The sequence below is a fragment of the Paeniglutamicibacter sp. MACA_103 genome (assembly GCF_045798555.1).
Classification (GTDB): Bacteria; Actinomycetota; Actinomycetes; order Actinomycetales; family Micrococcaceae; genus Paeniglutamicibacter.
Window position 1 is genome coordinate 56,921 of the sequence record NZ_JBIXLN010000002.1, and the last position, 54,732, is coordinate 111,652.

The 54,732-nt window shown below is 68.0% G+C and carries 56 protein-coding genes, 6 tRNA genes and 1 riboswitch (1 of these 63 running past the window's edge); of the genes, 29 read left to right on the forward strand and 33 right to left on the reverse strand.

The genetic code is table 11. The features are described from left to right. Window positions 1–219: 219 nt before the first annotated feature. The 8 genes from lgt to hisI all read right to left on the reverse strand — a co-directional run bounded on the left by lgt (window position 220) and on the right by hisI (window position 7,165). Window positions 220–1,227: a prolipoprotein diacylglyceryl transferase gene (lgt, locus tag ACIPVK_RS01165; protein ID WP_407610152.1), complete on the reverse strand. Its 1,008-nt coding sequence runs from the start codon at window positions 1,225–1,227 to the stop codon at window positions 220–222. Continuing rightward, window positions 1,224–2,018 (reverse strand): tryptophan synthase subunit alpha, encoded by a 795-nt coding sequence (trpA, locus tag ACIPVK_RS01170; protein ID WP_407610153.1) that lies wholly within the window; start codon window positions 2,016–2,018, stop codon window positions 1,224–1,226. The genes lgt and trpA overlap by 4 nt, the downstream gene beginning before the upstream one ends. Next, a complete protein-coding gene (gene trpB, locus ACIPVK_RS01175; protein ID WP_407610280.1) occupies window positions 2,015–3,298 on the reverse strand; it encodes a tryptophan synthase subunit beta in 1,284 nt (427 codons plus the stop codon). The genes trpA and trpB overlap by 4 nt, the downstream gene beginning before the upstream one ends. A gap of 59 nt (window positions 3,299–3,357) precedes the next feature. Then, entirely contained in the window at window positions 3,358–4,188 is an 831-nt protein-coding gene (gene trpC / locus ACIPVK_RS01180; protein WP_407610154.1) for an indole-3-glycerol phosphate synthase TrpC, read from the reverse strand. Window positions 4,189–4,190: 2 nt separating this feature from the next. Continuing rightward, window positions 4,191–4,442, reverse strand: coding sequence for an HGxxPAAW family protein (locus ACIPVK_RS01185; protein WP_407610155.1), 252 nt, complete (start codon window positions 4,440–4,442; stop codon window positions 4,191–4,193). A gap of 113 nt (window positions 4,443–4,555) precedes the next feature. After that, a complete protein-coding gene (locus ACIPVK_RS01190; RefSeq protein ID WP_407610156.1) occupies window positions 4,556–5,161 on the reverse strand; it encodes a Trp biosynthesis-associated membrane protein in 606 nt (201 codons plus the stop codon). Continuing rightward, window positions 5,158–6,717, reverse strand: coding sequence for an anthranilate synthase component I (locus ACIPVK_RS01195; protein WP_407610157.1), 1,560 nt, complete (start codon window positions 6,715–6,717; stop codon window positions 5,158–5,160). The genes ACIPVK_RS01190 and ACIPVK_RS01195 overlap by 4 nt, the downstream gene beginning before the upstream one ends. A gap of 46 nt (window positions 6,718–6,763) precedes the next feature. Continuing rightward, window positions 6,764–7,165, reverse strand: coding sequence for a phosphoribosyl-AMP cyclohydrolase (hisI, locus tag ACIPVK_RS01200; RefSeq protein ID WP_407610158.1), 402 nt, complete (start codon window positions 7,163–7,165; stop codon window positions 6,764–6,766). A gap of 369 nt (window positions 7,166–7,534) precedes the next feature. Between hisI and ACIPVK_RS01205 the strand changes: the two genes are divergently transcribed. Beyond that, on the forward strand, window positions 7,535–8,167 hold the full coding sequence (locus ACIPVK_RS01205) for a TIGR03085 family metal-binding protein (protein ID WP_407610159.1): 633 nt from the start codon (window positions 7,535–7,537) through the stop codon (window positions 8,165–8,167). 92 nt (window positions 8,168–8,259) lie between these two features. On the opposite strand, the gene ACIPVK_RS01210 is transcribed toward ACIPVK_RS01205, so the two are convergent. Continuing rightward, complete coding sequence (locus tag ACIPVK_RS01210; RefSeq protein ID WP_407610160.1) at window positions 8,260–8,667, reverse strand: winged helix-turn-helix transcriptional regulator; 408 nt, start codon at window positions 8,665–8,667, stop codon at window positions 8,260–8,262. Window positions 8,668–9,086: 419 nt separating this feature from the next. Between ACIPVK_RS01210 and ACIPVK_RS01215 the strand changes: the two genes are divergently transcribed. Then, window positions 9,087–9,770: an FMN-dependent NADH-azoreductase gene (locus ACIPVK_RS01215; RefSeq protein WP_407610161.1), complete on the forward strand. Its 684-nt coding sequence runs from the start codon at window positions 9,087–9,089 to the stop codon at window positions 9,768–9,770. 78 nt (window positions 9,771–9,848) lie between these two features. On the opposite strand, the gene ACIPVK_RS01220 is transcribed toward ACIPVK_RS01215, so the two are convergent. Continuing rightward, entirely contained in the window at window positions 9,849–11,852 is a 2,004-nt protein-coding gene (locus ACIPVK_RS01220; RefSeq protein WP_407610162.1) for an amidase, read from the reverse strand. Window positions 11,853–11,969: 117 nt separating this feature from the next. Between ACIPVK_RS01220 and ACIPVK_RS01225 the strand changes: the two genes are divergently transcribed. Then, window positions 11,970–12,539, forward strand: coding sequence for a TetR/AcrR family transcriptional regulator (locus tag ACIPVK_RS01225; protein WP_407610163.1), 570 nt, complete (start codon window positions 11,970–11,972; stop codon window positions 12,537–12,539). Here ACIPVK_RS01225 and ACIPVK_RS01230 read toward each other — a convergent pair. The 4 genes from ACIPVK_RS01230 to ACIPVK_RS01245 form a co-directional block, all read right to left on the reverse strand. Further along, complete coding sequence (locus tag ACIPVK_RS01230) at window positions 12,536–13,303, reverse strand: GNAT family N-acetyltransferase (RefSeq protein WP_407610164.1); 768 nt, start codon at window positions 13,301–13,303, stop codon at window positions 12,536–12,538. The genes ACIPVK_RS01225 and ACIPVK_RS01230 overlap by 4 nt on opposite strands. Beyond that, entirely contained in the window at window positions 13,278–14,048 is a 771-nt protein-coding gene (gene hisF / locus ACIPVK_RS01235) for an imidazole glycerol phosphate synthase subunit HisF (protein WP_407610165.1), read from the reverse strand. Before hisF ends, ACIPVK_RS01230 begins: the two co-directional genes overlap by 26 nt. A gap of 62 nt (window positions 14,049–14,110) precedes the next feature. Then, window positions 14,111–14,959, reverse strand: coding sequence for an ATP phosphoribosyltransferase (gene hisG / locus ACIPVK_RS01240; RefSeq protein WP_407610166.1), 849 nt, complete (start codon window positions 14,957–14,959; stop codon window positions 14,111–14,113). Between the two features lie 106 nt (window positions 14,960–15,065). Further along, complete coding sequence (locus ACIPVK_RS01245) at window positions 15,066–15,329, reverse strand: phosphoribosyl-ATP diphosphatase (protein WP_407610167.1); 264 nt, start codon at window positions 15,327–15,329, stop codon at window positions 15,066–15,068. Window positions 15,330–16,318: 989 nt separating this feature from the next. Between ACIPVK_RS01245 and ACIPVK_RS01250 the strand changes: the two genes are divergently transcribed. Further along, on the forward strand, window positions 16,319–16,819 hold the full coding sequence (locus tag ACIPVK_RS01250; protein ID WP_407610168.1) for a DUF6463 family protein: 501 nt from the start codon (window positions 16,319–16,321) through the stop codon (window positions 16,817–16,819). Window positions 16,820–17,063: 244 nt separating this feature from the next. On the opposite strand, the gene ribH is transcribed toward ACIPVK_RS01250, so the two are convergent. The 10 genes from ribH to ACIPVK_RS01300 form a co-directional block, all read right to left on the reverse strand. Next, window positions 17,064–17,546, reverse strand: coding sequence for a 6,7-dimethyl-8-ribityllumazine synthase (gene ribH / locus ACIPVK_RS01255; RefSeq protein ID WP_407610169.1), 483 nt, complete (start codon window positions 17,544–17,546; stop codon window positions 17,064–17,066). Next, window positions 17,543–18,826 (reverse strand): 3,4-dihydroxy-2-butanone-4-phosphate synthase, encoded by a 1,284-nt coding sequence (gene ribB / locus ACIPVK_RS01260; RefSeq protein ID WP_407610170.1) that lies wholly within the window; start codon window positions 18,824–18,826, stop codon window positions 17,543–17,545. Before ribB ends, ribH begins: the two co-directional genes overlap by 4 nt. After that, complete coding sequence (locus tag ACIPVK_RS01265) at window positions 18,823–19,455, reverse strand: riboflavin synthase (RefSeq protein WP_407610171.1); 633 nt, start codon at window positions 19,453–19,455, stop codon at window positions 18,823–18,825. The genes ribB and ACIPVK_RS01265 overlap by 4 nt, the downstream gene beginning before the upstream one ends. An 11-nt stretch (window positions 19,456–19,466) precedes the next feature. Beyond that, the gene (ribD, locus tag ACIPVK_RS01270) at window positions 19,467–20,519 is read right to left on the reverse strand and encodes a bifunctional diaminohydroxyphosphoribosylaminopyrimidine deaminase/5-amino-6-(5-phosphoribosylamino)uracil reductase RibD (RefSeq protein ID WP_407610172.1); all 1,053 of its coding nucleotides are present in this window, start codon (window positions 20,517–20,519) and stop codon (window positions 19,467–19,469) included. Next, window positions 20,519–21,220, reverse strand: coding sequence for a nicotinamide riboside transporter PnuC (gene pnuC, locus ACIPVK_RS01275; protein WP_407610173.1), 702 nt, complete (start codon window positions 21,218–21,220; stop codon window positions 20,519–20,521). Before pnuC ends, ribD begins: the two co-directional genes overlap by 1 nt. 153 nt (window positions 21,221–21,373) lie before the next feature. Then, window positions 21,374–21,520, reverse strand: a riboswitch (FMN riboswitch). A 20-nt stretch (window positions 21,521–21,540) separates the two neighbouring features. Further along, the gene (rpe, locus tag ACIPVK_RS01280) at window positions 21,541–22,212 is read right to left on the reverse strand and encodes a ribulose-phosphate 3-epimerase (RefSeq protein ID WP_407610174.1); all 672 of its coding nucleotides are present in this window, start codon (window positions 22,210–22,212) and stop codon (window positions 21,541–21,543) included. A gap of 41 nt (window positions 22,213–22,253) precedes the next feature. Then, window positions 22,254–23,807, reverse strand: a complete 1,554-nt coding sequence (locus ACIPVK_RS01285; RefSeq protein ID WP_407610175.1) for an RsmB/NOP family class I SAM-dependent RNA methyltransferase — start codon at window positions 23,805–23,807, stop codon at window positions 22,254–22,256. Beyond that, window positions 23,804–24,742 (reverse strand): methionyl-tRNA formyltransferase, encoded by a 939-nt coding sequence (gene fmt / locus ACIPVK_RS01290; RefSeq protein ID WP_407610176.1) that lies wholly within the window; start codon window positions 24,740–24,742, stop codon window positions 23,804–23,806. Before fmt ends, ACIPVK_RS01285 begins: the two co-directional genes overlap by 4 nt. Beyond that, complete coding sequence (gene def, locus ACIPVK_RS01295; RefSeq protein WP_407610177.1) at window positions 24,739–25,314, reverse strand: peptide deformylase; 576 nt, start codon at window positions 25,312–25,314, stop codon at window positions 24,739–24,741. Before def ends, fmt begins: the two co-directional genes overlap by 4 nt. A gap of 118 nt (window positions 25,315–25,432) precedes the next feature. Further along, window positions 25,433–26,284 carry a cytochrome gene (locus ACIPVK_RS01300; RefSeq protein WP_407610178.1) on the reverse strand — a complete coding sequence of 284 codons (852 nt, stop codon included), beginning with the start codon at window positions 26,282–26,284 and terminating at the stop codon, window positions 25,433–25,435. A gap of 209 nt (window positions 26,285–26,493) precedes the next feature. Between ACIPVK_RS01300 and ACIPVK_RS01305 the strand changes: the two genes are divergently transcribed. The 8 genes from ACIPVK_RS01305 (at window position 26,494) to ACIPVK_RS01340 (ending at window position 29,141) form a co-directional block, all read left to right on the forward strand. Beyond that, window positions 26,494–26,566 (forward strand) — tRNA-Gly (locus ACIPVK_RS01305). Between the two features lie 62 nt (window positions 26,567–26,628). Then, window positions 26,629–26,699: transfer RNA gene (locus ACIPVK_RS01310), tRNA-Cys, on the forward strand. Window positions 26,700–26,722: 23 nt separating this feature from the next. Further along, window positions 26,723–26,794 (forward strand) — tRNA-Val (locus ACIPVK_RS01315). A 34-nt stretch (window positions 26,795–26,828) separates the two neighbouring features. Continuing rightward, a tRNA-Gly gene (locus ACIPVK_RS01320) sits at window positions 26,829–26,901 on the forward strand. A gap of 149 nt (window positions 26,902–27,050) precedes the next feature. Beyond that, window positions 27,051–27,122 (forward strand) — tRNA-Val (locus tag ACIPVK_RS01325). A gap of 34 nt (window positions 27,123–27,156) precedes the next feature. Next, window positions 27,157–27,232 (forward strand) — tRNA-Gly (locus ACIPVK_RS01330). Window positions 27,233–27,614: 382 nt separating this feature from the next. Beyond that, complete coding sequence (locus tag ACIPVK_RS01335; RefSeq protein WP_407610179.1) at window positions 27,615–27,842, forward strand: antitoxin; 228 nt, start codon at window positions 27,615–27,617, stop codon at window positions 27,840–27,842. Between the two features lie 162 nt (window positions 27,843–28,004). Next, entirely contained in the window at window positions 28,005–29,141 is a 1,137-nt protein-coding gene (locus ACIPVK_RS01340; RefSeq protein WP_407610180.1) for a benzoate/H(+) symporter BenE family transporter, read from the forward strand. Between the two features lie 135 nt (window positions 29,142–29,276). Here the strand turns inward: ACIPVK_RS01340 and zapE are convergent, their stop codons facing one another. Continuing rightward, window positions 29,277–30,314 (reverse strand): cell division protein ZapE, encoded by a 1,038-nt coding sequence (gene zapE / locus ACIPVK_RS01345; RefSeq protein ID WP_407610181.1) that lies wholly within the window; start codon window positions 30,312–30,314, stop codon window positions 29,277–29,279. 270 nt (window positions 30,315–30,584) lie between these two features. Here zapE and ACIPVK_RS01350 point away from each other — a divergent pair, with 270 nt between their 5' ends. The 3 genes from ACIPVK_RS01350 (at window position 30,585) to ybaK (ending at window position 32,530) form a co-directional block, all read left to right on the forward strand. Further along, window positions 30,585–31,493, forward strand: a complete 909-nt coding sequence (locus ACIPVK_RS01350) for a sulfurtransferase (RefSeq protein WP_407610182.1) — start codon at window positions 30,585–30,587, stop codon at window positions 31,491–31,493. A 13-nt stretch (window positions 31,494–31,506) separates the two neighbouring features. Next, window positions 31,507–31,947: a SufE family protein gene (locus ACIPVK_RS01355; protein ID WP_407610281.1), complete on the forward strand. Its 441-nt coding sequence runs from the start codon at window positions 31,507–31,509 to the stop codon at window positions 31,945–31,947. Between the two features lie 76 nt (window positions 31,948–32,023). Next, window positions 32,024–32,530: a Cys-tRNA(Pro) deacylase gene (gene ybaK / locus ACIPVK_RS01360; protein ID WP_407610183.1), complete on the forward strand. Its 507-nt coding sequence runs from the start codon at window positions 32,024–32,026 to the stop codon at window positions 32,528–32,530. Here ybaK and ACIPVK_RS01365 read toward each other — a convergent pair. Next, window positions 32,527–33,780, reverse strand: a complete 1,254-nt coding sequence (locus tag ACIPVK_RS01365; RefSeq protein ID WP_407610184.1) for an alpha/beta fold hydrolase — start codon at window positions 33,778–33,780, stop codon at window positions 32,527–32,529. The genes ybaK and ACIPVK_RS01365 overlap by 4 nt on opposite strands. A gap of 96 nt (window positions 33,781–33,876) precedes the next feature. Here ACIPVK_RS01365 and msrB point away from each other — a divergent pair, with 96 nt between their 5' ends. The 10 genes from msrB (at window position 33,877) to ACIPVK_RS01415 (ending at window position 44,517) form a co-directional block, all read left to right on the forward strand. After that, window positions 33,877–34,308, forward strand: a complete 432-nt coding sequence (gene msrB, locus ACIPVK_RS01370) for a peptide-methionine (R)-S-oxide reductase MsrB (protein ID WP_407610282.1) — start codon at window positions 33,877–33,879, stop codon at window positions 34,306–34,308. Window positions 34,309–34,512: 204 nt separating this feature from the next. After that, window positions 34,513–35,886, forward strand: coding sequence for a DUF6421 family protein (locus ACIPVK_RS01375; protein ID WP_407610185.1), 1,374 nt, complete (start codon window positions 34,513–34,515; stop codon window positions 35,884–35,886). Window positions 35,887–35,927: 41 nt separating this feature from the next. Continuing rightward, window positions 35,928–36,656: an SDR family NAD(P)-dependent oxidoreductase gene (locus ACIPVK_RS01380; RefSeq protein WP_407610186.1), complete on the forward strand. Its 729-nt coding sequence runs from the start codon at window positions 35,928–35,930 to the stop codon at window positions 36,654–36,656. A 40-nt stretch (window positions 36,657–36,696) separates the two neighbouring features. After that, entirely contained in the window at window positions 36,697–37,752 is a 1,056-nt protein-coding gene (locus tag ACIPVK_RS01385) for a threonine aldolase family protein (protein ID WP_407610187.1), read from the forward strand. 95 nt (window positions 37,753–37,847) lie between these two features. Further along, window positions 37,848–38,483, forward strand: a complete 636-nt coding sequence (locus tag ACIPVK_RS01390; protein ID WP_407610188.1) for a DUF3000 domain-containing protein — start codon at window positions 37,848–37,850, stop codon at window positions 38,481–38,483. Between the two features lie 64 nt (window positions 38,484–38,547). Continuing rightward, window positions 38,548–39,864, forward strand: a complete 1,317-nt coding sequence (locus tag ACIPVK_RS01395) for an HRDC domain-containing protein (RefSeq protein WP_407610189.1) — start codon at window positions 38,548–38,550, stop codon at window positions 39,862–39,864. Window positions 39,865–40,009: 145 nt separating this feature from the next. Beyond that, window positions 40,010–41,248, forward strand: a complete 1,239-nt coding sequence (locus tag ACIPVK_RS01400) for a thiolase family protein (protein ID WP_407610190.1) — start codon at window positions 40,010–40,012, stop codon at window positions 41,246–41,248. A 4-nt stretch (window positions 41,249–41,252) separates the two neighbouring features. Further along, window positions 41,253–43,382 (forward strand): 3-hydroxyacyl-CoA dehydrogenase NAD-binding domain-containing protein, encoded by a 2,130-nt coding sequence (locus ACIPVK_RS01405; protein WP_407610191.1) that lies wholly within the window; start codon window positions 41,253–41,255, stop codon window positions 43,380–43,382. Between the two features lie 142 nt (window positions 43,383–43,524). After that, entirely contained in the window at window positions 43,525–43,956 is a 432-nt protein-coding gene (locus ACIPVK_RS01410) for a ubiquinol-cytochrome c reductase iron-sulfur subunit (RefSeq protein ID WP_407610192.1), read from the forward strand. Window positions 43,957–44,037: 81 nt separating this feature from the next. Next, entirely contained in the window at window positions 44,038–44,517 is a 480-nt protein-coding gene (locus tag ACIPVK_RS01415) for a Rieske (2Fe-2S) protein (protein WP_407610193.1), read from the forward strand. A 36-nt stretch (window positions 44,518–44,553) separates the two neighbouring features. Here ACIPVK_RS01415 and ACIPVK_RS01420 read toward each other — a convergent pair whose 3' ends face one another. Beyond that, on the reverse strand, window positions 44,554–45,216 hold the full coding sequence (locus tag ACIPVK_RS01420; RefSeq protein WP_407610194.1) for a hypothetical protein: 663 nt from the start codon (window positions 45,214–45,216) through the stop codon (window positions 44,554–44,556). Window positions 45,217–45,504: 288 nt separating this feature from the next. On the opposite strand from ACIPVK_RS01420, the gene ACIPVK_RS01425 reads away from it, so the two are divergent. Then, complete coding sequence (locus ACIPVK_RS01425; RefSeq protein ID WP_407610195.1) at window positions 45,505–46,263, forward strand: DNA methyltransferase; 759 nt, start codon at window positions 45,505–45,507, stop codon at window positions 46,261–46,263. A 94-nt stretch (window positions 46,264–46,357) separates the two neighbouring features. On the opposite strand, the gene ACIPVK_RS01430 is transcribed toward ACIPVK_RS01425, so the two are convergent. Next, window positions 46,358–46,792 carry an anthrone oxygenase family protein gene (locus ACIPVK_RS01430; protein ID WP_407610196.1) on the reverse strand — a complete coding sequence of 145 codons (435 nt, stop codon included), beginning with the start codon at window positions 46,790–46,792 and terminating at the stop codon, window positions 46,358–46,360. 324 nt (window positions 46,793–47,116) lie between these two features. Here ACIPVK_RS01430 and ACIPVK_RS01435 point away from each other — a divergent pair, with 324 nt between their 5' ends. After that, entirely contained in the window at window positions 47,117–47,836 is a 720-nt protein-coding gene (locus ACIPVK_RS01435) for a GNAT family N-acetyltransferase (protein WP_407610197.1), read from the forward strand. A 162-nt stretch (window positions 47,837–47,998) separates the two neighbouring features. Continuing rightward, entirely contained in the window at window positions 47,999–48,517 is a 519-nt protein-coding gene (locus ACIPVK_RS01440) for an SRPBCC family protein (protein ID WP_407610198.1), read from the forward strand. Between the two features lie 70 nt (window positions 48,518–48,587). On the opposite strand, the gene ACIPVK_RS01445 is transcribed toward ACIPVK_RS01440, so the two are convergent. From ACIPVK_RS01445 to ACIPVK_RS01465, 5 genes are all read right to left on the reverse strand, one after another. Further along, a complete protein-coding gene (locus tag ACIPVK_RS01445) occupies window positions 48,588–49,991 on the reverse strand; it encodes an ABC transporter ATP-binding protein (RefSeq protein WP_407610199.1) in 1,404 nt (467 codons plus the stop codon). After that, a complete protein-coding gene (locus ACIPVK_RS01450; RefSeq protein ID WP_407610200.1) occupies window positions 49,988–50,746 on the reverse strand; it encodes an energy-coupling factor transporter transmembrane component T family protein in 759 nt (252 codons plus the stop codon). Before ACIPVK_RS01450 ends, ACIPVK_RS01445 begins: the two co-directional genes overlap by 4 nt. A gap of 9 nt (window positions 50,747–50,755) precedes the next feature. Next, window positions 50,756–51,562 carry an ECF transporter S component gene (locus tag ACIPVK_RS01455; RefSeq protein ID WP_407610201.1) on the reverse strand — a complete coding sequence of 269 codons (807 nt, stop codon included), beginning with the start codon at window positions 51,560–51,562 and terminating at the stop codon, window positions 50,756–50,758. A 129-nt stretch (window positions 51,563–51,691) separates the two neighbouring features. Next, window positions 51,692–52,762: a nucleoside hydrolase gene (locus ACIPVK_RS01460; RefSeq protein ID WP_407610202.1), complete on the reverse strand. Its 1,071-nt coding sequence runs from the start codon at window positions 52,760–52,762 to the stop codon at window positions 51,692–51,694. 2 nt (window positions 52,763–52,764) lie between these two features. Further along, the gene (locus tag ACIPVK_RS01465; RefSeq protein WP_407610283.1) at window positions 52,765–53,739 is read right to left on the reverse strand and encodes an aldo/keto reductase; all 975 of its coding nucleotides are present in this window, start codon (window positions 53,737–53,739) and stop codon (window positions 52,765–52,767) included. 191 nt (window positions 53,740–53,930) lie between these two features. Here ACIPVK_RS01465 and argG point away from each other — a divergent pair, with 191 nt between their 5' ends. Continuing rightward, on the forward strand, window positions 53,931–54,732 hold the 5' portion of the coding sequence (argG, locus tag ACIPVK_RS01470; RefSeq protein WP_407610203.1) for an argininosuccinate synthase. The gene runs 626 nt beyond the window's last position; only the first 802 of its 1,428 coding nucleotides appear in the window; the start codon lies at window positions 53,931–53,933; the stop codon falls past the right edge of the window.

Genomic DNA, 54,732 nt, shown 5'->3' on the forward strand with positions numbered 1-54,732 from the left:
CTTGGGTCTATTAAGTTTCCGCAAAGTTTCGTCGCAATGCGCAGTGAGCCCCTTCATTTTCCACCGCCATGGGGCAATGGGCAAGACGTGGGCGCTCCGCGCGGCCGGCGCATCCCGGAAGGGAACCGGACGACGAAGGCCGGTCTTTCCACCTCCGAGGGGAGGGGAAAGACCGGCCTTGGCCAGGCATCGTGGATCGGGATCCGCGGTGCCGCCGTGTTACTCGTTCTTGGTGTCGGGCCCGGTGTCGCCGGCCGTGTCGGTGCCTTCGGAGGTCGGCCCCTTCTCGGGATTGGCGGGCTTGGCCGCGTCGGATGCCTCCACGAGGGGCTCGCGGCCGGCCAGGTACACACCGGGATCCGGCTGCGGGCGCAGCTTGCGGAGCACGAAGAGCAGCCCGACCGTGCCAAGGATGACCATGGCGATGGCCAGCCACATGTGAACGCGCAGCCCGATGCCGAGGATCACGATGGTGTCCGCGGCATCGATGCGCATGGTCTCCATGATGATCCGGCCGATGCCGTACCAGATGAGATAGGACCAGAACATGGCGCCGCGGCGCAGCTTGAACCTGCGGTCCAGGGCGATGAGCAGCAGCACCCCTGCAACGTTCCACAGCGATTCGTAGAGGAACGTGGGGTGGAACAGGGTTCCGGCCGGCAGCCCCGGGGGGAAGTTGTAGCTGTCCGGATCGATTTCAAGGCCCCACGGCAGGGTGGTGGGAGCGCCGAAGAGTTCCTGGTTGAACCAGTTGCCCCAGCGCCCGAAGGCCTGGGCCAGCAGCACCCCGGGGGCCGCGGCGTCCAGGAACGCCGACAGGCGCACCCCGGCGCGGCGGCAGGCGATCAGTGCGCCCACGGAGCCGAGGCTGATGGCACCCATGATGCCCAGGCCGCCGGCCCAGATCTGCGGGATCTCTGCCCAGTGGGCCATCTGCCCGTTGAGGCCGAAGTAGTAGTCCGGATCCGTGACGAGCACGTGGTAGAGGCGTCCGCCGACGATCCCGAAGGGGATCGCCCAGATGCAGATGTCCCAGACCGCGTCCTCCGGTCCGCCCTTGGCGCGCCAGCGCCGCGCGGTGATCCACATGGCCGCCACGATGCCGAGCATGATGCAGATCGCGTAGGCGTGGATGGTCAGCGGGCCGAGGGAGAACTTCGAGAATTCCGGCGGCGGGCTCGGTATCGAGGCGAGCACGTTGGTTCCCGCCACGGCCAGCTGCATCATGCCTTCACTGTCCGCCCGCTGAGTTCGGCGGTGAGCTTGGCAACCGCTTCCACTCCCCCGTCACGCAGGGCCGCCACCAGTGCGGTGCCCACGATGACGCCGTCGGAGTAGGCACCGATTTCTTCCACGTGCTTGCGCTGCGAGACACCCAGGCCCACGCAGGCGTTTTCGGCGCCGGCGGCGTGGGCCGCGGTGACCACGGCGGCGGCGGCGTCGGAGACCTCGGCGCGGGCGCCGGTGACGCCCATGACCGAGACGCAGTAGACGAAGCCGCGGCTGGCCTCAACGGTGGCCTTCATGCGGGCCTCGGTGGAGGACGGGGCGACCAGGAAGACGCGGTCAAGGTCGTACTTGTCGGAGGCCACGAACCATTCGGCGGCCTCGTCGGGGACCAGGTCCGGGGTGATCAGCCCGGCGCCGCCGGCCTCGGCCAGGCGGCGGGAGAACTCGTCCACGCCCATGCGCAGCACCGGGTTCCAGTAGGTCATGATCATGACCGTCGCGGAACAACGCTCGGTGATGCCCTTGACGATGTCGAAGACCTGGGCGACCTTGAAGCCCTGGGCCAGCGATTGGACCGTGGCCGCCTGGATGACCGATCCGTCCATCACGGGGTCGGAGTACGGAATGCCGACCTCGATGATGTCGGCGCCGTTCTCGGCCATGGCCACCGCGGCGTCAATGGTGCCCTGGACGTCGGGGAATCCGGCGGGCAGGTAGCAAATCAGTGCCGGGCGGCCTTCGGCGCGGGCGGCGGCGATCGCCGCGGCACTCTTGGATACGGGGCTCACTTGGCGTCCTTCACTTCGGTCTCGATGAGGTTGAACCATTCGGCCGCGGTTCCCACGTCCTTGTCGCCGCGACCCGAAAGGTTGGCGATGATGATGGTTTCCTCCGGCACCGCGCCGGCGGCGATCTTGCGTTCGGCGATCTTCAGCGCACCCGCCAGGGCGTGCGCGGACTCGATGGCCGGGATGATGCCCTCGGTGCGGCACAGCAGCGAGAAGGCGTCCATGGCCTCGACGTCGGTGATCGGCTCGTAGCGCACCCGGCCGATGTCTGCGAGGTAGGCATGTTCCGGACCGACGCTCGGGTAGTCGAGACCCGCGGAGATCGAGTGGGAGTCGATGGTCTGCCCGTCGTCGTCCTGCATCAGGTAGCTCTTGGCACCGTGCAGCACGCCCGGGCGGCCCAGGGTGATGGCAGCTGCGTGGCGCGGGGTGTCGATGCCGTCTCCCCCGGCCTCGAAACCGTAAAGCTCGACCGAGGGGTCGTCCAGGAAACCGTGGAAGAGTCCGATGGCGTTCGAGCCGCCGCCGATGCAGGCGGCCACGGCGTCCGGCAGGCGCCCGGCCTGGGCCAGGATCTGCTCGCGGGCCTCCTCGCCGATGACCTCGTGGAAGTAGCGCACCATGGCGGGGAACGGGTGCCCGCCGGCGACGGTACCCAGCAGGTAGTGGGTGTTGTGCACGTTGGCAACCCAGTCGCGCAGCGCCTCGTTGATGGCGTCCTTGAGCGTCTGGGATCCCGCGGTCACCGGGATGACGGTGGCACCGAGCAACTGCATGCGCGCCACGTTGAGCGCCTGCCGGCGGGTGTCCTCCGCGCCCATGTAGACGACGCATTCAAGGCCCATCAGGGCGGCGGCGGTGGCCGAGGCGACACCGTGCTGCCCGGCGCCGGTCTCCGCGATGATGCGGGTCTTGCCCATGCGCTTGGCCAGCAGCGCCTGGCCAAGGACGTTGTTGATCTTGTGGCTTCCGGTGTGGTTCAGGTCCTCGCGCTTGAGGAAGACGCGGACCCCGCCGGCTGCCTCGGAGAAGCGCTTGGCCTCGGTGAGCATCGAGGGACGGCCCGTGTAGTTCTTGTTCAGTTCCTTGACCTGCGCCACGAATTCCGGGTCGGCCTTGGCCGCCTCGAAGGTTTCGTTCAGCTCGTCCATGGCGGCGATCAGCGACTCGGGCATCCAGCGCCCGCCGTAGGCGCCGAAGTACGGGCCCGCGGCGTGGCGCAGCGAGTGGGAGGGGGCGGAATCGGACGGGTTTTCGCCCATGTCCGGGTCACCTGTCATCGGGTTCATCTGGCGTATCCTTCTCTGGCTAAGGAATTCTTCGAGGGGTTTGGGGGTGCTCAGCTGGCGCGGGCCGGCTTGGCGGCGGTCCCGGCGGCGATGAAGCGCTCGATCGCGGCGCGCGGGTCGTTGTCCTTGACCAGGGCCTCGCCGACCAGGATCGCGTCGGCGCCGTGGCCGGCATATTGCTCGACGTCGGCAACGTCGCGCACGCCGGATTCGGCCACGATCACGACGCCGGAGGGGATGAGCTCGGCAAGCCGGGCGAAGTTGCCGCGGTCGACCTCAAGGGTCTTGAGGTTGCGCACGTTCACGCCGATGATCCGCGAACCGAGCGCCACCGCGCGGGCGATTTCCTCCTCGGTGTGCGTCTCGACCAGGGCGTTCATGCCCAGGGCGTGGGTCAGGTCCAGGAACTCGCGCAGCTGCGCGTCGTCCAGGGCCGCAACGATCAGCAGCACCAGGTCCGCACCGTGGGCGCGGGCCTCGTGGATCTGGTAGGGATCGACCGTGAAGTCCTTGCGCAGCAGCGGGATCTTCACCGCGGCGCGCACGGCGTCGAAGTCGGCCAGCGAGCCGCCGAAGCGGCGTTCCTCGGTCAGCACCGAGATCACCGAGGCACCGCCGGCCTCGTAGGCGGCGGCCAGCTCGGCGGGTTCGCCGATGTCCGCCAGGGCGCCCTTGGAGGGCGACTTGCGCTTGACCTCGGAGATCACGTGCATGGTGTTGTCGCGCTGCCCGGCATCCGGGTGGCCGCCCAGGGCCGCGTAGGCGTCGAGGGCTGGGGCCGCGGCGGCGGCCGCAGCCTCGATCTGGGCCTGGTCGATGATGGACCGACGGGCGTCCAGATCGATCTGGACGCCCGCGATGATATCGGTAAGTACACTCACGGCTAGTGCGAGTCGCCAGACCTGGAACCGTTGACGCCGAAGCCGGCCTTCTTCATGATCCAGCCGACGATCAGGCCGAGGACCACGATGGCGCAACCCACGTAGACGACGGTGGGGTTGTGCCCGGCGAAGGCGATGCAGCCGACAACGAAGCCGACCATCATGATGCCGACCATGGCCCATGCGGCCTTGGAGTTGCCGTGTCCGATTTCCTCGGAATGCATTGGATCGAGCTGGGTGTTGGCGTTAGCCATGGTGGGATACTCCTTCTCACCTCGTGCGAATCGGGGTTATTCCCGATAAATATCTTGGTTTCCATTCTGCCATTCTTTGCGGCGATGGCATGCCATGTTGCGCCGTGTGCGCGCTACCCGGTCGGGTCGTCCCCGCGGGAGAGCGAGTCCCAGCCGGAAATCTCATCGATTTGGCCGTCCTGCGCCGCGGCCGCGGGCCCCGCGGAGGTTGCCGCGGCGTCGCGGGCGTACTTGCGGGACCCCGCCCAGTGGCGCCCGGCGACGGCCAGCAGCACCGCGTTGGCCGCCAGCAAAGCCCCGGCAAGTGCCGCGGCCCAGGGCCAGAACGTCACCTCGTAGGCGCCGCCGGAGGTGTTCAGTCCGGTAGCCTCCCCGACCTTGGTCGCGGCGGCCAGCACGGGGTCGGCCAGCACCGCCACGGCCGAGGCGACGATGCCGCCGCCGACCAGCAGCAGGATCGCGGCGATGATCCAGCGGGCCGCCTTCCCGGCGATCATGGCCGCCAGCGAGCCCGCCAGCGCCACCACTGCCAGGGCGGCCACGGCGGTGGCGGCATCGGAGCCAGCCACCTCGATGAGCGGGATCTTCACGGAGCCGACCTCCGGCTGGACGTTGATCCAGGTCCGGGTGCTGGTGGCCAGGGCCAGGACCGCGCCCGCCAGCCCCAGGAGCATGACGTTGCGCTTGGATCCGAGGCGCGCCTTGGCTGGTGCGCTCATGCCTGGGTCCCGTCCACGTGTGCCGGTGCCATGGTCCCGGCGGCCCAGACGGCCCGCAGCGGCGCGGCCGACTTGTTGATGGTTTCGAGGGCCTCGGCGTCCAGGTCGGAGTCGGCGACGATGCCGCCGCCGGCCTGCACGTAGGCCCGGTTGCCCTTGATCAGCGCGGAGCGGATGGCGATGGCCATGTCCATGTCCCCGGTGAAGTCCAGGTAGCCGACCACGCCGCCGTAGATGCCGCGGCGGTAGGGCTCGAGTTCGTCCAGCAGCGACAGGGCGCGCGGCTTCGGCGCCCCGGAGAGCGTGCCGGCGGGGAAGGTAGCGGCGAGCACGTCGTAGCCGTCGGTGCCCGGTTTGAGCTTGCCGACCACGTTGGAGACCAGGTGCATGATGTGGCTGAAGCGCTCGACCTCCATGAACTGGGTGACCTCGACCGAGCCGGGCATGCAGACCTTGGAGAGGTCGTTGCGCGAGAGGTCGACGAGCATCAGGTGCTCGGCGCGTTCCTTCTCGTCGTCCAGCAGGTTCTTCTCGTGCAGCTGGTCGTCCTCGTAGTTGGCGCCGCGCGGGCGCGAGCCGGCGATCGGGTGGGTGACCACGTGGTCGTCGTTCACGGTGACCAGGGCCTCGGGCGAGGAGCCGACGATGGAGTACGCCTTGCCGTGCGCGTCCTGCAGCGTGAACAGGTACATGTACGGGCTGGGGTTGGTGCCGCGCAGGATCCGGTAGACATCCAGCGGGTCGGCGTGGGTCTCCAGCTCGAAGCGGCGCGACACCACGACCTGGAACACCTCGCCGTCGACGATGGCCTCCTTGCCGCGCAGCACGGCCCGGCGGTAGGAGTCCTCGTCCCAGGAGTGGGTGACCGCATTCATCAGTTCGTCGGCCGGCACGTCCGTGCCGGAGAGAACGGAGACGGGGTTTTCCGCGGCCTCGCCGAGCGCGTCTAGCATGCCGGACAGGCGGGAGACCGCGTGGTCGTAGGCGCCGTCGACGCCCTCGGTGGTGCCGTTGAAGTTGATGGCGTTGGCGATGAGCGTCAGCGTGCCGTCGGTGTTGTCGTGCACCGCCATGTCCCCGACCAGGTTCATGGCGAGCTCCGGCAGGTGCAGGTCGTCGGCCGGCGGGTTGGGCAGCTTCTCCCAGTGCCGCACGGCCTCCCAGCCGATGAAGCCGACCATGCCGCTGGTCAGCGGCGGCAGGCCGTCGAGCGGTTCGGTGCGTAGCGCGCGGACGGTGTCGCGCAGGACTTCCACGGGGTTGCCCTCGGTCGGCATGCCCGCCGGGGGCGTGCCCTGCCAGTGCGCCTTGCCGTCCAGCGTGGTCAGGGTCGCCGGCGAGTTCACGCCGATGAAGGAGTAGCGGGACCACACTCCCCCGGCCGCGGCCGATTCCATCAGGAAGGTGCCGGGGCGCCCGCCGGCCAGCCGGCGGTAGACGGAGATGGGGGTCAGCGCGTCGGCCAGCACCCTCATGCTTACGGGAATGACGCGGCGATCCGCGGCGAGGGCGCGGAACTGCTCGCGGGTGGGGGTCAGGGCGCCGAGAGCTTGCATGAGCGAAGAATGGTCCTTGCGTGTACGAAAATCGAGCGGGGGAAGGTCAGGAAACGCGGCGGCCCACGACGGCGGGCAGTTCACGCCCGTCGAAGCAGGTGCGCGTCCCGGTGTGGCACGCGGCGCCGATCTGGTCGACGATGACCAGCAGGGCGTCGCCGTCGCAGTCGAGGGCCACGGAGCGGACCAGCTGGGAGTGGCCGGAGGTGTCGCCCTTGCGCCAGTATTCGTTGCGCGAGCGCGACCAGAAGGTCACCCGGCCGGTGGTCAGGGTTCGGCGCAGCGCCTCCTCGTCCATCCACCCGAGCATCAGCACCTCACCGCTGCCGTGCTGCTGGATGATGGCGGCGACCAGTCCGGCGTCGTCCTTCTTCAGGGCGGCGGAAATCTGGGGCGAGAGTTTCCCGTCAACGGAGACGGGGGCGGCGAAGGCAGGGTTCTGTGACATCCCTACCAGTCTAGTGCCCCGGGCGGAAAAACCGGTCCCGAAACACGATTGCGCCGTTCCCGGGGCCGGACCGCGCCGTTGGCCGCGACATCATTTCCGCGGTTGGCGCCGGGCAAGACCTCGGGAGGCCGGGCCCGGGGCGGGCGCACCGCGCCTGCGCAGGTGGCAGGCCAGGGTGGCGGCGCCCAGGGCCGCGCCCCAGAGCGGCAATGCGGAGGGCCGCGAGACGGCCCTTGGCGGTGGCCGGAAGGAAGCATTTGGCGCCGCTGCCGAGCCCCACGGTCGATTTAGGTCGCCGGGTTCCGACGCAGCTTGGGCGCTGAGCGAAATAGCCGCTCCAAGCGCCCCGAACGTGTTAGTTTCAAGGTGATGCATTTCGTACCAGCCTCGCGTGAAGTATTGGCCGAAGTCCTGCTGGCGGCAGGGCCGACGGCCCCCACCTTGTGTGCCGGATGGCAGACCCGCCACCTGGCCGCGCACCTGGTCCTGCGGGAGCAGTCCCTGCTGGCCGCCGGACTGGTCCTCAAACCGCTAACGCACCGCATGGAGACCGAGCTGGACCGGCGCGCGGAGGCGGCCAAGGACCGCAACGCCTATGCGGCACTCGTCAATGAATTCCTGAAGGGCGCGCCCAAGATCTCGCCGCTGGCCAACCCGCGCGTCGACCATTCGGCGAACCTGTCCGAGTTCTTCATCCACACCGAGGACGTGCGCCGCGCGTCCGACCGCTGGGTCCCGCGTGCGCTCGACGACAGGTACGAGGATCTGCTGTGGGACGACCTGGTGCGACGCGCCGCACACTACTACCGTGGTGCGGATGTCGGCATCATTCTCGTCCGCCCCGACGGGCGGCGCCACGTGGCCCGCAAGTCCAGTTCCTCGGTGGCCATCACCGGGCGCCCGGGCGAGCTCTTGCTGCACGCTTCCGGACGCCGCGAGGAGGCCCTGGTGACGTTCGAGGGCGCCGAAGAGGCCATCGCCCTGCTCTCGGTCTCGCTTTAGCCGCGATTTCGGGCGGCCGTCCCGAGAACGCGCTGGGCCGGCGCCTGCGCGGACCCGTTGGATGACCGCAGCGTCGGCAGCCGGCCCGGGCATCAGTTGACGGCGAGCTTGTCCAGGTCATGTTCCATGCGGGAGCTGGCCACGGCATCCATGTTTTCCTCGGCCCATTCCTTCAATTGAAATACGATACGGAGAAGCGAGCGGCCGCGCGGCGTGAGCCCGTAATCCGTCCGCACTGGAACTTGCGCCGTGACGTGCCGGGAAACCAGGCCGTCGCGTTCCAGCGAGCGCAGCGTCGAGGTGAGCATCTTCTGGCTGGCTCCCGGAATCTGCCTGCGGAGATCGCTGTGGCGCAGCTGCCCGCCTTCCAAGGCAAGCATGATGAGCGATACCCATTTGCTGCTGATGGTCTCAAGCAATTGGCGTGCCGGGCATTCGCCCAAGGAAGCGTTGTAGTGCTTCTGCGCCGTCTGACGCTTCTGCTCGGCCGTGAGAGTCATTTGCCCAACATCCTTCCTGTCCGTTGAACTCGTCGAACCCCACATGAATGGGGGGCTCCAGAAGAAAATATGCCATATTTCGCGACACCATGCGTGGTATGCGCGCGTGGCGGTCGCCGGCGGCCACGCTCGCCGTCGGCTCCACTCCTTGGCGTTGCCCGCCAAGCTTCCGCTGTTTCCCCTTGTGCCGGCCGTTTTGGCACCGGGCAGTGTAGTTGTTGCGGGCCGCCCGAGCCGACGCATCTGGTTCTCCCCCGGACGAAAACACGAGTGCACCACGGAGTCGAAGGCCTTGCCGGGAGGGCACCCCTACGTGCCCTAGGCACAAAAATGTGCCGCCTTACGCGGCGCGTGGCTCTCCGCCAGGATGATTCAGGAGGCACACATTGCCTCCCGACCCACGCCTTGAAAGGAAGCCAATGCCTACCATCCTCCACATCAACGCCTCACCCCGCTATGCCAATAGCGAGTCACTGAGGCTGGCCTGGCATTTCATCGATGCCGTCCAGGTTGCCGGTCCCGAGAACATTGAGCTAAGGACCCTGGACCTGTTCGACGACGGCGCACTGCCCGATTTCGGTCGCACGGCGGCGGCTGCCAAGATGGCCGTATTTTCCGGCGGGGAACAGACACCCGAGCAGATCACCGCGTGGGAATCGGCCCGGGACGTTTTCGACCAGTTCGCCGCCGCCGATGCCTACGTCTTCAATATCCCCATGTGGAATGCCGGTGTTCCCTACGTCCTGAAACAATGGATCGATATCGTCACACAGCCCGGCTGGAGCTTCGGTTTCGATCCGGAAAAGGGTTACCGCGGCCTGATGGAGGGCAAGCAAGCACTCGCCATCCACACCAGCGGCGTTTACGCCCCCGGCGTTCCGGCCGCCTTCGGTTCTGATTTCAGCAGCACTTTTTTCGCTGACTGGCTGAACTTCGTAGGCATTGAGGACGCCACCCATGTCCGGTTCGCCCCCACGGTCTTGAACGGCGACGTGGACGGCACGCGCAAGGTCGTCGAGGCCGGGCTCTCCGAATCGGCCATCGGGTTCGCCGGAAAGCTCTCTGCCCTTGGAACCCTCCAGCTCGTCAACGACCGAGCCTGATGCCCGCCGGGCCAGCCCCTTGGTCTCCAATGACTGCCCGCATGTCCTGGCCGTGTTCGCCGATGGGCTCGGATTCCGCTAGATATCCGTAAAGGCGCCCGCTGCAGTCCCGCCCGGAGCCACAACATGGATGACTGCCAAGACGGCGCCGGTCGGGTTTGGGCCTGCGGCCGCCGGGTCCACGGCCGCAGGCAGTGTGGCGGAGGCACTCCACGAGGTTCCCGCGCGCTGCACCGTTCTCGGTTCGCCGTTGACGGTCAGCCGGATTGCGGCGCCCTCGGCCGCCCGGATTTCCCCCTCAAACAACAGCCTGCGGGCTCCCTCGCTGTGGCCTTCCGGATCGAGTCGTCCCTCAATGGTGATTTCGGGCGCTTGCGCCCCGGCACTGCCGTGGATGCCTGACCACTCGCTGTCGCCGGGCAGCTCGGGGGCAAGGTCCGGGGCGGGGCGCATTGTGCCGGCGTCCTCGAAGGCCCACGCCCAGCCCAGGAGCGCATTGTCCGCATAGGCGGGCCCGGCAAAGGTCAGTCCCACCGGCATGCCGATGTCTTCCATCAAACCCATCGCCACGGTGACGGACGGGATGCCGAGGTGGCGCATCGCGTAGTTGCCGTTGGAGAAGAAAATCCCGTTCTCCCAGGCCTTGTCGGCGGATTCCGGGTCGGTGTCCGCATCGGCGGCCCCGACATCGGCGTTGGCCGGGAAGATCACCCCGTCCAGGTTGTGCCGGGCGAGCCAATCTTCGAAGAGTTCCCGGCGCAGCGTTTCCAGGGCCTTGAGCCCGGCTGCGAACCCGGGCAGCGTGGCCGGGTCCGGCAGCCCGTCGGCCGCCATCTTCACCACGTCGCGGTAGCGGTTCTCATAGTCCTCGACCTCGTCGTAGCGGTCCGGCAGCGATCCGGGCGGCGCCGGGAAGATCTGCAGATGCTCGACATCGGCCAGCCTGTTCAGCGCGGGGTCGTTGTTTTCACGCAGGAACGTGTCCCACCCGTGGGCGAGGAGCTCGTTGAATTCCAACTCCATCCACCCGTCGGGCAGGATCCCGAGCGCACCGAGCTGTTCGCCGCCGGGGATGTCGCCCTCATACTTTTCGATTAGCGGGAAGTCGACCTCGACAACGGTGGCCCCGCGGTCCTCGAGCCGATTGCGGGCAGCCTCCCAGAGCCTAAGCACGCTGGGACGCACCTGGATCGGGAATTTTGGGTCCTGGCCCAGGTACATCCGCGGCACGCCGAAGCGCTTGCCTTTCAGGGCTTCAGCATCTGCCAGCGTTGTGTAGCTCCCGGGCCGGACGGCCGAGGCCGCGGGCAACGGCACGGCCTGCTGGTGGCGCCAGAAGTCGCCGGTGGTTTCCGGGTCGTCGGCGACGAGCACGTCAAGCAGCCGGAACATGTCGTTCATCGACCGGGTATGCGGGACAACGACGTCGCGGGTCGGGAACAGCGGCCAGTTGCCGCGGATGGAGATGACCCCTCGCGAGGGCGTGTAGGCGCACAGGCCGTTGTTGGAGGCCGGGCTGCGGCCCGAGGAGACGGTTTCCTCCCCCATGCCGAAGACGCCCATGCTCGCGGCGGTGGCGACGCCCGAACCGTTGGAGGACCCGGAGGCGTAGGCAGCCGCCAGGTAGTTGGTGTTGTAGGGGCTTTCGGCGCGCCCGTAGACGCCACGTTGCATGCCGCCGTCGGCCATGGGCGGCATGTTGGTCTTGCCCACCAGCACTCCCCCGGCCTCGCGGATGCGTGCCACGGTGAAGGCGTCCCCCTGGGCAACAAGGTCCTTGAAGGCGGGCGAGCCGGCGGCGACGGTGAGCCCGGCGACCATGTAGCTGTCCTTGACCGTAAAGGGCACCCCTTCCAGGGAGCCTGCCATCCCCGCACGGCGGCGGCGGTCGGATTCGGCGGCCTCGGCAAAGGCGTTGGGGTTCAGCACGGCCATGGCGTTGAGGCGCACCGAGGACCTGTCGAAGCGCCCCACCCGGGCAAGATGGGCGGCAAGGAGCTCGACGGCGGTCACGGTGCCGCCGTCGAGCGCCTGCAGGATCTCCTCGATGGAGGCTTCGTGGATGCTGAACGGCAGGGCCATGGGCGGGTTCCCCTCACAGGTGGTGCAGAAAAATTGACTGGATATTCAGTTAAAGATAGCGTGTGATCCACGGTACGGGAAGTCCCCGGACCCGGAAGGAAAGGCACGGCACCGGCCATGGCCCACAACACCCGGCAGCGGATTCTCGAGGCCTGCAGCATCTGCATCGCCCGTGACGGAGTCCGCGGCATGCGCGTCCAGGACGTCTGCAAGCAGGCCGGCATTTCCACCGGGCTGGTCTACTACCACTTCACCGATCGCGACGGCCTGCTGGCCGCAGCCCTGGAGTACGTGAACGTGGATTCGGTGGGGCGGCGCGGGGAACCGGCCGGGGGCGGCGTCGGGTCGCGTGCCCGGCTGCGCGATTTGCTCGTGGCCGAGATCCAGGACGACGAGTCGGTGCGTGCCAAGTCGATCGTGTGGAACGAAATCAGGGCCATCGCGGTCTTTGAGCCGCCGCTGGCCGGGCACCTCGCATCATCGACCGCCGCCTGGCAGTCGCACGTGGCCGAGCTGGTCAAGGGGCACACCGGGGCGGAGAGCAAGCAATGCCGGGAAATGGCCCTGTTGCTGACCGCGCTGGTCGAGGGCATATCCGGCCGCTGGCTTTCCGGCCAGCTGGACACCGCCGCGGCGCGCGCCGCGCTCGAACGCGGGCTGGACGCGATCGTGCCACGGGAAAGCTAGGACGGCAGTTGGCGGTAGTGGTAGCGCGACACCGTTTCAAACCCCAGGGACGCATAGAGCGCGGCGGCAATCGTATTGGCCTCCACGACCTGCAGCCAGAGGGCCGTGAGTTCCCTGCGCCCGGCCTCGGCCACCAGTGCCCGCATCACGGCACGGCCGTATCCACGGGAGCGCGATTCCTCGCGAGTGGCCAGCGCATAGATCCCGCCGAGGCCATCCACCAGGGCCATCCGGGCCACCGCCTGGATGTGCCCGTCGATGGCCAGCGAGGCGTAGACGGCCGGCGTGTTGCCCAGGATCCGTGCGCTGGTGGCCTGCTCGAGCGGTGAATGCGGGCCCTCCGATTCCCAGAGGACCTGCAGCCATGCCTCGGAGGGATACTCTTCAAGGACGACCCCCGGATCGGGAGTGCCGGCGGTTGCCTGCGCGAAGTCCCCGCGCCGCAGCAGCTGTACCAGGGTCGGCGAATCGAGCACGTAGCCGCGGGCGTCAAGGGACGTGTCCAGGTCGTGCGGCAGGGAATCGGGGCTGATCTGGAAGACCGGCGGCAGCCCGCGGCTCCGGTAGGCGTCCTCGACCGCGTCTATCGCGAGGGAGAGATCGACCGGCCCGGACAGCGGAAGCACGGAATTGGCGCGGCGGGTGACGCCGCCTGAAAAGCGGCACACCCACCCGGAAATGTTTTCCTCATGGAGTGCCCGCCAGCCCCTGGACATGACGGCGTCCAGGGATGCAGGTTCAGCGGACCGGGAAACCGGCTTCACGGATGGCGTCCTTGACCTGCTTGATCATGTCATCGGGACCGAAGTGGAAGATCGAGGCGGCAAGCACCGCGTCGGCGCCGGCGGCAATCGCCGGCGGGAAGTGCTCCGGTGCCCCGGCTCCGCCGGAGGCAATCAACGGCACGCTGACGGCCGCGCGGACCGCACGGATCATTTCCAGGTCGAAGCCGTCCTTGGTGCCGTCGGCGTCGATCGAGTTCAGCAGGATTTCCCCCACGCCCCGCTCGGCGGCTTCCTTGGCCCAGGCCACTGCGCAGCGTCCGGTGCCGGTGCGCCCGCCGTGGGTCGTGACCTCGAAACCGGACTCGACATCCGGGTTCTCGGTCCGCCGGGCGTCCAGCGAGAGCACCAGGACCTGGGAGCCGAAGCGCTGGGTGATTTCGTTGATGACCTCGGGACGGTCGACGGCCGCGGTGTTGATCGAGGCCTTGTCGGCGCCGGCACGCAGCAGTCGGTCAACGTCCTCGGCGGCACGGACGCCGCCGCCGACGGTCAGCGGGATGAAGATTTCCTCGGCGGTCTTGGCGACCACGTCGTAGGTGGTTTCGCGCTTGGCCGAGGAGGCGGTCACGTCGAGGAAGGTGATCTCGTCCGCTCCCGCGGCGTTGTAGCGCTTGGCAAGTTCCACCGGGTCCCCGGCATCCCGGAGCCCCTCGAAGTTCACTCCCTTGACGACTCGTCCGGCATCGACATCGAGGCATGGGATCACGCGGATCGCAACAGCCATGAGGGGATCAACTCCTAGAAAAGCGGTGTGGGGGTGTTCGGGGCCCCGGAAGTGGACGGGCGCTAGATGCGGCAGGCGTGGATCTGGCTGACCAGGATGGCGCGGGCGCCCAGGTCGTAGAGCTCGTCCATGATGTTGTTGGTCTGGTTCTTCTTGACCATGGCGCGCACGGCGACCCAATCCGAGTCCTGCAGCGGGGAGACGGTGGGCGATTCCAGGCCCGGGGTCAACCGGGTGGCCTCGTCCACGAGGTCCCGGCGCACGTCGTAGTCGAGCATGACGTAGCGGCGGGCCACCAGCACGCCCATCAGGCGGCGCTTGAGCACCTCGAGCCCTGCCGGGGTGCGGCCGGTGCGGCCGATGAGCACGGCCTCGGACTGCAGGATGGGATCGCCAAAGACCGCCATGCCGGCCGCCTTGAGCGTGTTGCCGGTTTCCACGACGTCGGCGATGGCGTCGGCCACGCCGAGGCGCACCGAGGACTCGACGGCCCCGTCGAGGCGGACCACGTCGGCGGCGATGTTGTTGGTTTCCAGGTACTGGCGCAGCAGGGCGTCATAGCTGGTGGCGATGCGCTTGCCCTGCAGTTCCTGCTGGGTCGTGAAGACCCCCGCGGGGCCGGCGAAGCGGAAGGTGGAGGCCCCGATGCCCAGCGGCAGGACCTCGTCGACGTGGTCGTTGACCTCGGCGTCCAGGTAGAGGTCGCGTCCGGTGATTCCGACATCGAGGATGCCGCCGCCGACGTACACGGCGATGTCACGGGGACGCAGGTAGAAGAACTCCACGTCGTTCTCGGGGTCGACCATGACCAGTTCGCGGTTGTCGCGGCGCTGGACGTATCCGGCCTCCAACAACATGGTCGAGGCGATTTCGGACAGGGCTCCCTTGTTGGGAAGGGCTACTCGCAACATGATGCGGTTCTCTTTTCAGGCTCTGGGGGTATTACGGCATAAGGACAACAATTGGTGACTGTTGGCCACCGCGGCACGGGAGGGCAAGGCGTCCCGAAAGCGGCGGCTAGAGATGCTTGTAAACGTCCTGCAGAGTCAGGCCCTTGGCCAGCATCATCACCTGCAGGTGATAAAGCAGCTGGGAGATTTCTTCGGCGGTGGCCTCGTCGGACTCGTATTCGGCAGCCATCCACACTTCGGCGGCTTCCTCCACGACCTTCTTTCCGATGCCGTGCACGCCGGAATCCAGTTCGGCGATGGTACGCGAACCTTCGGGGCGGGTCTTGGCCTTCTCGGAGAGCTCGGCGAAGAGGGTGTCAAAAGTTTTCACATAGTCAGGGTATCTTGGCGCGTTGGCCGCATTCACAACCGCGCCCCCAATGTGACGAAGGACTCGCGGGCCCGGGCAAAGATGACGCGCCCGTGTCCCGGCTCCCGGACATCGGGCCGATTCGACGTATGACCACCGGTGATGCCCAGGCGACAGGGCGAGTCGCTGCACCTTTTGCGGTGTTTTCCGGCCATTCCACAGGAAGCGGCACGGCCTCGGCCCGCCTGCTGCGAGCCAGCCATGGCCTTGGTGGCTCCAGGCCGGATGGAACGCCGGGCAGCACCCCGAATCGGTCCAGCCGGAGTTTGCAATGCCGGCGAAGAACACCGTGGATCGCGGCGTATCGCTCATCAATGGCCGATTCACCTTCAGGCGCCTGAACGAGGAGCGGGACAAACAGTTTCGAGGCGGGCTGCTACCGGCAGGTCTCGCTCCCCGCCATTCCGCGGCCCAGATACGGTTCCACATCCGCGCCGCCGGGATGCGCATCAAGCAGGTCCACCGGGTGTTCGAGCACTTCGCCAGCGGGCCCCCTTGCTGGCGGCGGTGCCAAGGAATGGACAGCGGCCGATCCCGGACCGTTCGGCCACGTCGGCGAATGTTGTCTGCCGGGAGCCCCTGGCAGACAACAATTCGGCCGCCGCATAGGAGGCTCCGCGCGACTCTCCGCGCCGGTCTGCTCCCGCCGAAACATTCCGATGCTTCCCATGCCGGGGATTCCTTCCTATGCTCGCCATCATGGGACTCTTGCCTTGTTCACAGCGCCTTGCACAAAAGATGACCGCGGTGGGGCTCCCCGCCAGCGCGTGGGCCGGGAGCGCGTGGGTGGCTTGCCCCGTCATGCCCGGAGCTATGTCCGGGATTCCCAGGAAGGCCATGATCGGACCGCTTCGTTGCTTGCTCGCCCGTCCCGCCTTGAGTCGACGACGGCAGCAGGCCTGGGACGGACCAGGGCATCCCGGGGCGCAGGAGAAGAACAGGGGCAGCCGATGAGCACCCGACAGCGGCTCATGTTGCGCTGGTCCGGCGGCATCATGATCGGACTCGGGATCGGCCATCTGTTGCTGGCGACGTTTCTCGACCGACACGTCGTCGCCAGCTGGCTGGATCGGGGAATCTGGGCAGCCGTCCCCCTCATGTCCCCCGAAACCACCCTCGGCTCGCTGCGCAACGGGGCCGCCTTCTGGGAAACCGTGGGGAGCTTCGCTGTGCCACTGGCCCTCCTGGGAGGACTTCTCTGGCATCTGGCCGGCCGCGGAGTAACGGTACCGGCCTTTATTGGCTGGGGTGTCGCAGCCTGGTCCCTGCTGGGGGGAATACTCCTCGTGCCGTCCCCGTACTTCGCGGGAGTGGTCGCCGGCGCACTGATCGTGCTGTCGGCGCGGAAGAACAGAGGGGCAAGGGGAACCGGGCACCTGCCAGAAGAATACGGTCGTGCCGACCACCCCCACACGAACCAATCGAATCGACAGCATGGCCGAGAGCCGTAGCCCTCCGCCCTAGTAGTCCGGGAGCCCGACCCGAGGGGACCCGACGCAGGCCCCGCGGCACGACGAAGCCCTGGCGAGAACGATTCTCTCGCCAGGGCCCTTCTTAGAGGTGGCAGGATTCCTGACCCCGCCTCCGTGAAACCGGTGCCGCGCACTGAGGCCAAGACACGCAGCCGCCCGCTCCCCCGGGCTGTTTCCCGTCAGGCGGGTACCGGTGGCGCGGGCGGCGGCGTGAGGGTTCTTGTTAGCGGCGTGCCAGCGCGACGGCGGTCTGCAGGCCCGCGCTCATGGCCTCGTAGCCCTTGTCCTCGACGGAGCCTTCCAGACCGGCACGGGCAATGGCCTGTTCCTCGTTGTCACAGGTCAACACTCCGAAGCCCACGGGAACGCCGGTGCGCACCGAGACATCGGTCAGGCCCATGGTGGCGCCCTGGCAGACGAAGTCGAAGTGGGGGGTGCCGCCTCGGATGACCACACCCAGGGCGATGACGGTGTCATAGGAATGGGCCAGGCGTGCAGCTGCGACGGGGAGCTCGAAGGTTCCGGGGACGCGGATGACCTCGGGGGTCTTGATCCCGGCGTCGGCGGCGGCGCGCAGGGCACCGTCCAGCAGACCGTCCATGATCTGGGTGTGCCAACTGGCCGCGACGATTACCGCCCGCATGCCGGCTTCGCCGGCGGCCGCCAATTCGTTGGCCCCGACGAGGGGTGCTCCGTGTCCGCTCATGATTTCACTCCTGGGTTGGTGTTTTCGTTGGATGGCAATTGCAATGAATGGTTCATCAGGTTTTGCTTGGTGCGCAGGTACTCAAGGTTTTCGGGCCGGGCCGCCACGCGGGTGGGGACGCGCTCGGAAACGGCGATTCCCGCCTGCTCCAGCCATTCTTCCTTCAACGGGTTGTTGGTGATCAACCGGATCCGGCGGATGGACAGCGCGTGGAGGATGGCTGCGGCGGCGTCGTAGTTTCGAGCGTCGACCGGAAGGCCCAGCTGCTCGTTGGCGGCCACGGTGTTGGCGCCGCCGTCCTGCAGCGCGTAGGCGCGGATCTTGTTGGCCAGCCCGATGCCGCGGCCCTCGTGGCCGCGCAGGTAGACCATCACGCCCCCGTATTCGTTGATGGCCTCCAGGCCTGCGGCCAACTGCTCCCCGCAGTCGCAACGGTAGGATCCGAACACGTCGCCGGTGAGGCACTCGGAGTGCACGCGCACCAGCGGTTCAACCGGCATGGTGCCGTCAGGGCCGGTGGCGCTGAGCGACAGGTGCTCGGTGCCGGTGCTGCGTTCGCGCCAGGCGCGGACCATGAATTCGCCGTGCGGGGTGGGAACCCGGACCTCCGGCCCGCCCTGCACCGCTGCGGCGCTGGTGCCCACGGCCGGCTCGGCGTCGGTGGTGGCGCGCCAGGCGGCCAGGTCCTCGATGCTGATCAAGGGGATGTTCCACAGGTCGGCGAACTCGCGCAGTGCCGGCAGGCGCATCATCGATCCGTCGTCGTGGACGATCTCGGCGATGACCCCCACGGGCTCCAGGCCCGCGGCCTTGCACAGGTCGACGCTGGCCTCGGTGTGCCCGCGGCGCACCAGCACCCCGCCGTCGACCGCGCGCAGCGGGAAGATGTGGCCCGGGCGGGTGATCAGCTCGGGGCCGGAGGCCGGATCGGCCAGGATGCGGGAGGTCAGCGCACGGTCGGCGGCGCTGATGCCGGTGCTGACCCCGTGGGCAGCGTCGCAGGAAACGGTGTAGGCGGTGCCCTTGGAGTCCTGGTTGTTTTCCACCATGGGCGGCAGGCCCATGGCGTCGGCCCGGTCCCCGTCCATCGGGGTGCACACCACGCCCGAGGAGTGGCGGATGGTCCAGCCCATCAGCTCCGGGGTGGCGAACTCGGCGGCGAAGATGATGTCGCCCTCGTTTTCGCGGTCCGCGTCGTCGACGACCACTACGGCCTGGCCGGCGGCCATGGCGCTGATCGCGGCGTCAATGGAATCCAGGCGAATGGTATCGGTGCTCATGATGCGCTGCTTTCGGAGTTGTTGAATGATGCCAGACGCTCGGCGTACTTGGCCATGACGTCCACTTCCAGGTTGACGGCGGAACCGGGCACGCGTTGGCCCAGCGTGGTTTCGCGCAGCGTCGTGGGGATGATCCCGACCTCGAACCACTGCTCCTTCTCGCTCGCGGCCGAGACCTCGGTGACGGTCAGGGAGATCCCGTCGATGGCGATGGATCCCTTCTTGGCCACGTACCTGGCCAGCTCGAAGGGGATGGAGAAGCGGAAGCGGTCCCAGGCGCCGAGAGACTCGTGCTCCAGGAGGTGCCCGACCCCGTCGACGTGGCCCTGCACGACGTGCCCGTCCAGCCGGCCGCCGGCCTGCACGCAGCGCTCCAGGTTGATGCCTTCGCCCGGGGCCAGGGCGCCGATGGTGGTGTGGCGCAGGGTCTCGCCCATGACGTCCAGGGACAGGGTGTCCCCGGATATTGACGTGGCGGTCAGGCAGACGCCGTTGACGGCGATGGAGCCGCCCAGTTCCAGGTTCTCGGTGTGGTTCGGCGCAAGGATGCGCAGGATGACCGAGTCGGTTTCCGGGGTTGCGTCTATTGCCTCGATGCGGCCCATGCCGCTGATGATTCCGGTGAACATGCGTGGATTCCTTAAGGTGTGCCGGTGCCGGTTGGCATGGGTTCAAGATGGGTGAGCGTGTCGGGGCCCAGGATGCGGACGGCCTCGCCGTCCACGGCGTCCAGGCGGAATCGCCGGGCGGCGGCCAGGGTGTCGACCCCCAGCTCCCCGACGCTGCCGCGCCCGGAGCCCAGGAAGATCGGCGCCTGGTAGAGGAAGATCTCGTCGACCAGGTCCTCGGCCAGGAACGCGGTGGCGATCGAGGCGCCGCCCTCGATCAGCACGTGGCCGATGCCGCGGGAGGCGATCCGTTCCAGCACCTCGTGCGGGTCGCGGGAGCGGACCTGCTCCCAGTTCCCGTCGGCCTTCAGCGCCGCGTCCCCGGGGATGTCCCGCTGCCCCATGACTATGCGCCGGGGCTGGGAGGCGAAGGGTTGGCCGTGTTCGTCGCGGGCGCTCAGCCGCGGGTCATCCGCCATGACGGTGCCGGTGCCCACCACGATGGCGCCCACGCGGGAGCGGACCTCATGGGCGTGGAGCAGCGAACGCGGCGAGGTGATCCATTGGCTGGTCCCGTCCTTGGCCGCGATCCGCCCGTCAAGGGTCTGGGCCAGGTGCAGCGTGGTGAAAGGCCTGTTGGCGGCGCGGGCGGCGAACCAGCGGTGGTTCAGCTCGGTGGCCTCGGCCTCCATCAGGCCGTGCTCCACGTTGACTCCCGCGGCACGCAGCGTGGCCGCTCCCCCGCCGGCCTGCTCGCCGTCGTCGGCCACGGCGAAGACCACGTTGCCGATCCCGGCGTCGATGATGGCGCGTGAGCAGGGGCCGGTGCGTCCGGTGTGGTTGCAGGGCTCGAGGGTGACCAGCATGGTCGCGGCGCGGGCGGCGGCCGGGTCGATGGTGCCCAGGCGGTTCAGTGCGTCGGCCTCGGCGTGCGGGGTTCCGGCGCCGCGGTGGTAGCCGGTGGCCAGGATCGTACCCTCGGGGTCGACGATGACGGCGCCGACGAGGGGGTTGGCGCCGCGGGTGCCGCGGCGGGCCAGTTCAAGGGATAGCCGCATGGCGGCCAGAAGGCGTGAGGATTGCATCAGCCGTTCACCTTCACCGTCGGGTCCGGCATTTCGGTTTCGATGCTTGGCTTGGCGTTGTTCTTGGCCTTCCACCAGATGAAGAACCCGGCCAGCGTGAAGCACCCGTAGAAGAGGTACATGAAGGCGCTGGCGTAGTATCCGGCGCTGAAGAGCAGCGGCACCCCGACCACGTCGACCAGAACCCAGACCAGCCAGAACTCGACCAGCCCCTTGGCCATGCCGTAGGTGGCCAGCAGGGAGCCGACGAAGGTCCAGGCATCGGCCCACACCGGTTCGTAGGAGCCCAGGGCGCCGAAGACGGGGGTCAGTGCGACGGTGCCGATGACCAGGACGGCGGCAAGCGACAGTCGCTCGGTGCCGGAGGCCCAGCGCGGGGTGACGGCGCTGCCGCCCGATGCCCGGCTCGATTTCCACCGTTGCCAGCCGTAGAAGGACACCGCGATGAACATGATCTGGCGTCCGGCCTGGCCCAGCAGGTTGGCGGTCTGGTCGTTGCCGAAGATGCTGCCCAGGAAGACGGTCAGCAACAGGACGTTGCCGATGATGCCGACGGGCCAGGCCCAGACCTTGCGGCGGATGCCGCCCAGGGCGGAGGCAAGTCCGAAGACGTTGCCCACCACTTCGCGTACGAGCAGCGCGCTGCTGCCCACCGTGATGTAAGAATTGAAAGCTTCAATGAGCCACCGCAGAAAATCCATCGTCCTCCTGTCAAGCCGCGATGGCTCCGGGGGTTCGATACGACGGTTCCACCTTTGTGGCCGACCCGCTGGCGAAGGTTCCGGATCCGGGGGAATCGCTTGGATTCCCGTCTGTCCGTGCCTTTCGCACTCGCGAGAGCGCTGGTGTTGCGTGTACGTGCTTCTCCCATCCAGACTTTAACTGTCGGTACCGGAATTTCACCAGTTCAACCAGGCCTCGGGATCCCCGAAGGGATCTTGTGGCTTGGGTCGCGGACTATAACCGCCGGTTCGGACTTACACCGACCCCGGAGCACGTTGTGTAGTTGTAGCTCCCAGTATTACATGGAAACGGGTGTCCGTGCGGCGAGATTTCGCAATGTGACCACTGCCTCGGCGGGATCCTGCGTCCCGTACACCGAGGATCCGGCCACGAAGACGTCCGCCCCGGCCTCGGCCGCGCGCAGGATCGTTTCGCGGGTGACCCCGCCGTCGACCTGCAGGGCGATCGGCAGTCCGGTTCCGTCGATGGCCCGCCGGGCCCTGCGGATCTTGGGCAGCACGAGGTCCAGGAACGCCTGCCCGCCGAATCCGGGCTCGACGGTCATCAGCAGCACCATGTCCAGCTCCGGCAGCATGTCCAGGTACGGCTCGATGGGCGTGGCCGGGCGCAGCGCCATCGACGCCTTGGCGCCGGCGGCCCGCAGGTCCCGCGCCAGCTTGACCGGCGCGGCGGAGGCCTCGGCGTGGAAGGTGACGGAGGCGGCGCCGGCCTCGGCGTAGCCCGGTCCCCAGCGGTCCACGTCGCTGATCATCAGGTGCACGTCCAGCGGCAGCGCGCTGACCTCGGCCAGCCGTTGCACCACCGGCAGGCCGATGGTCAGGTTGGGCACGAAGTGGTTGTCCATGACATCGACGTGCACCGCGTCGGCGGTGTGGATCCGGGTGAGTTCGCGTTCGAGGTTGGTGAAGTCCGCCGAGAGGATCGACGGGTTGATCTGGCAGGTACGCATGGTTTCCTTCTGGCTGCTGGCCGCCGGACGTGCCGGCGGGTCTAGGCGGTGCGGGTGAACAGCGCCATGAACATGGCATCGGTGCGGTGGATGTGCGGCCACAGCTGGACGGTGCTTCCCCCGCCCACGGCGCGTGCGGCGGAGGCCAGTCCCGGCAGTGCCGCGGACTCGAGGGCGGCCCCGGTGTCCAGCAGCCTGGCGTCCTTGTTCCGCGCCAGCAGGTCATCGACCACGGCAACGGTCTCGGCCGGGTGCGGCGAGCAGGTCACGTAGGCGACCACGCCGCCCACGCGCACCGCGGACAGTGCCGCATCCAGGAGTTCGCCCTGCAGGATCGTCAGCTCGGCGACGTCGCGGGGGCTCTTGCGCCAGCGGGACTCGGGGCGGCGGCGCAGCGCGCCCAGGCCCGAGCACGGCGCATCGACCATGATCCGGTCGTAGCCACCGGAGTATTCGGCTTCCCCGTATTCGCGTCCGTCGCGCACCGAGATCATCCAGGTGTCGGGGTCGATGGCGACCAGGGCCTTGTTGACCAGTTCCGCGCGGTGCTGGGCCGGTTCGTTGGCGGTGAGCTTCGCGCCGTGCTCGGCGGCCAGGGCGGCCAACAAGGCGGCCTTGCCCCCGGGGCCGGCGCAGAGGTCCAGCCAGTAGGTGTCCTCGCCGCCCTCCGGCAGCGCGACCTGGGCCAGGGCCCGGGCGACCAGCTGGGAGCCGGCGTCCTGGACGCGGGTGCTGCCGGCGCGCACCGAGGAAAGCCGGGCGATGTCCCCGCCCTGGTAGTAGGCCGAATCGGCGACCAGGGTCCCGGGTTCCGCGCCCGCGTCGAGGGCCTCGTCCAGCGATCCGACCCCGGGCAGCGCCACGAGGTTCACGACCGGGGCCAGGTTGTCGGCGACCAGCAGCTCGGTGATTTCGGCGGCGTCGCGGCCGTGGGCCACCAGCGCCTGGCGCAGGGCGCGCACGATCCATTCGGGGTGCGAATGCACCAGTGCCGCGGCCGCGCTTTCATCGGCGATGCCCGCGACGAGTTCACCGCTCCAGGTGTCCAGGTCCTTCAGCGAGACCTTGCGCAGCACCGCGTTGATCAGCCCGGAGGCACCGGCGCCGATCACCATGCGGGCCAGTGACACGGTTTCGTCCAGTGCCGCGTGGCTGGGCACGCGCATGGCCAGCAGCTGGTGGGCCCCCAGGCGCAGCGCGTCCAGGACGGCCGGGTCCAGCTGGTCCAGCGGGCGGTCGACGCAGCGTGCCAGGATCGCGTCGTAGAGGCCCTGGCCGCGCAGGGCGCCGTAGGTCAGTTCGGTGGCGAAGCCGGCGTCGCGGCGGTCCAGGTGGTGTTCGCGGATGCGGGCCGGCAGCACCAGGTTCGCGTAGGCGTCGTTCTCGGCAACCGCGCGCAGCACCTCGAAGGCGGTCAGCCGGGCCTGGTCCGCCCGGCGGTTGCGGGCCGAGGGCGCGGAGGCGCTGAATTGGCGCGGCCCGGATCCCCCGCGGTTGCGGGTGCGGCCGGAGTCGCTGCGGCGTTCCTGTGCGCCGCCGCGGTTCGGTTCGCTGCGTCGCGGACGGTCGGAACGTCCCTGTCCGAATTCGCTCATGCGAATTTCACCTCATCCACGGTTCCGGACGCGAGAATGCCCCGCGCCCAATCTGCTGCATTCATCATTTTCTTGCCCGGCGGTTGCACCAGGCCAAGTTCCACGGCGTGCGAGCCGGTGCCCACCAGGACGCGCGGCTTCTTGCCCGGTTCGATGCGCACTTCGCCCGGGGCCAGGTCGGTGACCTCGGCCTGCGGGAGAAGCGTTCCGAGCTTGAAACGTTGGCCGTCGAGTTCGGTCCAGGCCCCGGGGTCCGGGGAGGTGCCGTTGACGCGTCGACGGATCACCAAGGCCGGAAGCGACCAGTCGACCTTGCCGTCGGCCAGGGTGAGCTTGTGCGCGTAACTGCCCTCGCCCTGCTGCGGAACGCCGACCAGGGCGCCGCTGTCCAGGCCCGAGAGCGTCTGCGAGAGCAGCACGGATCCGGAAACGGCCAGCCGGCCCAACAGCTCCCCGGCGGTGTCGGAGGGATCGATGGCCTCTGTCAGGGTTCCGAAGACCGGACCGGTGTCCAGGCCCTTTTCGAGCTGGAAGGTCACCGCCCCGGTGATGTCGTCCCCGGCCATGATCGAGTGCTGCACCGGCGCGGCGCCGCGCCAGGCCGGGAGCAGCGAAAAGTGGAGGTTGACCCAGCCCAGGCGGGGAATGCCCAGAGCCTTTTCGGGGACCAGGCCGCCGTAGGCGACGATCGCGGCGATGTCGGCGTCCAGCGCGGCAATGCGCTGCTGGGTTTCATCGTCGATGCGGTTGGCATGGATGATCTCGATGCCCAGTTCCGCGGCGCGTGCCGCAACCGGGGACGGGGTCATGACGCGCTTGCGCCCGACCGGGGCGTCCTCGCGGGTCAGCACCGCCACCACGTCGAAGCCGTCGTTCACGAGCTGGTCAAGGGAGGCGACGGCGACCTGCGGGGTCCCGGCGAACAGGACCCTCACGCCTGGTGTCCGAAGCTTGCGCCGGCGCCGAAGCTGGATCCCAGCGCCGAGCTGCGCTTGGTCACGGTACTTGCTGCCACCGAGTTGTAGCTGGTGTCGCGCAGCTTGCGGAAGGCGTCCTTTTTCAGTTCGCCCTCAAGCCGGTCGATGTAGAGGATTCCGTCGAGGTGGTCGGTTTCGTGCTGCAGGCACCGGGCGAGGAACCCCTCGCCCTCCACGACCACGGGGTTTCCCTCCACGTCCACCCCGGTGGCCCGGGTCCATTGGCGCCGGCGCACCGGGTAGCCGAGGCCCGGGATCGACAGGCAACCCTCGGTCACGTCGTCCTGGTACTCCTCGCCCAGTTCCAGCACCGGGTTGATCAGGTGCCCGCGCTTCCCGGCGATTTGGTAGGTGAAGACCCGCAGCGAGACTCCCACCTGGGGAGCAGCGAGGCCTGCCCCCTCGACGTTTTCCATGGTCTCGTCCATGTCGGCGACGAGCTTGCGCAGTTCGGGACCGAATTCGGTGACTTCGTCTGCGCGGGTTCGGAGGATTGGGTCGCCAACAATGCGAATACCTAAGACGGCCATGCGGTCGCATCTCCCTTCGGCCGGCGGGGTTCCGGCAATGTGCTGTGGATGAAGGTGGACGGGCACGACCAAGCTGTTGCGGCGCACCTGTCCCCTGCCAACCAGTCTACCGACCGCTTCAGGCCGCCGGTGGCGGGGGCGGGCCCACCTCGCGCAGGGCCATCCCGGCATCGCCGACCCTCTGCGCGGCGCCCCACACCTGGCGCAGCGACCAAAACTTCGACCAGTACGCGGGCAGGACCTCCGGATTGGCCATCACCGTCTGGACTTCGGTTTCGCCGATTGCCACGCCCAGGAGCATCGGGTCTTGTGAGTATTTCCACGGTTCCCACGTGCCGGCGGCGGGGTCAACGACCATTTCCTCGGCCTTGGCTCCCGCGGCCAGCTGCATGACCACCTTGGGGTCCAGGGGCTTGACGCGGCCGTCGCGACTGGTGCCGCGGGTCTTGTAATCGATCAGGCACAGCCGCCCGCCAATGGTGGCGACCAAGTCAAGAGTGCCGGCGTACCCGATGCTCGAATTCCAGACCGTCACCTCGGCGGCAAGCGGCTGCACCTGGTAGGTCTCCCACCACTCGTCAAAGCGCCCTGCAAAGGCTTCCTCCTTGTTGGCGATGAGCGCTTCGCGGGCCTGTGCGGCCTGGTGCGGCCTGCCCATGGCACGCAACGCTATCTGCTCGCAGTATTGGTGCACGCGGTCTCCGCGGGCCGCCGCCAAATCACGATAATCCGCCGCCGCGCTTGAGGCCTGGCGCGCCAGCGCCTTGAGCTTGGCGGAGTTCCCGACGGCTTCGCCCAGCCTGGCGTCCTGCACCACGGCCGTGGCCGCCATGTGACCTATCCAACCGTCCATATCCGTTTTTTCCTGCCCAATGACAGTGGTGATCGATGGAACCTCCGGAAGTGCGCCGATTTTTCTGGAATACATGCGCCCGAATTCGGTCTGTTGGGCCAATGCTGGTGAAGTCATATAAAGATTTTTCCACGTTCCAGGGACGTTTTGCCGCTTTCGGCAGTTTCCCGGCCAGTCAAAAACCGCGGGATCACAAGGATCTTTGCCGCATGTCGGCGCAGGAATGCGCCGATTTGGAACTTTGGTGAAACGTCGTATAGAGTTTTTACTCGTTGGAACGCAGCCAAACGGAACGGAAACATTCCGGGCGGAATGCGCTTCTACACGTGGACATAGCTCAGCTGGTAGAGCGCGACCTTGCCAAGGTCGAGGTCGCGAGTTCGAACCTCGTTGTCCACTCGCATTTGAATCACCGGATCGGCTTGCCGATCTAACCAGGAGGTATTTTACCGAATGGTTATGGTGGGGTGGCCGAGAGGCGAGGCACCGGCCTGCAAAGCCGTTTACGCGGGTTCGAATCCCGTCCCCACCTCGTAGGAATGTTGCAAGTAGTATGGGCGATTGGCGCAGCGGTAGCGCGCTTCCCTGACACGGAAGAGGTCACTGGTTCGAACCCAGTATCGCCCACGAAGAATCCACACCTGGTGTGTTGGTTTTTCACGTGGACATAGCTCAGCTGGTAGAGCGCGACCTTGCCAAGGTCGAGGTCGCGAGTTCGAACCTCGTTGTCCACTCTGAAGATGGCCTCAATTCTTCTGGAAGAGGGGTCCTTGTTCTTGTGTGCTTTCCTCCGGGAAAACACACGCAGTACCTGAATGAATATGTGGGTAGCCATTTTGCAGATCGCGAATCCAAGCTATAGTTCAGGTGCAGCATCCCAAATGGGCGATTGGCGCAGCGGTAGCGCGCTTCCCTGACACGGAAGAGGTCACTGGTTCGAACCCAGTATCGCCCACGAAGAGTCTATACTTTAGGTATTGATTGTTCATGTGGACATAGCTCAGCTGGTAGAGCGCAACCTTGCCAAGGTTGAGGTCGCGAGTTCGAACCTCGTTGTCCACTCCAAATAGTAGATCGCGTGATTATTCCAAATCACGCGATCTACTTGTTTAACATCATTGCCCCTGCTTTCCGGGCCTCCGTTGTGGCATGCCGGACCCGAGCAGCCGTCCCCGATCCGGCTCCCCCGCCCTTCCCGAAGCCCGGAGTCCATCGTTCGCGCCCCCGCCCTGCAAGCGGGATTCAGTGAACGATCCGGGATCCCCGCGCCCATGCCAGCAATACCTCAACAGGGCAGTCCCCGCCGCATTTCTTGTCGAATAATGACAAGTCAGAGTCACATCGAGGAAAGAATTGATCCAAATGCCCTTGATTCGCGAGCCCCTGCGCATAGGATGTTTCGTAGACGGGGGCTTTCCATGCCCCCACTACTGAGAGGAGGTGCCTTTTGTCTATTTTTGACGAGCTGAAGGGCAAGGCCGAGGAACTGAAGGACAAGGCGACCGAGCTGATTCGCGAGAACTCGGACAAGGTCGGTGGCGCCATTGACAGCGCCGGAGACTTCATCGATGAAAAGACCGGTGGCAAGTTCGCCGAGCACATCGACAAGGTTCAGGATGGCGCAAAGAACTTCGTCGAAAAGAATGAAGGCGAAGGCGGCACGCCGACCCAGTAGGTCCTTGCCAAGTTCACTAGGACTTTTGCCCTAGGCGCGACAAACGGGTGCCGGTACCGCCGTGAGGCGGAACCGGCACCTGTCGTTTGCACGGAAAGAAGCGATTTGACCTCCCCAGCCACACCCAGCCCTCCGCTGCGGTCCACACTTACACAGCCGATCATGGCCGGTCTCGTCACAGCACTGGTCGGATACACCTCGTCCTTTGCCGTGGTGCTCACCGGCCTCAAGGCCGTCGGTGCGACGGACGCCCAGGCCGCCTCGGGGCTTTTCGCCCTCACCATCGCCCTGGCGATTTGTGCCGTCGGGCTCGCGTGGATCACCAGGCGACCCATCACCACCGCATGGTCAACCCCCGGTGCCGCATTGCTGGCCGGGGCCGCCGCGGTGAACTTCGGTTGGAACGAGGCGGTTGGCGCCTTCATCATGACCGGCGTGCTGATTGCCGCAACCGGGGCCATCCCCTGGCTGGGCCGGCTCTTGGCCGCGATCCCCGTGCCACTGGCCCAGGCCATGCTGGCCGGCGTGCTGCTCAAGCTCTGCCTGGCACCGTTTGTCGCGTTGTCCACCATCCCGTTGCATGTCGCCCCGGTCATCGTGGTCTGGCTGGTCTTCCTGCGGCTGAGTCCGCGGTGGGCGGTTCCCGCCGCGATGGCCGCAGCCCTGGGCATCGCCGGATTCTCCATGGGCCAGGCCGGTGCGGGCGTGATGGGCGAGTTGCTCCCCGCCCTCGAATTCACCGCACCGGCGTTCAGCCTCGAGGCCTTCACCGCAATCACCCTGCCGCTCTTCGTGGTCACGATGGCCTCGCAAAACGTTCCGGGCGTGGCCGTGCTGGCCAGCTTCAACTACGAAACGCCGTGGCGCGCCTCGATGCTGGCAACCGGCATCGGCAGCTCCGCGGCGGCCCTTTTTGGTGGGCACGCCATCAACCTTGCGGCGATTTCCGCTGCCCTTGCGGCCGGGGAAGAGGCCGGCGAAGACCGGTCCAGGCGCTGGATCGCGGCGGTTTCCTCCGGCGGATTCTATGTCCTGCTCGGACTGGCATCGGCCGCGATTACCGCGCTGGCCACCGCGAGCCCCGAGGGGTTGTTGGAAGCGGCGGCGGGCCTGGCGCTGTTGGGCACCCTGGGCGCATCCGCGTCCTCGGCACTGTCGGACCCCACCAGCCGCATGAGTTCCCTGGTGGCGTTCCTGATTGCCGGATCGGGCCTGAGCTTCGCCGGGATCGGCGGGGCGTTCTGGGCATTGGTCGCCGGCCTGGCCCTGCGTCTGCTCATCGAACGCAAGCGCCACTGACCCGGTTCGGTTTCCAACCGCCGGTTCCCCGTTGCCCCGTCGGAATGCACGAAAAAGGCCGTGACGCCCGCGCCGCTCCCCCTCGAGAACGACGTTCTTGTAGATGCGGGCCGTCACGGCCTTCAGCTGCGGCGTCTACAGCGCCGGTTCCCCGGTCTGGCCTTCGCGGGCCAGGGCGGTGAGGCGCGAGACGGCACGGAAGTACTTCTTCTGGTAGCCGCCGGCCATCATTTCCGGGGTGAAAAGCTCGGAAAACGGCTTGCCCGAGGCAATGATCGGCACGTCCTTGTCGTACAGGCGGTCGGCCAGCACGACGAAGCGCAGGGCAACCGCCTGCTCCGTGATGGTCTCGACGTTGTGCAGCACCAGCACGTCGGTTTCGGCCAGCAAGGCGCGGTACCGGCTGGGGTGGACCTTGGACATGTGCCCGATGAGGTCGGAGAACTCGTCAACCGCGAAGGTCTTGTCCCCGTAGCGTTCGACGGCGAACTCCTCGATGGAGCCGTCCTCCAGGGGCACCGGCGCGTCGGGCAGGCCGCGGTGGCGGAAGTCGACCCCGTCCACGCGGTGCACGTCGAACTGTTCGGAGAGCACCTTGATCTCGCGCTGGAAGTCCACCGCGGCGAAACGTCCCTCGCCCAGGGCGCCGGGAAGCGTGTTGGACGTCGCAGCGATCTTCACGCCGGCATCGGAAAGCTCGCGCATCAGGCGGGACATCAGCACGGTGTCCCCCGGGTCGTCGAGCTCGAACTCGTCGATGCAGACCAGCGAATAACTGCTCAGCACCTCGACGGTCTGGCGGAAGGACAGGGCGCCGACGAGGTTGGTGTATTCCACAAAGGTGCCGAACGCCTTGCGGCCGGGCGCCAGGTGCCACAGCGAGGCCAGCAGGTGCGTCTTGCCCACGCCGAATCCGCCGTCGAGGTACATTCCCGACTTCTCGACCTTCTTCTTGCCGAAGAGCTTGCCCAGGAAGCCGCCCTTGGAATTGCCGATGGTCGAGGCAAAGTGCTTGAGCTTCGTGACCGCCTCGGCTTGGGTGGGCCAAGCCGGGTCCGGCCGGTAGGTGTCGAAGGAGACCTCGCCGAAGCGGTAGGACGGGTGGAAGCCGGCAAGCAGGTCGTCGATGGAGACCGTGGGGGTCCGTTGGGAAAGATGCGTAATCGTGGCCATACGGCGGAACGGTCCTTAAGATCTTCGGATGGTGGTGTGCGTGCGCGGCGCAAAGACACGCCCTCGCCATTTTATGCCCAGACATTCGACAACCACTAAAACGGGGGTGTCGCGCTTCCGGCGCAGCCCCCTCGGCCGATGGCGCAAAAGCCGACGCTTGGAGCGAAATATGGCGTCGAATGACAGTGTTTCGCTGCCGGCACCGCGCCGGATCGCTACGCTGGAAGCAACACCATTCCCCCGATTTTCTTGTTGCGAGGTCAAATCACCATGAGCCTTCCCATCGACTCCAATCCGTCGTTCGCCGACTATGCCCACCCCCAGCGGCTGGTGTCCACCGAATGGCTTGCGGCCAACCTTTCCACCGAGGGCCTGGTGGTTCTCGAATCCAACGAGGACATCCTGCTCTACGACACGGGCCACATCCCCGGAGCGGTGAAGGTCGACTGGCACACCGAGCTCAACGACGAAGACACCCGCGACTACGTCGACGGCGAGCGCTTCGCCGCGTTGATGGCGTCCAAGGGCATCGGCCGCGAGTCCACCGTGGTCATCTACGGGGACAAGTCCAACTGGTGGGCCGCCTACGCACTGTGGGTCTTCACCCTCTTCGGCCACCAGGACGTCCGCCTGCTGGACGGCGGGCGCGACAAGTGGATCGCCGAGGGCAGGGAGACCACCCGCGAGAAGCCTGCGGTGGTGCCATCCGACTACCCTGTCATCGAGCGCGACGACACCGTCATCCGTGCTTTCCTGCCCGAGGTGCTCGGCCACTTCGGCAAGCCCATGATCGATGTGCGCTCCACCGAGGAATACACCGGCGAGCGCACCCACATGCCTGCCTACCCGGAGGAGGGCACGCTGCGTGGCGGGCACATCCCGACGGCCGCTTCCGTTCCGTGGGCCAAGGCGGCGGCCGAGGACGGCACGTTCAAGTCCCGTGCCGAGCTCGAGGCGATCTACCTGGGCGAGGCAGGCCTGGCGGCGGGCGACGACGTAATCACCTACTGCCGCATCGGCGAGCGCTCCAGCCACACCTGGTTTGCCCTGCAGTTCCTGCTCGGCTTCGAGAACGTGCGCAACTACGACGGTTCCTGGACCGAATGGGGCAACGCGGTGCGCGTGCCCATCGTGAAGGGCCTCGAGCCCGGCGCCGTGCCCGCGGGATTCGGAGCCTAGGGCCATGAGCGAGATGCCCACTGCACTGGCCGAGATCGTCGAGGACTTCCAGTCCGTCACCGAGCCCGAGCGCCTGGAGATGCTGCTGGACTTCTCCGAGGAGCTCCCCGAGCTCCCGGCGCGCCTGGCCGAGCACCCCGACCTGTTGGAGCAGGTCGTCGAATGCCAGACCCCGCTGTTCCTGAACATCGAGGTGGAGCCGGCGGGCGAGCACCGGGTCTCGTTGTTCTTCTCCGCTCCCCCGCAGGCGCCGACCACCCGCGGATTCGCCTCGGTCCTGCACCAGGGGCTCGACGGGCTGCCGGCCGCCGAGGTCCTGGCCGTCCCCGACGACATGCCGCAACAGCTGGGCTTGACCCGGGCGCTGACGCCGTTGCGTTTGCGGGGCATGAGTGCCATGCTTGCCCGTATCAAGCGACAGGTCAGCGAGCGGGTTGCCGCCGCCGGCGCATAGGCCGAAACCATCGAAGTTGTTTGGGCGTCGGCAGGTGCCGGCGCCCAAACACGTTTTTGGAGGATCCCGAAAGTCCATGTCCAAGAAAAAGAACACGCATTCGACCGGCACTCCGGCAACCACGCTGCTGGACCGCGAGGCCGTCCCCTACACCGTGCATTCCTACGTCCACGACCCGTCCACGGACAACTACGGGCTGGAGGCGGCCGAGGCCATCGGCGTTGCCCCGGCCAAGGTGTTCAAGACGTTGCTGGTGGCCACCGGGGAAACGGGGCCCGCGGCGTTGGTGGTCGGCATCATCCCGGTCAACCGGTCGCTGGACCTCAAGGCCATCGCCACGGCCCTGGGACTGAAGAAGGTGGAAATGGCCGACCCCGCGGTGGCCGAGCGCCGCACCGGATACGTGGTGGGCGGCATCTCGCCGCTGGCCCAGCGCAACCGCTCGCGCACCATGCTTGATGCCAGCGCGCTGGCCTACGAGACCATCTATGTCTCCGGCGGACACCGCGGGCTTGACCTCGAGCTGGCCCCGGCCGACCTGCAGCGGCTGACCGAGGCCGAGGTCGCCCACATCTCCCACTAGTTCGCGGTGGCTCCGGCGTCCCCGGGGCGCGGGGCATTGAGCACGCCCGCCACGAACGCGGCGACCTCGGCCTCCCAGCGCTGCGGATCGACGTTCCACTCGCGGGTGTGCCCGGCGCGGCTGAAGCGCCGCAGGCCCACCAGCTGCGGGCTCAGCTCCGCCAGCTGCTCCGAGGGGCCGATCGGGACGAAGTCGTCGTCCTCGCTGTGCAGGATCAGCGTGGGCATGCGCAGCTGGTCGTGCCGCTCGACCCAGTTCAAGATCTTCAAATCCAGGGGCGCGGCCAGCCCGGTCATCCAGCGTCCTGCCTTGTTCCCCAGCAGCCACTGACCGAACCTGCCCACGGCCTCGGGGATGCGGTTGCGCTTGGCCTGGTGCGAGAGCACGTCGATCCAGTTGATCACCGGCCCGTCGAGGACCAGGGCGCCGATCCTGCGGGCGTGCCGCGACCTGTCGGCCACCTGCAGGGCGATGGCCCCGCCCATGGACCAGCCGAAGAGCAGGATCTCCTGCGCGCCCTGGGCAATCGCGTAGTCGATGGCCGCCTCGATGTCCGGCCATTCGGTGGCCCCCAGCCCGTAGCGGCCGTCGACGGCGGCCGGGGCCACCCCGTCGTTGCGGTAGGAGACCAGCAGTGCGCTCAGCCCCAGGCCCTGCAGCGTCGGGACCGCGCGCAGCCCCTCCTTGCGGTTGGCGCCGCGGCCGTGGACGCAGATGGCCCAGGTGTCGGACTCGGCGTCGCCCTCGATGAACCAGGCCGGGGCCATGCCGCCCATGACGGGGATCTCGACCTCGCTGTAGGCAACGCCCAGGTCCCCGGGCGAGTCGTAGACGATCCCGGAGAGCCGGCCGCGGGAGGCTGCGGACAGGTCTCCGAAGTAGACCTGCTCCACGGCCCGGGTCACGGTGCCGTCGCCCAGGCGGTAGCCCTTGGGCTCGCCCAGGCGCGCATGCCCGGTGTCGGCGGAGAAGAAGAGCGAGTAGCGTCCCGGGGCCGTGGAGTCCTTGTCCGCCGACAGGATCACGTCCCGTCCCTCCGCGGTGGGCACCAGGGCCAGGATCTCCAGGCTCTGGTCCGGCTCCGCATCGGGTGTCACCACGCGGCGGGCGAAATAGGCGGCAAGCGCCGAAACGCTGCCGGCAAACACCGATCCCGCTGCCGCACCGATGCCCACGCCCAGCAGCGCCCAGCTCAGGCCCTTGCCCGCTGATCGCGCGCGCGGGGGCTTCGGGGAAAATTGTTCGCTCATGCCACCATCATTGCAAACAATGGCGGCCGCCGTCGTGTCCTTCGGGCATCGGGGAATGGGCGCGCCCACGCCGGTGTTGTGCGTTGTGTGAGTGAAATCCAAAACCCAGAAGAATCCAGCACCCCCGACACGCCAAGCGTCGCCAAGTCCGATGAGCAGTGGCGCACCGAATTGACCCCGGCCGAGTACCAGGTCCTGCGCAAGGCCGGGACCGAGCGCCCCTACACGGGCGAATACTGGGACACCACCACCGAGGGTGTCTACGAATGCCGCGCCTGCGGCCAGGAGCTCTTTACCTCCAACGCCAAGTTCGACGCCGGCTGCGGCTGGCCTTCCTTCTTTGCCCCGCTGGCCGAGGACCGGGTCCGCTACATCCGCGACTCCACCCTCGGCATGGTCCGCGTCGAGGTGCGCTGCGCCGCGTGCGATTCGCACCTCGGCCACGTCTTCGAGGGCGAGGGCTTCAATACCCCCACCGACCAGCGCTATTGCATGAATTCGGTCTCGCTGCGGCTCAAGAGCGCCTAGCCGGCACCCGCCGCCCGGGGACCTCGGACCCGAGCATTGCCCGCAGGCAGGGCTTGGTGGCCGCGCCGCGACACAAGCACCAGCGTTGCTGATGCTCATGCCTTTTTTCGATCAGCAACCGTGACCCCTCAGTACGCTGGAACCAAGCCAAGGTCCGCAGCATCCGCGCGGCGTTTCCGGCCGTACCGAAAGGGGTCCCCCACCATGTCACAAGCAACTCTTCCGAAGCCGCTGTCCAACTCGGAGCTCGTCAACTCCGCACCCTGGCTGGCATTGAAGGCCGCGGCCACCGAGTTCCAGGGCCTCCAGGCACAGGACGGCTCGGTGCCCGCCGAGGCCGACAAGCCGCGTGCCGCGGCCCTGGCCGGAACCATTGCCGAATCGCTGCACGCCCTGGCCCCGCAGTTCCCGCACGACGCCGCCTACCTGCAGGCACTCGCCTCCGACCTGGCCACGTGGGAAGCCTCGGGCTTCGGCATCCCGGACTTCCTCGATGCGCTGGTGGCCTTCGCCCCGCAGCTGGCCCGCGAGGACGGCCTGCGCCACCTGGTGCTCTTCCCGATGTACACGCAAAACGGGTCCACCGACAGGCTGCTCGAGGCGGTGCTCGTCGAGGTCATCTGGCCCGAGTTCATCGCCGCGCTGGAGGCCGGGGACTACTCGAACAAGCTCTTCGTCCCGCTGCGCTTCCTGGACTTCACCCCCGGCTACGACACCAACTCCGCGGTGCTCTTCCCCGAATCCGTGGCCATCCGCGAAACCCCCGCCTTCACCTGGGGCGCCATCTTCCAGGACCGCGAGGCCGCCCGCTTCCGCCGCGTGCTGAAATCCGCCGCGCAGATCACCAACCTGGAGCTGCCCGCCGACGCCGCCGCAATGCTCGAGGACCAGAACCTCACCGAAGAGACCTTCGTGATGTGGGACCTGATCCACGACCGCACCCACATGCGCGGGGACCTGCCCTTCGACCCGTTCATGATCAAGCAGCGCATGCCCTACTTCCTCTACTCGCTCGAGGAGTTGCGCTGCGACCTGACCGCCTTCCGCGAATGCGTGAAGATCGCCAATGCGGCCTCCGCCGACGAAACCACCCGCCACCGCGCCAAGCTGGTCCAGTACGCGGTGATCTTCGATAGGATCTTCCGCTTCGCCATCACCGGCACCCGCACCCGCAACTACGACGCCGTGGGCGGGCAGCTGCTCTTCGCCTGGATGCACCAGCACCACGTACTGCACTGGACGGACACCAAGCTGTCCATCGACTGGGACCAGGTCCCCGCCGTGGTTTCGGCCCTGGGCGACGCCATCGACGAGCTGTACTGGCGCTCGATCGACCGCCCGAAGATCGCCCACTGGCTGGCCGCCTACGAGCTGGTCTCCGCGACCCTGGCACCGCACCCGGCCTCGGCCTGGACCAAGGGACCGGACGCGCTGCCGCTTACCTCGCCGCTGCGCGAGATGACCAACCAGGTCCTCGACGACGAGTTCCCGCACTCGATGTTCTACGAGGCGCTGGCCAAGAAGCTGCGTCCGGTCATCGACTCCACCGTGGGCATCACCGGCACCTCCTCCATCTGAAGACACCCGGCACCGAAGAATCGAAGGCTAGAATCTGTTCCATGGCTGACCTCACCGACTTGACCGTACTCATTGCCGGGGCGACCTCCTCCTCGGGCGTCGCGGCCGCCCACGCGCTGTGCGCGGCCGGCGCCACGGTGCTGGCCGCCGGGTCGAATGCCGGGAGGCTGGCCGAGGCCCTGCCCTTCGTGCACGGGCGCTACGAGGTCGACCTGGCCAACCACGCAGCGGTGACCGAGCTGCACGCACTGATCGACACCGAGCGCGGGCCCATCGACGGGCTGCTGCACCTGGTCGGCGGCTGGCGCGGCGGCAAGGGCCTGGCCGGGCAGTCCGACGACGATGCGGACTTCCTGCACACCCAGGTCGTCACGACGCTGCGCAACACCACCCGGGTCTTCCGCGACGACCTGGTGGCCTCGCGCTGCGGCCGTGTCGCCATCGTCTCGGCCACCGCCGTCGATGCCCCCTCGGGCTCCAACGCCAACTACACCACGGCCAAGGCCGGCGCCGAGGCCTGGATGCGCGCGGTGGCCGCGGAGCTGCGTACCGCCCAGTCGGGGAACAAATCCGACCCGGTCCCGCAGCGCGCCGCCGCCGTCACCTGGGTCATCAAGGCGTTCACCGACGCACAGACCCGCGCGGCGCACCCGGATCGCGGCACCGCCGGCTTCACCGACGTCACCGCCCTGGGCGCGGCGGCCATCGAGCTTTTCTCCGGCGACGCCGCCGCGCTCAACGGCGCCCGGATCCACCTGCCCACCCGCTAAGCAACCATTACCGCCACCCCCCTGTTAGGACGCAATGCCAGTGACTTCCCTCATCCATGACCCCTCGGTGCGCGGCTTCGCCTCGGACAACTACTCCGGAATCCACCCCGAGGTGCTTTCCGCCCTGGCCCAGGCCAACGGCGGGCACCAGGTCTCCTACGGCGAGGACGAGTACACCGCGGAACTCGGACGCGTCGTCGCCTCGCACTTCGGCGACACCGCCACCATTTTCCCGGTGTTCAACGGCACCGGCGCCAACGTCACGGCGCTGCAGTCGCTGCTGCCGCGCTGGGGAGCGGTCATCTGCGCCGACAGCGCCCACATCAACGTGGACGAGAACGGCGCCCCGGAACGCATCGGCGGCATGAAACTGCTGTCGGTTCCCACCCCGGACGGCAAGCTCACCCCGGAGCTGATCGACCGGGAGGCCTGGGGCTGGGGAGACGAACACCGCGCGCAGCCGCTGGCCGTCTCGCTGACCCAGTCCACCGAACTCGGCACCCTGTACACGCTTGCGGAACTGCGCGCCATCACCGAGCACGCCCACGCCAAGGGCATGCGCGTGCACATGGACGGAGCCCGGCTGTCCAACGCCGCCGCGGCCCTCGGGGTTGGCCTGGGCGAGATGACCACCGGCACCGGGATCGACATCCTGTCCCTGGGCGGCACCAAGAACGGCATCATGTTCGGCGAGGGCATCGTGGCACTGACCGAGGGCCCTGCCGAGTCCATGAAGTACCTGCGCAAGATGAACATGCAGCTGGCCTCCAAGATGCGCTTCATCTCCGCCCAGCTGCTGGCGCTCTACGGCACCGACCTGTGGCTGAGATCCGCCGCGCACGCCAATGCGATGGCCGCGAGGCTCTCCGCCGCGGTCCAGGCGACCGACGGCGTGGAACTGGTCCACCCGACCGAATCCAACGGCGTGTTCGCCACCCTGCCCAACGCGGTGGCCGACCGCTTGCGCGAGCGCTTCCGCTTCTACGACTGGGACCGCGCCGCGGGCCAGGTGCGCTGGATGTGCTCCTTCGACACCACCGAGGCCGACGTCGATTCCTTCGTCGCCGCGCTCACCGAGGAACTTGCCAAGCAGTAGGTTTCCCCGCGTCGCCGGCGGGCGGGGGCACAACGCCCTTCCGCCCCCCGGCGTGCCGCCGGCGGCCAAGCGCGGCCGCGCTTTAGACTCGCCATGTGAGTGCAAACGGACCAGTCCAAGCAGTGCCGCCGGCCTTCCTCGAAGCCCTGGCCGCCGTTCGCCGCGCCAGCTGCCGGCGCGAGATCCACCTCCAGGAAATCCCGGCCCCCGCCCGCCTGGCACCCTACGCCCTGGCCCTGTCCGCCGACGTGCACGAGCGCGTGCCGCGCAAGGCGCCGCCCACCGGCGCCAAGGCGGAGAACATTGCGCCGGCACACCCCGAGGAACTTGCCACCGGCCGCTTCGTGCTGCTGCACGACCCCGCCGGCTCCGCACTCTGGGACGGCACCTTCCGCATCGTGACCTACATCCGGGCCCGCATGGAATCGGAAATGGGCAACGACACCATGCTCGGCTCGGTCGCCTGGACCTGGCTGCTGGACGCGCTGAACGAATCCGGCGCCGACTACCGGCAGGCCGGCGGCACCGCCACCCGCGTGCTCTCGGAAAGCTACGGCACCCTGGAGCACCGCTCCGAGACCATCGACATCGAGCTGCGGGCCTCCTGGACCCCGGGCGACCACGACATCTCCACGCACCTCGAGGCCTGGGCGGACATGGTCTGCACCTTCGCCGGACTGCCCCCGCTGCCCAGCGGCGTCACCGCGCTGCCGCACCGCAGGCTCTCCTAGAACCCGCGGCCCGGCGGCCCGGCGCATCCGGCCCCGGGGCAATCGGTACTAGAATCGTTAGACCATGACCCGTACCCACCACGCCACGAACCCCAGCCACAGCGCCGTCACGGACGAATCGTCCGCGCCGGCGCAAGCCCCGGAACCCGCCGAATCGCCGCAGGAGGCTCCCCCGGAGCCCGTCCTGCTGGACATGCCGCGCGACGGGGTTCCCGAGGTCATCACCACCGACGCGGGCCTGCGGCGCGCCGCACGCGCCATCGCCGCCGGCACCGGCCCGGTCTCCGTGGACGCCGAGCGGGCCTCGGGGTTCCGCTACGGCCAGCGCGCCTTCCTGGTCCAGCTGCGCCGCGAAGGTTCCGGCAGCTGGCTCATCGACCCGGTGCCCTTCGAGAACCTGGACCCGATCCAGGAGGCCATCGGCGAGGAGACCTGGATCCTGCATGCCGCTTCCCAGGACCTGCCTTGCCTGCGCGAGCTGGGCATGGACCCGGCACGGCTCTTCGACACAGAACTTGCCGCCCGCATTGCCGGGTTGCCGCGCGTGGGCCTGGGCCCGGCCGTGGAATCCCTGCTGGGGCTGCGCCTGGCCAAGGAGCACTCGGCCGCCGACTGGTCCACCCGCCCGCTGCCCGAGCCGTGGCTGCGCTACGCGGCGCTGGACGTCGAGGTGCTGGACCGGCTGCGCGAGGAACTGATCAAGATCCTGTCGGCCGACGGCAAGCTCGAATTCGCCGAGGAGGAGTTCGAGGCCGTGCGCACCGCTCCCCCGGCGCCTCCGCGCACGGACCCGTGGCGCCGCACCTCCGGCCTGCACCAGATCCGCGACCGCAGGACCCTGGCCGCGGTGCGCGCCCTCTGGGAGACCCGCGAGGCCCTGGCCAAGACCCGCGACACGGCCCCGGGCCGGCTGATCCCCGATTCCGCGCTGGTCGCTGCGGCCAAGGCCATGCCCAAGAGCGTTCCGGCGCTGCTGAAGACCCCGGGCTTCCACGGCCGTTCGGCGTCCAAGGACGCCCCGAAGTGGCTGCGCGCCCTGCAGGACGCCTCCACCACTTCCGAGCTGCCGCCGAACCAGGTCCCCTCGAATTCCCCACCCCCGCCCAAGGTCTGGGCGGACAAGGACCCGGTGGCCGCCGCGCGGCTGGCCACCGCCCGCGCCCGGGTGGCCCGCACCGCCGAGTCCCTGAACATCCCCACCGAGAACCTGCTCACCCCCGACACGCTGCGCCGGCTGTGCTGGAGCCCGCCGGCCCAGATCGACCCGGACAGCGTCACCGCGGCCCTGCGGGGCCTGGGTGCGCGCGAATGGCAGATCGGGCTGGTGGGCCCAGTGCTCACCGTCGCGCTGCTGGACCCGGACGAGTTGGCCAAGCGCTGATGAATTGCCGGGCGGGTTCCTTCCAACATCGGGAAGAGCCCGCCCGGCTTTTTTCTTGCCCGGGAACGCCCGGCTTGCACTCTAAGTTACTCACCAGTAGCATATGGGGTGGATCACATCCACATCCCGATCACAAGGAGTACCGGTGAGCCCCCAGCCAGTGAACACGCGCCAGGCGCGCAGCGTCCGCGACGTCGTCTTCGTCGACGGCGTCCGCACCCCCTTCGGCAAGGCCGGAGAGAAGGGCATCTACCACGGCACCCGCGCCGACGACCTTGTCGTGAAGTGCATCAGGGACCTGATGCGCCGCAACCCCTCGCTGCCGCCCGAGCGCATCGACGAGGTCGCGATCGCCGCCACCACGCAGACCGGGGACCAGGGCCTGACCATCGGGCGCACCGCCGCGCTGCTGGCCGGCCTGCCCCAGTCGGTCCCGGGCTTCGCCATCGACAGGATGTGCGCCGGGGCCATGACCGCGGTGACCTCCACCGCCGGCTCCATCGCCTTCGGCGCCTACGACGTGGTCATCGCCGGCGGCGTCGAGCACATGGGCAACCACCCCATGGGCGCCGGGGCCGACCCGAACCCCCGCTTCCTCTCCGAGCGCATCGTGGACCCCGCGGCCCTGAACATGGGCAACACCGCCGAGAACCTGCACGACCGCTTCCCGGCGATCACCAAGGAGCGCGCCGACGCCTACGCGGTGGCCTCCCAGCAGAAGCTTGCCGCCGCCTACGCGGCCGGTGACATCCAGCCCGATTTGGTCCCGGTCGCGGCCCGCCGTCCCGGCGAGGGCTTCAAGCTGCACACCACCGACGAACCGCCCCGCCCCGGCACCACGCTCGATTCGCTGGCCGAGCTGCGCACCCCCTTCCGCGCCCACGGCCGGGTCACCGCCGGCAACGCCGCGGGCCTGAACGACGGGGCCACCGCCGCAGTGCTGGCCAGCGCCCAGGCCGCGGAGGAACTGGGCCTGGGCGTGAAGATGCGCCTGGTCTCCTACGCCTTCGCCGGGGTCGAGCCCTCGGTCATGGGGATCGGCCCGGTCCCGGCCACGCAGAAGGCGCTGGCCCAGGCCGGGCTGGGCATCGAGGACATCGGGCTGTTCGAGATCAACGAGGCCTTCGCCGTCCAGGTGCTCTCCTTCCTGGACCACTACGGGATCAAGGACACCGACGACCGGGTGAACCGCTACGGCGGCGCCATCGCCGTGGGCCACCCGCTGGCCTCCTCGGGCGTGCGCCTGATGAATCAACTGGCCCGCCAATTCGAGCAGGACCCCACCGTCCGCTACGGCCTGACCACCATGTGCATCGGGTTGGGCATGGGCGGCACCGTCATCTGGGAAAACCCGCACCACGCCGACTTCGGAAAGGATGCCTAGCACCATGAGCCAGAGCACCATTGAAAACTTCGCCGCCCTCGCAGCGCTGGTCCCCGACGAGATCATCACCCACTCCCTCGTCGAGGACGTCCCGCTGCCCGGAGGCCGAAAGCTGGCGCTGCTGACCCTGGACAACGGGTTCGACCACACCAAACCCACCACGCTGGGCCCCAACACCCTGCTGGAACTGCACGCCGCCCTCACGAAGCAGAAGGAACGTGCGGCCAACGGGGAGATCCAGGCCCTGGCCTTCACCGGAAAGCCCCACTACCTGGTCGCCGGCGCGGACCTCAACGGCGTGAAGTCCCTGGCCTCCCCGGAAAACGGCGCCGCCATGGCCGCCCTGGGCCACGCTGCCTACGACCTGCTGGCCGACCTCGGGGTCCCCACCTTCGCGTTCATCAACGGCGTGGCGCTGGGCGGCGGGCTGGAAATCGCCCTGGCCTGCACCTACCGCACCGTCTCCACCGGGGCCAACGGGATCGGGCTACCCGAGGCCTTCATCGGCCTGGTCCCGGGCTGGGGCGGGGTCTACCGGCTGCCGCGGCTGACCGGGCCGGAGGCCGCCATGACGGTCATGATCGAAAACCCGCTGAACAACAACCGATCGCTCAACGGCGCCGCCGCCTTCAAGCTCGGCATCGCCGACGCGTTGTTCGAACCCGCCGACTTCCTGGAGCAATCCCTGCTCTGGGCCGACGGCGTGCTCGCCGGAGCCCAGGTCCCGCGCCCGAACGCCGTGGAACCGGTCGGCAATCCGGAGGTGGCCGCCCGCTGGGCCGCCGCCGCGGCCAAGGCCCGGGACTTCGTGGAGGCCAAGACCTCCAACGCCGCCCCGGCCCCGGCCAAGGTGCTCGAGGTCTTCGAGGCCGGTGCCTCCATCACCCAGAAGGAATCGGCCGCCCTGGAAATCGCGGCGCTGACCGAGCTGATGCAGAGCCACGCCTTCCACAACACCGTCTACGCGTTCCTGGACCTGGTGCAGAAGCGCTCCAAGCGCCCCGCCGGCGCGCCGGACCGCAAGCTCGCCCGCACCGTCACCAAGGTCGGGGTGGTCGGCGCCGGGCTCATGGCCGGGCAGCTGGCCCTGCTCTTCGCCAAGAACCTCAAGGTCCCGGTGGTCATCACCGACATCGACGCCGCACGCGTGGACAAGGGCCTGGCCTACATCCACGGCGAGGTCGACAAGCAGCTGGCCAAGGGCCGCATCTCCTCCGACGCGGCGAACCGCACCAAGGCACTGGTCACCGGTTCGGTGTCCAAGGAGGCCTTCGCGGATGCCGATTTCGTCATCGAGGCCGTCTTTGAGGAGCTCGCCGTCAAGAAGCAGGTCTTTGCCGAGGTCGAGGCCGTGGTCTCCCCCGAGTGCATCCTGGCCACCAACACCTCCTCGCTCTCGGTCACCGAGATGGGCAGCGACCTGTTGCATCCCGAACGGCTGGTCGGCTTCCACTTCTTCAACCCCGTGGCCCAGATGCCGCTGTTGGAGATCGTGCGCGCCGAGGAGACCGGCGAGGTGGCCCTGGCCACCGCGTTCGCCACCGGCAAGGCACTGCGCAAGACCAGCGTGCTGGTCAAGGACGAGGCGGCATTCGTGGTCAACCGCATCCTGCTGCGCCTGATGGGCGAGATCGCCAAGGCCTTCGACGACGGCACCGACGCGGCGACTGCCGACGGCGCCCTGCGGCCCATGGGCCTGCCCATGACCCCGTTCACGTTGTTGGCCATGGTCGGGATCCCGGTGGCGCACCACGTCTCCGAGTCGCTGCACGCGGCCTTCGGCGAGCGCTTCCACGTCTCGGGGAACCAGCAGGTGCTCATTTCCCACGGCATCAAGTCGCTGTGGGCGCCCGCCGCGGACGGCGGGATGGAAATCCCGGCCGCCACGCTGGAATTGCTGGAGTTCGGGAACACCCCGAGCACCTCGGAGGAATTGCTGGTGCGCACCCAGGACGCGCTGGCCCAGGAAATCGGCTTGATGCTCGCCGAGGGCGTGGTCGCGGGACCCGAGGACATCGACCTGTGCATGGTCATGGGCGCCGGCTGGCCCATGCACCTGGGCGGCATCACCCCCTACCTCGACCAGGTGGGGGCCTCCGAGCGGATCAACGGCAGGAAATTCCACCAGGACTAAGGCCGGTCCTGGATGCGCCATGGCGCGGGCGGGGCGATGGATGGTTCCGTCGTCCCGCCCGTGCCGCGCATCATGGGCGCGGCCGGAAGATTCCTGCTGCCCATCCATCGACCTTGGCGCGAATGTGCGCGACACTTTGGGTATGAAACAAAAGATCATCCTTTTGCCCACGCGCAGAAGTGTCCTTGAGGCTTCGCTGGTTGCCGGCGCGGCGGTGACCCTGGTGTCGTGCGGGTCTGGCGGCAAGGCCGAGGATCTGCCGGAAGCCACCGGCGCTGCCAAGGACGCCATCGACGTCTCACGTCTTCCGGTGCAGGGCACCGCCTCGGTGACGGTGGACGGACGCGGCTACCTGCTCTACCGCCCGGACGAGGCAACCGTGCTGGCATACACCTCCGTGTGCACGCACCAGGGATGCAAGGTCGGCACCGGCAGCGGCGAGATCTTCGAATGCCCCTGCCACGGCTCCAGATTCTCCAAGACCGATGGCTCGGTCGCCCAGGGGCCCGCCAAGAAATCCCTGACTCGATTTGCCGCCGCCATCGAGGGCGACAAGGTCAAGATCTACCTCTGATCCGGACCCCGGAACGGCTGTAAGTGACATCGCACGCTCCGGTGCCCCGTGCCTGTGCGGGTGCATGGAAAGATGGAACGCATGAGTTCGCTTTCCTCCCCCAGCACGCGCCGCGCGTTCGTCGGCACCACCGTGGCAGCCGGCGCCACCATGGCCCTGGCCGCCTGCGGCGACGGTTCCTCCGCGGCGCCGAACAATGTGCCCTCCGCCCCGCCCGAGCCCGTCGGGGCCGGCACCGTCGTGGCAACCACCGCGGAATTGGCCGTTGGCACGCGACTGGCGGTCTCGGCCGTGCGCACCCAGGGCGAGGAAGCCGGCCGGGAGGCAGGTTTCCTGCTCTTCCGCCCGAACCAGAAAACCGTGCTGGCCTATACCTCGATTTGCACCCACCAGGGGTGTGCCGTGGGCGCGAAGTCGCCCAACGGCGAGGCCTTCTACTGTGCCTGCCACGGCTCCTACTTCCAGCCGGAGGACGGCAAGGCGGTCGCCGGTCCCGCCCGCGGCGCGCTGGAGCGCTTCGCCGCGGAAATCAAGGACGACCAGGTCCTGATCTACGTCTAGGCGGCTCCCGCTAACCGGCCTTCGACGGCCGGACGACTAGCGCCCTTGGTCATATCCGTGGGTCATGAATTCGACCGTTGATTCATCGAGGCCCGAAAGCGAGAGCCAGCCGGCCTCGCTGGGGGCGCCGGGCACCCCGAACGCGGTCACCCGCTGGCCCCAGCGGGTGCACACCAGCTCATTGTTCTCGTTGACCCAGTGGGTGGCTACCAGCAAACCGTCCGCCCAGGCCTCGAAGCGCCGGGTCGACAGGGTGATGCCCAACGGGATGGACAACTCCTCGGGCGGGCCGACCCGTTGGATCCGCGCGTTGGGTTCAGCGGGACGATCGGAGATGGGGCTCGGCGCTTCCTGGCCCGCCTCGTTCAGGCGCCAATACACGACCGGGGCCGCAGGGTCCTCGATGGCCCTCATCAACATCAGGATGTCCCCGAAGCTCGGCATGGAGTCCACGGGGAACCCCTGGGGTTCACGGTGCATAAGCCGGGCCTGGGGCATGCTTCGGTCCCGAAACCAGCTCAGTTCCCAGCTGTCGGCGTCCGGGTCCAGCCGCACCCGTGACTCGGCACGGTAGGGCTCGACTCCTTCCTCAACCAAAAGCCGGGTCAGCAGGACATTCGACTCCAGGATTCGGTAGCGCACCCCGATGCGCTGCTGGTCGCGAACCAGCACTTCCCAGCGCTCAAATTCTTTTGGCATGGATCTCCCGTGGCTCGTGGACCCCCCGAACGGACCCCACACTACCCGGCCATGCATGGTGTGTCCCGTCTCTTCCGGGGAGAAACCTGCAGCCCCGGAAGCCGACGCCGTGGTTCGCGGGCGTTGAGTCGAACCATACGACCACTGGGCGGGTTCGAACCGACCAGCCACCGAAGCAAGGCCGAGCATCCGGGCCCTCGACGTTTGCTGGGCAAGAAGTTGCCTCCATGCCCTCGCTGCCGTGAGACGGGGAATGCCAGGGGCCGCTCCACGGCGGGTAAACTTCGCATGGTGAGAGAAGTTGGAGAAGGACTGACCGGGAGTACACCCAAAAAATCCCCACTGGATTCGCAGCTAACCGCTACGCACGACGCGTTTCTGGCCGAGCGCCCGCTGGATGCCGACGAGGATGTGCACATGCTCCCGGCCATTGTGGACCATGTCATTGAGCGGTGCAGCAAACCGGGCGACCTGGTGTTCGACCCCTTCGCCGGGTTCGGCACCACCATCGAACGCGCCGTCGCACTTGGGCGGGAAGCACTCGGCATTGAGCTGCTGCCCGAGCGTGTGCAGTACCTGCAGGAACGGGTGCCCGGCGCGCGCGTTATCGAGGGCGACGCAAGGGAGCTGCTTAGGATCATCCACAGCATGGAACCGCGCCAACCCGACGCAAGTATCGATCTCATTCTCACCTCTCCGCCGTACATGACCGCAGAAAACCACGAACCAGATCCCCTCACCGCCTACGTGGAAGACAACGGAGACTACGGCCGTTACCTGGACGAGCTCGGCCTCGTCGCTGCCCAATGCGCGCGTGCGATTGTTCCCGGTGGCTTCGTGGTCTGGAATCTGGCAGACATCCACCACATGGACCTCACCACCCATTTGATCCGTGATTGTGCGCGCGTGCTCGAACAGCACCTCACCCCCGTGGGCGTGACCGAGATTCTGTGGGATCGCTACCCCCATGATCTGGTGGCGGACGCGTTGCTCGTGTTTCAGCGCACTCCCGAACGCTCATCGAGGCCGCCGAACCGCGCGGCGTAGGTATCGGGGGAACAAACCCGGCCAGAGGGGCTCCTCAGATTGGCGTTGGAAGGCCATGGGGCCGGTGGACGCCGTTGCATGGCTGCGCGGGCCGTCAGGCAACGATTCCAATGCTGACCAGAACAAATCCCGCCAACTGAAGGGACCCGCGAATGGCCTGGTAGATGTCCCAGCGCCGTCGCATGGGGATGAACCCCTTTGGGGCACGGGCCCCCTTGATACGAAAGGTGCGGAGATTGATGGGGACGTTGCCGAGAATGGTTGCGATCAGGGCAATAGTCAGCACGATGCCCGCTGTGAGGAACCAGGGATCGGCCTCCCGGAAGGACAACATCATAGGCAACACGGCCGCCAGGGTCATTCCGACCGGCATGATCATCCCGTAGGTGCGCAGTAATCCCTGTTCCATGACGAGTTGCTGGTCCTCGGGTAACCGCCGGATGATCGGGTGCACGAGCGCTACTGAGGCGAACTCCGCACATCCGACGAAGCCGACGATTAGAAGCGTGGCGAGCAGAAGCAGGTCCATGTGGTCCTCCAGAGGTCCGCGGTGGATTCAGATGTTGATCCGCCCGGCCGGGCACTCGCCATCCGAACAAGTGTCAATCTAAGGAACGAATGTGAGCACCATACGCACAGGCGCTTAACACTGTGCAAACCATGCGCCCACAGGCGCTTATCCGCGTCCTCGGGCCGGGTCCGCCGAGGGGATCTTCCCCAATCAGTCATCGAAGGTTGTCCGGGCGGGGTTGGAGGTCGCGACATCCACGTCCGGGTCCCCTCTTCACCTATCTCCTGGAGGATCTGCATGGTGCCAAAGGTTCCGGTCAGGCTGCCCCTGAGGAACAGCCGGTTGATCACCTTCATCATCGGAACGGGGACCACCGAGACATTGTCCCCGCGACAGACCGCGGCCACGTACCGCTCCAGCGCCTTACGCATGGTCATTGGGGACTCCGCAGCCAGGATCGCTGAGAGGGGGCTTGCCAATCAGTACCGGCGCTGCTTCCACGTTTCCTACGTGACGCTTGCGCGGATTGATAGGATCCTGAGCATGTCCAGCTCGCGAGCCATCACGCTTCGTCCCCCTTCCGAAGAAGACTTTGACATCTTGTTCCAAATCGCTGCCGATTTGACCACGTGGGAGGAACGGAGCGCCGCATCTCCTGCTCCACTGGGCAGGGACACCTTCAAGGCCCGGCTGTCGCAGGCAGATGCCGATGGTTCGGCCAAGAGCGTGCGTTTCGTGATCGATGTGGACGGTGCAGCTGTCGGCAGCGTTTCGCTCTTCGATTTCGACGAGCTCGCCCGCCACGCAGAAGTCGGGATTGCGTTGGTCCCCGAAGCCCGCGGCAACGGCATCGGAACCGAGGCCCTCTCGCAGATCGTTGAGTTTGCCTTCGTGCGCTGCAACTTGCGCCGTGTCCACCTGCAAGTGATCGCGTCGAACCTCGGTGCAATCCGTGCCTATGAGAAGGCCGGTTTCGTGATCGAGGGTCGTCTGCGCCAGCATGCCTGGGTACGCGGAAACTACGAGGATATCGTCGTCATGGGGATACTCCGCTCGGCATAGGATTTCACCGCCCCGGAAGCGGGGATCCTTCCTTGGGGTTGAACTTCCGCGAGCGGAACCTCAAACTGTCATCTCGCAGCCTAATGCTTGAGGACTACGATCGCCTGGGTTCCTGCGCATTCGAATCGTGCGTGGAGCGCAGTGCAGGGCAGGCAAACACACATGGGTGGCGTCACACCGGATCCGGAGCAGATGAACACCGGCGCATTCCGCCCTGTTTCCCGCTCCGTGGACCGTGTAGCCTCGGCGGTGTCTGAGGAGGACACGATGGACATCGAGGCCACGGCCACCATCAATTGCCCCGTTGCACGGGTCTGGGACTTCTGCGTGGTGCACCATGCCGAAAACCATCCGCGCTGGGATCCGGACATCCGGCTCGAGCAGCGAACGGAGGGACCCGTCGCCAAGGGTACGGTCTTCGACCGCTGGAACTCCCGCTACCAGACGCCCACCGCGGGGCGGATGGAGGTTACCGGGTTCGACCCCGAACGCTCCATGCACATGCTGATCCAGGACGGCCCTATCACGACGCGCGGCCGCTTCGTCCTCGCGCCCGACGGGCCCGACCGCACCCGTTTAACCATCGGCGGCGAGTTCCCCGGGATGGATGACTCCATGGCAGAGAAGATCCGCCCGCTCATGCAGCGCAGCCTTGAAACCATCCGGGGATTCCTCGAATAACACCGGCCGCATTCCTGCCAGCGGTGCGCGGAGGGCTCCCCCGCAACCTGCCCGGTGCGGACCGACTGCCTTATGCCCGGGCGGCCCCGGCCGGTTCCATTCTGTGCACTCGGTGCGCGGTGGCGGCCATGAACGCCTCGTCGTGGGTGGCGAGCAGCACCGCCCCGCCTCGATCCAACACGGCCCGGAGCGCCGCTTGCAGCCGGGCCAACCCGTGCGCGTCCAGCGCCTCGGTCGGCTCATCCAGCAGCAGCACCGTCGGTTCACGTACCAGCACCGTGGCCAGGGCGACCAGCCTGCGGGACGATGCCGGCAACTCGTAGGGGTGGGTCTCAGCGTGGGCGGCAAGGCCCAGCGATTCCAGCACCTCCGGGATCCGGGCGGCCTCCGGGCCGCGCTTGGCCAGGCCGAAGGCGACCTCGCGGCGAACCGTTCGTTCGAAAAGCTGGTCGGAGGGATTCTGCAGCAACAGACCCACGGCGCCGCCGGAGCCGGTGTTTTCGATGACCCGTCCGGCGCTGGGGCTCAGCAGGCCGGCGGCGGCCTTGAGCACCGTGGTCTTGCCAGACCCGTTCGGCCCGGCGAGCGCGACGCACTCGCCTGCCTTCACCTGCAGGTCCAGGTCGGCCACGACGGGGTCTGCGGAACCGGCGTAACCGAGGCCGGCACCGTCAAACTCGAGCAGAACCAACGCTTCCGACCCCGGTTGCGGGTGGGACGCGGATACGGAGGGCGATGTTCCTGCCTCCTGCGCGGTGTCCACCGCGTGGCAGCTGCCCGCGCGCAGGAACAGCACTTGGTCGGCGCCGGCCGCCAGGTCATCGAGGGAGCGGGTGAGCTGCACCAACGCGGTTCCTGAGGCACGCAGCCGGTCAAGCAGGGCGCGGACGCGGGTAGCCGCCGCGGAGTCCAGGCCGGCCAGCGGCTCGTCCAGGACCAATACCGGCGGAGCCGCCAACGCGAGCGCGGCCAGCGCCACGAGGCGCTCCTGTCCCCCGGAGAGCTTTCCCGGATCCCGGTCCAGCAGCGTGTGAAGGCCCAGCCTGTCCGCGAGCGCGGCGATCCGGAGGCGCATCTCGGGACGCGGCACCCCGGCGTTCTCCAGGCCCAGGGCCAACTCCTCCTCCACGGTTTCACGCACCCCGGAAAGGTAGTGGCGGGCATCCTGCGGCAGCATCCCGACCTGCCGGGCCCAGCCCACCGGATCGATGCGCGGGCCGCCGCCCACGCCATGGCGGATGGTTTCCCCGGCCAGGTGCAGCGTCGCTTCCAGCTCGTCGCCGTCGTGGCGCGGCAGCATCCCGGACAGCACCGCACCGAGCGTGGACTTGCCCGAGCCGGAATCCCCCACGATGGAAGTCAGCGATCCCGGTGCCAGGGAAAATTTGATTCCGGAGAGCGTGTCGTCATCGGCACCGGAATAGCGGAAGCGTGCCAGCTCCAGCCCGAGCACCGCGTTGCCCCTCGCGCTCATGCCGCCGCCATCCAGGTCGGGGCCAGGACAGCCAGCGGTCCCAGGACGGTGCAGGCGAGCGCCACCCGGCGCACCGTGCGCTCGGCAGCCGAATCCGGCACGGAACGCAAACGCGTGTGCGGTCCCGCGGCCGGAAATCCGCGCGCTGCAAGGTGGCTCGAGCGGTCGGCGGCGTCCTGCAGGGCGGAGAGCACCAGCGGCACCGATCGCAGACGGACCCGCCGCCACCAGCCGCGCGGACCGGCGCCGGTGGCCGCCCCGCGCAGCGCCTGCGCCTCGCCGATGGCACGCTGCCGCTCGGCGAGGCGGGGCAGCAGGGACAGGGTGGCTGCCACCAGGTAGCCCAGTTGCGGCGGGGCGCCGGAGAGGTCGATGGCTGCCACCAGGTCGTGCCGGTCGATCAGCAGCGTGCACAGCAGCCCCGCGACCACCAGGACGGCGGTCCGCAGCGCCAGCTCGCCGGCGGTCGCCAGCCCCTCGGCGGTGATCCGCAGCGGGCCTGCGGCAGCAAGCACGTGGCTGCCGGTCCGGTCGACCAGCCCGTGGATCAGCAGCTGGGATCCCCAGGCGGGTGCCAGGATGGCCGCCGCGAGGCCGGTGAGCCTCCGGGCGCGGTGCGCCCACACGGCCAGCAGCAGGCATGCCAACAGCACCGCGGCGCTGAGCCACCAGCGGCCGGCCGCCGTGGCGGTGGCCACGACGGCGGCCGCGAGGGCGAGCACGGTGAAGGGGTGCAGCGGCGCGGTGCGGGGCATGGGCATTTTCTAGCGGGAGCTGCGGCGGCCGAGCACCCGGTGGCGGCGCACGAAGGCGAAGCTTGAGGTCAGCCGGCCGGGCAGCGCGTAGATGAGCAGCGCGGCGAGCAGGAAGACGATGGCTTTGTCCCCGGGGTCGGAGATCAGCGCCTGTTTGGTCACTGCGCCCAGCAGCGAGTCGCCCATCGAGCGGAACGCGGCGACCACCGCGCCGGTGCCGACCCCGGAGGTCCCGCCGAAGACGAAGGCGGCGACCGGGGCGGAGAGCACGCCGACCAGCACGCCGGCGAGGAGCCCGGCCACCGGGGCCAGGTAGGGGCGGCGCAGCGCGCCGAAGCGGGCGGCGGTGCCGGCCAGGAAGCCGACCAGCGCGGCGCCGGCGGCGAAGGGCAGCACCGTCGGGTTGAACAGCGACCAGATCAGCGTGCCGAGCACGCCGGTGGCGGCCCCGGCCCGGCGCCCGGCCAGGAAGCCGACCAGCACGGTGCCCAGCGAATCCAGGTAGAGCGGGATCATCACGGAGCCGACGAACTGGCCCAGCACGATGTTCAGCGCGAGCGCCACCGGGATCAATGTGAGCGTGGAAACCGGCAACTCGGGCAGCACCGCGGCCAGCAGCAGGAGCGCGGCGAGCAGGTAGGCGGCGAAGGTGGCCAGGGCAACCCCTTGGCCCAGGCCGTCGGTCAGGCCGGTCGGCTGGGTGAGGACCAGGGCGGTGTAGGTGCCGGCCAGCAGCAGCACTGCGGCGCCGGCCATCAGCCGGCCGCGCAGCGTGTGCCCGGTGGCGTTCTCGGGCAGGGTCAGGTTCGGTGACATGGGGGCCATTCCTCGGGTGCGAGTGGGGCTCCACCGGGGTTGCCGGCGGCGCCCAAGAGCAGGATCGGGGCCTAATGTCACCTCGGCCCGGACAATGATTCTAGCCGACCCATCCCGCCGCCGGGCAGCTCAGGAAGCCAGCTCCAGCCGCCGCGCCAGCGCGCCGAGCCGTGCCACGAGCTCGGCGAAGCCGGCTTCGGGGTCGTTCCAGGTCACCACATGGGCGTTGGCCGGCTTGCCCCAGAGCGAGCGGAAGTCCGCCACGGTGGTGCCGATCAGCAGCGGGGAATGCGTTTCGACGTCCACGGTGGCCGGGGCGCTGCGGTGTTCGAGGGTTCCGGCTGCGATCCCGGCGGCAAAGTAGTCGTGCACGTGGGCGATGTAGCCCTGGTCGTAGTGGCGGTGGAACTCGAAGTAGAAGCGCAGCGCGTCGGAGAGGTAGCGCACCAGCGGGTTCGAGGCACGGCTGAGTGTCCCTTCCGGGTCCCCGGCAAGCACGTGCTCGGGTTCGGTGCAGCCGGCGGCCTCGGCCAGGTCGGTGACCAGCCCAGGCTGCATCTCGAAGCGCTCGGTGGAATCCAGCGAGCAGACGATCGGCAGCTTCCCGGCCTCCAGCCCGGCCTCGGCCGCTGCCGTGTAGGCGGCGTAGACCTCGGCGGCGGCGTGCGGGTCCACGTGCGTGTTCCACTCCGCGGTCGGGGTGGTGTTGCCCTGGTGGTAGAAGGCACCGCCCATGATCACCACGCGCCCCAGCAGCCAGGGCAGCTTCGGTTCGCGGCGCAGCGCGAGCGCGAAGTTGGTCAGCGGGGCCGTGAGCAGGGCGGTCAGTTCCCCGGGGTTGGCGTGGGCGGCCTGGATCCAGTAATCGACAGCGTCCCGCTCCCCTGAGGCCGGGTCCGCCGGACCGGGATCGGGCAGCGTGGCGTACCCGACGCCCTGCGGGCCGTGGGTTTCCGGGGTCGTGGTCAGCGGGACGGACAGGGGTTCCCGCGCCCCGATCAGCACCGGCACCTGCGGCTGCCCGCACAGTGCCAGCAGCGCCCGGTTGTTCGCGGCGACCTGGTCGGCGTCGACGTTCCCGGGCGTGGCGGTGATTGCCACGATCTCCACGTGCGGGCAGGCGGTGAGGTAGGCCAGGGCCAGCGCATCGTCGATCCCGGTGTCGTTGTCGAGCAGGATCCGGGTGCGGGGAACCGTCATGGCTAGAACAGGGCGATCTTCGGGACCCGCGGGAAGATCCCGTCAAGTTCGGCCAGGTCCTCGGGCCCGGGCTTCCAGGAGATCGCGCGCGCATTCTGCGCCACCTGCTCAGGGCGGGTCGCCCCTGCGATGACGCTGGCCACGGCGGGCCGGGCGGCCAGCCAGGAGAACGCGACCTCGATCTCGGTGAATCCGCGTTCGCGGGAGAAGTCGGAGAAGCTGCGCAGCTGCTCGAAGTCGACGGTGTCCATCAGGTGCTGCCGGGCATGGGTCAGCCGGGAGCCTTCCGGGGCGCTTCCGCCCGAGTACTTGCCGGTGAGCAGCCCGTTGGCCAGCGGGAAGTAGGGCAGCAGGCCCAAGGAGTAGGCCTCGGCGGCCGGTGCGACCTCCAGCTCGGCACGCCGGTCCAGCAGGTTGTAGTGGTTCTGCGTGGAGACAAAGCGCGCCCCGCCCTGCGCGCGTGCGGTGAACTCGGCCTCGGCGATCTGCCAGCCAGCGCGGTTAGAGTGCCCGAGGTAGCGCACTTTCCCGGCACGGACCAGGTCATCGAGCGCTGCCAGCGTCTCGGCAACTGGGGTGAGCGGGTCCGGGGTGTGGAATTGGTAGAGGTCAATATATTCGGTGCCGAGGCGGCGCAGGGAGGCCTCGACGGCCCGCACGATGTAGCGGCGCGAGCCCCGGGCCCCGAAGTCGTTGCCGTTGGCCCCACCCATGTCCATGCCGAACTTGGTGCCGATGACCACCTCGTCGCGGCGCTTTCCCAGCGTCTTGCCCAGCATGGTCTCGGAGAGTCCGGGCTCTTTGCCGTAGGTGTCGGCGACGTCGAAGAATGTGATTCCCGACTCAAGGGCGGCGTTGATGACGGCGTCGGTCCCGGCCTGGTCCTCGGTCGCGGTGCCCGACCGGCCCAGGTTGTTGCACCCCAGCCCCACGGCCGAAACCACCAGTCCCGAGGCTCCCAATCGACGGTATTCCATGGCACCCATGCGCATTTGTCCTTTCACCGGTGGTTTCCTGGCCGGCCCCTCGCACGCGCGGGGGCATCTGGCCACGGGCTTCGGTGCCCGCCTAAGCATTCAAGCATGCGCCGCGGCGGGCGGCACAGTGTGTCGCGGCCGGGGCGGCGTGGGTTCACCGGAAACGCCCATGAACCCTTAAGATGGGGGTTATGTCTAAAGTCCTCACCTCCCTGCCCGTTGGCGAACGCGTAGGTATCGCGTTCTCCGGTGGCCTTGATACTTCCGTCGCCGTTGCCTGGATGCGTGAAAAGGGTGCCATTCCCTACACGTACACCGGAGACCTCGGCCAATACGATGAGCCGAACATCGACGCCGTTCCAGGCCGCGCCCTGGAATACGGCGCAGAGGCCGCACGCCTGGTCGACTGCAAGCCAGCCCTGGTCGAAGAGGGCCTCGTGGCCCTGGCCTGCGGCGCCTTCCACATCCGCTCCGGCGGAAAGGCCTACTTCAACACCACCCCGCTGGGCCGTGCCGTGACCGGCACCCTGCTGGTGCGTGCCATGCGCGAAGACGGCGTGGACGTGTGGGGCGACGGCTCGACCTACAAGGGCAACGACATCGAGCGGTTCTACCGCTACGGACTGCTCTCCAACCCGAAGCTGCGCATTTACAAGCCGTGGCTTGACCCGGCCTTCGTCCAGGAGCTCGGCGGCCGCTCGGAGATGAGCGAATGGCTCGTCGAGCGCGATTTCCCGTACCGCGACTCGGCCGAGAAGGCCTACTCCACCGACGCCAACATCTGGGGCGCCACCCACGAGGCCAAGACCCTCGAACTGCTGAACACGTCCCTGGAATCGGTCGAGCCGATCATGGGCGTGCGCTACTGGGATGAGTCGGTCGAGGTCAAGACCGAGGACGTCTCCGTGACCTTCGAGGCCGGCCGCCCGGTCGCCATCAACGGCGTGGTGTTCACCGACGCCGTGGCCCTGGTCGACGAGGCCAACAAGATCG

Coding starts and splice junctions, on each gene's coding strand:
- hisI (WP_407610158.1), bottom strand. CDS start 7,165: ATGTCACAGAACCCTGCCTTCGCCGCCCCCGTCTCCGTTGACGGGAAA.
- ACIPVK_RS01365 (WP_407610184.1), bottom strand. CDS start 33,780: ATGAGCGAACAATTTTCCCCGAAGCCCCCGCGCGCGCGATCAGCGGGC.
- ACIPVK_RS01340 (WP_407610180.1), top strand. CDS start 28,005: ATGGCCGGTCTCGTCACAGCACTGGTCGGATACACCTCGTCCTTTGCC.
- ACIPVK_RS01205 (WP_407610159.1), top strand. CDS start 7,535: ATGCATTTCGTACCAGCCTCGCGTGAAGTATTGGCCGAAGTCCTGCTG.
- hisF (WP_407610165.1), bottom strand. CDS start 14,048: ATGGCTGTTGCGATCCGCGTGATCCCATGCCTCGATGTCGATGCCGGA.
- ACIPVK_RS01460 (WP_407610202.1), bottom strand. CDS start 52,762: ATGACGGTTCCCCGCACCCGGATCCTGCTCGACAACGACACCGGGATC.
- ACIPVK_RS01195 (WP_407610157.1), bottom strand. CDS start 6,717: ATGCAAGCTCTCGGCGCCCTGACCCCCACCCGCGAGCAGTTCCGCGCC.
- ACIPVK_RS01285 (WP_407610175.1), bottom strand. CDS start 23,807: ATGAGCGAATTCGGACAGGGACGTTCCGACCGTCCGCGACGCAGCGAA.
- rpe (WP_407610174.1), bottom strand. CDS start 22,212: ATGCGTACCTGCCAGATCAACCCGTCGATCCTCTCGGCGGACTTCACC.
- ACIPVK_RS01465 (WP_407610283.1), bottom strand. CDS start 53,739: ATGGAATACCGTCGATTGGGAGCCTCGGGACTGGTGGTTTCGGCCGTG.
- ACIPVK_RS01300 (WP_407610178.1), bottom strand. CDS start 26,284: ATGACTTCACCAGCATTGGCCCAACAGACCGAATTCGGGCGCATGTAT.
- ribB (WP_407610170.1), bottom strand. CDS start 18,826: ATGAGCACCGATACCATTCGCCTGGATTCCATTGACGCCGCGATCAGC.
- ACIPVK_RS01355 (WP_407610281.1), top strand. CDS start 31,507: ATGCCCACTGCACTGGCCGAGATCGTCGAGGACTTCCAGTCCGTCACC.
- def (WP_407610177.1), bottom strand. CDS start 25,314: ATGGCCGTCTTAGGTATTCGCATTGTTGGCGACCCAATCCTCCGAACC.
- ACIPVK_RS01215 (WP_407610161.1), top strand. CDS start 9,087: ATGCCTACCATCCTCCACATCAACGCCTCACCCCGCTATGCCAATAGC.
- ACIPVK_RS01430 (WP_407610196.1), bottom strand. CDS start 46,792: ATGGACCTGCTTCTGCTCGCCACGCTTCTAATCGTCGGCTTCGTCGGA.
- hisG (WP_407610166.1), bottom strand. CDS start 14,959: ATGTTGCGAGTAGCCCTTCCCAACAAGGGAGCCCTGTCCGAAATCGCC.
- pnuC (WP_407610173.1), bottom strand. CDS start 21,220: ATGGATTTTCTGCGGTGGCTCATTGAAGCTTTCAATTCTTACATCACG.
- ACIPVK_RS01190 (WP_407610156.1), bottom strand. CDS start 5,161: ATGAGCGCACCAGCCAAGGCGCGCCTCGGATCCAAGCGCAACGTCATG.
- ACIPVK_RS01250 (WP_407610168.1), top strand. CDS start 16,319: ATGAGCACCCGACAGCGGCTCATGTTGCGCTGGTCCGGCGGCATCATG.
- ACIPVK_RS01415 (WP_407610193.1), top strand. CDS start 44,038: ATGAGTTCGCTTTCCTCCCCCAGCACGCGCCGCGCGTTCGTCGGCACC.
- ACIPVK_RS01410 (WP_407610192.1), top strand. CDS start 43,525: ATGAAACAAAAGATCATCCTTTTGCCCACGCGCAGAAGTGTCCTTGAG.
- ACIPVK_RS01265 (WP_407610171.1), bottom strand. CDS start 19,455: ATGTTCACCGGAATCATCAGCGGCATGGGCCGCATCGAGGCAATAGAC.
- ACIPVK_RS01440 (WP_407610198.1), top strand. CDS start 47,999: ATGGGTGGCGTCACACCGGATCCGGAGCAGATGAACACCGGCGCATTC.
- ACIPVK_RS01380 (WP_407610186.1), top strand. CDS start 35,928: ATGGCTGACCTCACCGACTTGACCGTACTCATTGCCGGGGCGACCTCC.
- ACIPVK_RS01395 (WP_407610189.1), top strand. CDS start 38,548: ATGACCCGTACCCACCACGCCACGAACCCCAGCCACAGCGCCGTCACG.
- ACIPVK_RS01225 (WP_407610163.1), top strand. CDS start 11,970: ATGGCCCACAACACCCGGCAGCGGATTCTCGAGGCCTGCAGCATCTGC.
- ACIPVK_RS01210 (WP_407610160.1), bottom strand. CDS start 8,667: ATGACTCTCACGGCCGAGCAGAAGCGTCAGACGGCGCAGAAGCACTAC.
- ACIPVK_RS01425 (WP_407610195.1), top strand. CDS start 45,505: ATGGTGAGAGAAGTTGGAGAAGGACTGACCGGGAGTACACCCAAAAAA.
- ACIPVK_RS01350 (WP_407610182.1), top strand. CDS start 30,585: ATGAGCCTTCCCATCGACTCCAATCCGTCGTTCGCCGACTATGCCCAC.
- ACIPVK_RS01455 (WP_407610201.1), bottom strand. CDS start 51,562: ATGTCACCGAACCTGACCCTGCCCGAGAACGCCACCGGGCACACGCTG.
- ybaK (WP_407610183.1), top strand. CDS start 32,024: ATGTCCAAGAAAAAGAACACGCATTCGACCGGCACTCCGGCAACCACG.
- ACIPVK_RS01445 (WP_407610199.1), bottom strand. CDS start 49,991: ATGAGCGCGAGGGGCAACGCGGTGCTCGGGCTGGAGCTGGCACGCTTC.
- ACIPVK_RS01420 (WP_407610194.1), bottom strand. CDS start 45,216: ATGCCAAAAGAATTTGAGCGCTGGGAAGTGCTGGTTCGCGACCAGCAG.
- ACIPVK_RS01450 (WP_407610200.1), bottom strand. CDS start 50,746: ATGCCCCGCACCGCGCCGCTGCACCCCTTCACCGTGCTCGCCCTCGCG.
- ribD (WP_407610172.1), bottom strand. CDS start 20,519: ATGCAATCCTCACGCCTTCTGGCCGCCATGCGGCTATCCCTTGAACTG.
- ACIPVK_RS01375 (WP_407610185.1), top strand. CDS start 34,513: ATGTCACAAGCAACTCTTCCGAAGCCGCTGTCCAACTCGGAGCTCGTC.
- ACIPVK_RS01220 (WP_407610162.1), bottom strand. CDS start 11,852: ATGGCCCTGCCGTTCAGCATCCACGAAGCCTCCATCGAGGAGATCCTG.
- lgt (WP_407610152.1), bottom strand. CDS start 1,227: ATGATGCAGCTGGCCGTGGCGGGAACCAACGTGCTCGCCTCGATACCG.
- ACIPVK_RS01405 (WP_407610191.1), top strand. CDS start 41,253: ATGAGCCAGAGCACCATTGAAAACTTCGCCGCCCTCGCAGCGCTGGTC.
- zapE (WP_407610181.1), bottom strand. CDS start 30,314: ATGGCCACGATTACGCATCTTTCCCAACGGACCCCCACGGTCTCCATC.
- ACIPVK_RS01185 (WP_407610155.1), bottom strand. CDS start 4,442: ATGGCTAACGCCAACACCCAGCTCGATCCAATGCATTCCGAGGAAATC.
- ribH (WP_407610169.1), bottom strand. CDS start 17,546: ATGAGCGGACACGGAGCACCCCTCGTCGGGGCCAACGAATTGGCGGCC.
- trpB (WP_407610280.1), bottom strand. CDS start 3,298: ATGACAGGTGACCCGGACATGGGCGAAAACCCGTCCGATTCCGCCCCC.